The sequence below is a fragment of the Streptosporangium sandarakinum genome, assembly GCF_050942225.1.
GTDB classification, from domain to species: Bacteria; Actinomycetota; Actinomycetes; order Streptosporangiales; family Streptosporangiaceae; genus Streptosporangium; species Streptosporangium nondiastaticum.
Map to the genome: position 1 here is coordinate 1 of NZ_CP192034.1, position 57671 is coordinate 57671.

The 57671-nt window shown below is 72.6% G+C and carries 48 protein-coding genes, 1 tRNA gene and 1 riboswitch (1 of these 50 running past the window's edge); of the genes, 31 read left to right on the plus strand and 18 right to left on the minus strand.

Going from position 1 to position 57671, the window contains the following annotated elements:
- From dnaA to ACQP10_RS00050, 10 genes are all read left to right on the plus strand, one after another.
- Complete coding sequence (gene dnaA, locus ACQP10_RS00005; protein WP_433540620.1) at positions 1-1842, plus strand: chromosomal replication initiator protein DnaA; 1842 nt, start codon at positions 1-3, stop codon at positions 1840-1842.
- A 570-nt stretch (positions 1843-2412) separates the two neighbouring features.
- The gene (dnaN, locus tag ACQP10_RS00010) at positions 2413-3552 is read left to right on the plus strand and encodes a DNA polymerase III subunit beta (protein ID WP_179821621.1); all 1140 of its coding nucleotides are present in this window, start codon (positions 2413-2415) and stop codon (positions 3550-3552) included.
- A 167-nt stretch (positions 3553-3719) separates the two neighbouring features.
- On the plus strand, positions 3720-4457 hold the full coding sequence (locus tag ACQP10_RS00015) for a 3-keto-5-aminohexanoate cleavage protein (RefSeq protein WP_346018305.1): 738 nt from the start codon (positions 3720-3722) through the stop codon (positions 4455-4457).
- A 35-nt stretch (positions 4458-4492) separates the two neighbouring features.
- Positions 4493-5434, plus strand: a complete 942-nt coding sequence (gene gnd, locus ACQP10_RS00020) for a phosphogluconate dehydrogenase (NAD(+)-dependent, decarboxylating) (RefSeq protein WP_179821619.1) — start codon at positions 4493-4495, stop codon at positions 5432-5434.
- A 132-nt stretch (positions 5435-5566) separates the two neighbouring features.
- Positions 5567-6778, plus strand: a complete 1212-nt coding sequence (recF, locus tag ACQP10_RS00025; protein ID WP_399498635.1) for a DNA replication/repair protein RecF — start codon at positions 5567-5569, stop codon at positions 6776-6778.
- Positions 6768-7394, plus strand: a complete 627-nt coding sequence (locus ACQP10_RS00030; protein WP_433540621.1) for a DUF721 domain-containing protein — start codon at positions 6768-6770, stop codon at positions 7392-7394. Before recF ends, ACQP10_RS00030 begins: the two co-directional genes overlap by 11 nt.
- A 309-nt stretch (positions 7395-7703) precedes the next feature.
- Positions 7704-9662: a DNA topoisomerase (ATP-hydrolyzing) subunit B gene (gene gyrB / locus ACQP10_RS00035; RefSeq protein WP_179821615.1), complete on the plus strand. Its 1959-nt coding sequence runs from the start codon at positions 7704-7706 to the stop codon at positions 9660-9662.
- Between the two features lie 63 nt (positions 9663-9725).
- Positions 9726-12248 (plus strand): DNA gyrase subunit A, encoded by a 2523-nt coding sequence (gene gyrA / locus ACQP10_RS00040; protein ID WP_389992754.1) that lies wholly within the window; start codon positions 9726-9728, stop codon positions 12246-12248.
- A gap of 144 nt (positions 12249-12392) precedes the next feature.
- Positions 12393-12962 carry a DUF3566 domain-containing protein gene (locus ACQP10_RS00045; protein ID WP_312873306.1) on the plus strand — a complete coding sequence of 190 codons (570 nt, stop codon included), beginning with the start codon at positions 12393-12395 and terminating at the stop codon, positions 12960-12962.
- 164 nt (positions 12963-13126) lie between these two features.
- Positions 13127-13200, plus strand: a tRNA-Ile gene (locus ACQP10_RS00050).
- A gap of 230 nt (positions 13201-13430) precedes the next feature.
- Here ACQP10_RS00050 and ACQP10_RS00055 read toward each other — a convergent pair.
- Positions 13431-13805 (minus strand): VOC family protein, encoded by a 375-nt coding sequence (locus ACQP10_RS00055; protein ID WP_399498636.1) that lies wholly within the window; start codon positions 13803-13805, stop codon positions 13431-13433.
- On the opposite strand from ACQP10_RS00055, the gene ACQP10_RS00060 reads away from it, so the two are divergent.
- Together ACQP10_RS00060 and ACQP10_RS00065 are read left to right on the plus strand one after the other, a co-directional pair.
- Positions 13804-14031: a hypothetical protein gene (locus ACQP10_RS00060; protein WP_399498638.1), complete on the plus strand. Its 228-nt coding sequence runs from the start codon at positions 13804-13806 to the stop codon at positions 14029-14031. The genes ACQP10_RS00055 and ACQP10_RS00060 overlap by 2 nt on opposite strands.
- A 27-nt stretch (positions 14032-14058) precedes the next feature.
- Positions 14059-14331, plus strand: coding sequence for a GlsB/YeaQ/YmgE family stress response membrane protein (locus tag ACQP10_RS00065; protein WP_346018300.1), 273 nt, complete (start codon positions 14059-14061; stop codon positions 14329-14331).
- 97 nt (positions 14332-14428) lie between these two features.
- Here ACQP10_RS00065 and ACQP10_RS00070 read toward each other — a convergent pair whose 3' ends face one another.
- Positions 14429-15748 (minus strand): acyltransferase family protein, encoded by a 1320-nt coding sequence (locus ACQP10_RS00070; RefSeq protein ID WP_433540622.1) that lies wholly within the window; start codon positions 15746-15748, stop codon positions 14429-14431.
- Positions 15749-15957: 209 nt separating this feature from the next.
- On the opposite strand from ACQP10_RS00070, the gene ACQP10_RS00075 reads away from it, so the two are divergent.
- Together ACQP10_RS00075 and ACQP10_RS00080 are read left to right on the plus strand one after the other, a co-directional pair.
- Positions 15958-18306, plus strand: a complete 2349-nt coding sequence (locus ACQP10_RS00075; protein ID WP_433540623.1) for a glycoside hydrolase family 65 protein — start codon at positions 15958-15960, stop codon at positions 18304-18306.
- Positions 18307-18491: 185 nt separating this feature from the next.
- Positions 18492-18656: a hypothetical protein gene (locus ACQP10_RS00080; RefSeq protein WP_346018297.1), complete on the plus strand. Its 165-nt coding sequence runs from the start codon at positions 18492-18494 to the stop codon at positions 18654-18656.
- 203 nt (positions 18657-18859) lie between these two features.
- Here ACQP10_RS00080 and ACQP10_RS00085 read toward each other — a convergent pair whose 3' ends face one another.
- Positions 18860-20476 carry an ADP-ribosyltransferase domain-containing protein gene (locus ACQP10_RS00085; RefSeq protein ID WP_433540624.1) on the minus strand — a complete coding sequence of 539 codons (1617 nt, stop codon included), beginning with the start codon at positions 20474-20476 and terminating at the stop codon, positions 18860-18862.
- Between the two features lie 216 nt (positions 20477-20692).
- Here ACQP10_RS00085 and ACQP10_RS00090 point away from each other — a divergent pair, with 216 nt between their 5' ends.
- Complete coding sequence (locus tag ACQP10_RS00090; protein WP_189246871.1) at positions 20693-21367, plus strand: macro domain-containing protein; 675 nt, start codon at positions 20693-20695, stop codon at positions 21365-21367.
- A gap of 24 nt (positions 21368-21391) precedes the next feature.
- Here the strand turns inward: ACQP10_RS00090 and ACQP10_RS00095 are convergent, their stop codons facing one another.
- A complete protein-coding gene (locus ACQP10_RS00095) occupies positions 21392-21967 on the minus strand; it encodes a TetR/AcrR family transcriptional regulator (protein WP_433540625.1) in 576 nt (191 codons plus the stop codon).
- A 71-nt stretch (positions 21968-22038) separates the two neighbouring features.
- Between ACQP10_RS00095 and ACQP10_RS00100 the strand changes: the two genes are divergently transcribed.
- Positions 22039-25170, plus strand: a complete 3132-nt coding sequence (locus ACQP10_RS00100) for a bifunctional cytochrome P450/NADPH--P450 reductase (protein ID WP_433540626.1) — start codon at positions 22039-22041, stop codon at positions 25168-25170.
- Positions 25171-25279: 109 nt separating this feature from the next.
- On the opposite strand, the gene ACQP10_RS00105 is transcribed toward ACQP10_RS00100, so the two are convergent.
- Together ACQP10_RS00105 and ACQP10_RS00110 are read right to left on the minus strand one after the other, a co-directional pair.
- A complete protein-coding gene (locus ACQP10_RS00105; RefSeq protein ID WP_346018293.1) occupies positions 25280-25894 on the minus strand; it encodes a hypothetical protein in 615 nt (204 codons plus the stop codon).
- 161 nt (positions 25895-26055) lie between these two features.
- Complete coding sequence (locus ACQP10_RS00110) at positions 26056-26862, minus strand: (2Fe-2S)-binding protein (RefSeq protein ID WP_179821552.1); 807 nt, start codon at positions 26860-26862, stop codon at positions 26056-26058.
- Between the two features lie 366 nt (positions 26863-27228).
- On the opposite strand from ACQP10_RS00110, the gene ACQP10_RS00115 reads away from it, so the two are divergent.
- On the plus strand, positions 27229-28245 hold the full coding sequence (locus ACQP10_RS00115; RefSeq protein ID WP_346018291.1) for a transglycosylase SLT domain-containing protein: 1017 nt from the start codon (positions 27229-27231) through the stop codon (positions 28243-28245).
- 126 nt (positions 28246-28371) lie between these two features.
- Here ACQP10_RS00115 and ACQP10_RS00120 read toward each other — a convergent pair whose 3' ends face one another.
- Positions 28372-30006, minus strand: a complete 1635-nt coding sequence (locus ACQP10_RS00120) for an alpha-amylase family protein (RefSeq protein ID WP_346018290.1) — start codon at positions 30004-30006, stop codon at positions 28372-28374.
- A gap of 287 nt (positions 30007-30293) precedes the next feature.
- On the opposite strand from ACQP10_RS00120, the gene ACQP10_RS00125 reads away from it, so the two are divergent.
- The 8 genes from ACQP10_RS00125 to ACQP10_RS00160 all read left to right on the plus strand — a co-directional run bounded on the left by ACQP10_RS00125 (position 30294) and on the right by ACQP10_RS00160 (position 37838).
- Positions 30294-31238: a ribose-phosphate diphosphokinase gene (locus ACQP10_RS00125; RefSeq protein WP_179821545.1), complete on the plus strand. Its 945-nt coding sequence runs from the start codon at positions 30294-30296 to the stop codon at positions 31236-31238.
- Positions 31239-31339: 101 nt separating this feature from the next.
- Complete coding sequence (locus ACQP10_RS00130) at positions 31340-31921, plus strand: AAA family ATPase (RefSeq protein WP_346018289.1); 582 nt, start codon at positions 31340-31342, stop codon at positions 31919-31921.
- A gap of 241 nt (positions 31922-32162) precedes the next feature.
- Positions 32163-32354 (plus strand): CbtB domain-containing protein, encoded by a 192-nt coding sequence (locus ACQP10_RS00135; protein WP_346018288.1) that lies wholly within the window; start codon positions 32163-32165, stop codon positions 32352-32354.
- Positions 32355-32362: 8 nt separating this feature from the next.
- Entirely contained in the window at positions 32363-33145 is a 783-nt protein-coding gene (locus tag ACQP10_RS00140) for a CbtA family protein (RefSeq protein ID WP_433540627.1), read from the plus strand.
- A gap of 5 nt (positions 33146-33150) precedes the next feature.
- Positions 33151-33717 carry a histidine phosphatase family protein gene (locus ACQP10_RS00145; RefSeq protein ID WP_346018286.1) on the plus strand — a complete coding sequence of 189 codons (567 nt, stop codon included), beginning with the start codon at positions 33151-33153 and terminating at the stop codon, positions 33715-33717.
- A complete protein-coding gene (locus ACQP10_RS00150) occupies positions 33714-35816 on the plus strand; it encodes a magnesium chelatase subunit D family protein (protein ID WP_433540628.1) in 2103 nt (700 codons plus the stop codon). Before ACQP10_RS00145 ends, ACQP10_RS00150 begins: the two co-directional genes overlap by 4 nt.
- A gap of 1 nt (position 35817) precedes the next feature.
- Complete coding sequence (gene cobO / locus ACQP10_RS00155) at positions 35818-36414, plus strand: cob(I)yrinic acid a,c-diamide adenosyltransferase (protein ID WP_346018284.1); 597 nt, start codon at positions 35818-35820, stop codon at positions 36412-36414.
- Positions 36408-37838: a cobyrinate a,c-diamide synthase gene (locus ACQP10_RS00160; protein WP_433540629.1), complete on the plus strand. Its 1431-nt coding sequence runs from the start codon at positions 36408-36410 to the stop codon at positions 37836-37838. Before cobO ends, ACQP10_RS00160 begins: the two co-directional genes overlap by 7 nt.
- Here the strand turns inward: ACQP10_RS00160 and cobN are convergent.
- Positions 37793-41437, minus strand: a complete 3645-nt coding sequence (gene cobN, locus ACQP10_RS00165; protein WP_433540630.1) for a cobaltochelatase subunit CobN — start codon at positions 41435-41437, stop codon at positions 37793-37795. The genes ACQP10_RS00160 and cobN overlap by 46 nt on opposite strands.
- Positions 41438-41468: 31 nt before the next feature.
- Positions 41469-41668: riboswitch (cobalamin riboswitch) on the minus strand.
- Here cobN and ACQP10_RS00170 point away from each other — a divergent pair.
- From ACQP10_RS00170 to ACQP10_RS00185, 4 genes are all read left to right on the plus strand, one after another.
- Positions 41651-42532, plus strand: a complete 882-nt coding sequence (locus tag ACQP10_RS00170) for a hypothetical protein (protein WP_433540631.1) — start codon at positions 41651-41653, stop codon at positions 42530-42532. (Overlaps the previous riboswitch by 18 nt.)
- Positions 42529-42726 (plus strand): hypothetical protein, encoded by a 198-nt coding sequence (locus ACQP10_RS00175; RefSeq protein WP_433540632.1) that lies wholly within the window; start codon positions 42529-42531, stop codon positions 42724-42726. Before ACQP10_RS00170 ends, ACQP10_RS00175 begins: the two co-directional genes overlap by 4 nt.
- The gene (locus ACQP10_RS00180) at positions 42723-43343 is read left to right on the plus strand and encodes a precorrin-8X methylmutase (protein WP_346018281.1); all 621 of its coding nucleotides are present in this window, start codon (positions 42723-42725) and stop codon (positions 43341-43343) included. Before ACQP10_RS00175 ends, ACQP10_RS00180 begins: the two co-directional genes overlap by 4 nt.
- A 5-nt stretch (positions 43344-43348) precedes the next feature.
- Positions 43349-44851, plus strand: a complete 1503-nt coding sequence (locus ACQP10_RS00185) for a precorrin-2 C(20)-methyltransferase (protein ID WP_433540633.1) — start codon at positions 43349-43351, stop codon at positions 44849-44851.
- 55 nt (positions 44852-44906) lie between these two features.
- Here the strand turns inward: ACQP10_RS00185 and ACQP10_RS00190 are convergent, their stop codons facing one another.
- Genes ACQP10_RS00190 through cbiE form a run of 3 tightly spaced genes read right to left on the minus strand, consistent with a single transcriptional unit; the run spans position 44907 to position 47526 of the window.
- Positions 44907-45635, minus strand: a complete 729-nt coding sequence (locus ACQP10_RS00190) for a cobalt-precorrin-6A reductase (RefSeq protein WP_389992694.1) — start codon at positions 45633-45635, stop codon at positions 44907-44909.
- The gene (cobM, locus tag ACQP10_RS00195; RefSeq protein WP_346018278.1) at positions 45620-46363 is read right to left on the minus strand and encodes a precorrin-4 C(11)-methyltransferase; all 744 of its coding nucleotides are present in this window, start codon (positions 46361-46363) and stop codon (positions 45620-45622) included. Before cobM ends, ACQP10_RS00190 begins: the two co-directional genes overlap by 16 nt.
- Complete coding sequence (gene cbiE, locus ACQP10_RS00200) at positions 46360-47526, minus strand: precorrin-6y C5,15-methyltransferase (decarboxylating) subunit CbiE (RefSeq protein WP_433541862.1); 1167 nt, start codon at positions 47524-47526, stop codon at positions 46360-46362. Before cbiE ends, cobM begins: the two co-directional genes overlap by 4 nt.
- 129 nt (positions 47527-47655) lie before the next feature.
- Here cbiE and cobF point away from each other — a divergent pair, with 129 nt between their 5' ends.
- Entirely contained in the window at positions 47656-48384 is a 729-nt protein-coding gene (gene cobF, locus ACQP10_RS00205; protein ID WP_433540634.1) for a precorrin-6A synthase (deacetylating), read from the plus strand.
- Positions 48385-48451: 67 nt separating this feature from the next.
- On the opposite strand, the gene ACQP10_RS00210 is transcribed toward cobF, so the two are convergent.
- From ACQP10_RS00210 to ACQP10_RS00240, 7 genes are read right to left on the minus strand one after another with little or no spacing between them, the layout of a single operon-like run.
- Complete coding sequence (locus ACQP10_RS00210; protein ID WP_189250811.1) at positions 48452-49120, minus strand: response regulator; 669 nt, start codon at positions 49118-49120, stop codon at positions 48452-48454.
- Positions 49117-51675 carry a DUF4118 domain-containing protein gene (locus tag ACQP10_RS00215; RefSeq protein WP_433541863.1) on the minus strand — a complete coding sequence of 853 codons (2559 nt, stop codon included), beginning with the start codon at positions 51673-51675 and terminating at the stop codon, positions 49117-49119. Before ACQP10_RS00215 ends, ACQP10_RS00210 begins: the two co-directional genes overlap by 4 nt.
- 5 nt (positions 51676-51680) lie before the next feature.
- Complete coding sequence (locus ACQP10_RS00220) at positions 51681-52553, minus strand: potassium-transporting ATPase subunit C (RefSeq protein ID WP_433540635.1); 873 nt, start codon at positions 52551-52553, stop codon at positions 51681-51683.
- A complete protein-coding gene (kdpB, locus tag ACQP10_RS00225; protein ID WP_433540636.1) occupies positions 52554-54674 on the minus strand; it encodes a potassium-transporting ATPase subunit KdpB in 2121 nt (706 codons plus the stop codon).
- A complete protein-coding gene (kdpA, locus tag ACQP10_RS00230) occupies positions 54671-56320 on the minus strand; it encodes a potassium-transporting ATPase subunit KdpA (protein ID WP_433540637.1) in 1650 nt (549 codons plus the stop codon). Before kdpA ends, kdpB begins: the two co-directional genes overlap by 4 nt.
- A gap of 1 nt (position 56321) precedes the next feature.
- Positions 56322-56411: a potassium-transporting ATPase subunit F gene (locus ACQP10_RS00235; protein WP_346018272.1), complete on the minus strand. Its 90-nt coding sequence runs from the start codon at positions 56409-56411 to the stop codon at positions 56322-56324.
- A complete protein-coding gene (locus tag ACQP10_RS00240) occupies positions 56408-56545 on the minus strand; it encodes a hypothetical protein (RefSeq protein WP_346018271.1) in 138 nt (45 codons plus the stop codon). The genes ACQP10_RS00235 and ACQP10_RS00240 overlap by 4 nt, the downstream gene beginning before the upstream one ends.
- A 204-nt stretch (positions 56546-56749) precedes the next feature.
- Here ACQP10_RS00240 and ACQP10_RS00245 point away from each other — a divergent pair, with 204 nt between their 5' ends.
- A protein-coding gene (locus ACQP10_RS00245; protein WP_433540638.1) for a histidine kinase crosses the window boundary here: on the plus strand, positions 56750-57671 show its beginning. It continues 1262 nt past the right edge of the window; the window shows 922 of its 2184 coding nt (coding positions 1-922); its start codon is at positions 56750-56752; its stop codon lies off the right edge, out of view.

A 57671-nucleotide genomic window follows, 5' to 3' on the forward strand; every position in this document is an offset into this window, starting at 1 on the left:
GTGGATGACGTGGATCTCGGCGCGATGTGGGCACGCGCGCTGGAGAACTCCCTCAACGAGAGCGTCCCATCCCAGCAGCGTGTCTGGCTCAGCATGACCCGGCCGTTCGGCCTGATGAACGACACCGTGGTGCTCGCCGCCCCCACCGATTTCGCCCGTGACGTCCTGGAGAACAAGCTCCGTCCCCTGATCAGCCACGCGCTGTCGGCGGAGTTCGGCCGTCCGATGAAGGTCGCGGTCATGGTCGATCCCGGGGCGGCCGGCCCCGAGACCGCGGTCTCGCCCCGGCACGACACTTATCCACAGGCTCCGGCGCCGGGTTACGCACAGGGCCCCGGGCAGCCACAGGGTTATGCACAGCCCATGTCTTCGCAGATCGGAGACGGTATATCCGCTCAGGACGGCTACCGTGATCCGGGCTCCGGAGGGATGTCGTCCACCGGTTATCCACAGCGTCAACCACAGGGTGGACGGTTCCCCTATCCGTACGGGCGGATGGACGAGCCGGCGCAGCCGTACCTCCCCGCGGACAACGCGGAGGCGGAGCGCCCGGGTGAGCGCGGCCCCGGTGGTCACGGCGGTCACGGTGGTCCCGCGGGCTCCGGCGGGTACAGCCAGGGGAGCCCCGACGGCTACCGCCCGGCGGGCGCCGGAGGTCCGGCGGGCCCCGGCGGGTACGACCCGCGGCCGGCGCCGCCCCGCCCGGAGGGCGACGCCTTCGACCGGCCGTCGCCCGTGCCCGGCCCGCCGCCGGCCCAGACGCAGAACAGGTGGGACGGCCGCGGCGGCCGTCCACAGGGCGAGCCGGCCCGGCTGAACCCGAAGTACACCTTCGAGACGTTCGTCATCGGCTCCAGCAACCGGTTCGCCCACGCCGCCGCGGTCGCGGTGGCCGAGGCGCCGGCCAAGGCGTACAACCCGCTGTTCATCTACGGTGACTCCGGCCTGGGCAAGACCCACCTGCTGCACGCGATCGGCCACTACGCCCAGAGCCTCTACGACGGCGCGCGGGTGAGGTACGTGAGCTCCGAGGAGTTCACCAACGACTTCATCAACTCCATCCGCGACCACAAGGCCGACGGCTTCCGCGCCCGCTACCGGGCGGTGGACATCCTGCTCGTGGACGACATCCAGTTCCTGGAGGGCAAGGAGCAGACGCAGGAGGAGTTCTTCCACACGTTCAACACCCTCCACAACGCCAACAAGCAGATCGTCATCTCCAGCGACCGGGCGCCCAAGCAGCTCGTCACGCTGGAGGACCGGCTGCGCAACCGGTTCGAATGGGGTCTGATCACCGACGTCCAGCCGCCGGAGCTGGAGACCCGCATCGCGATCCTTCGCAAGAAGGCGATCCAGGAGGGGCTGGCCGCGCCGCCGGAGGTGCTGGAGTACATCGCCAGCCGGATCTCCACCAACATCCGCGAGCTGGAGGGGGCGCTGATCCGGGTGACGGCGTTCGCCAGCCTCAACCGGCAGTCGGTCGACCTTCAGCTCACCGAGGTCGTGCTCAAGGACCTGATCACCGAGGACGCCGGCTCGGAGATAACGGTCGCCACGATCATGGCGTCCACCGCCGCCTACTTCGGCCTGTCGGTCGACGACCTGTGCGGCGGCTCGCGCTCGCGGGTCCTGGTCACCGCCCGGCAGATCGCCATGTATCTGTGCCGGGAGCTCACCGACATGTCGCTGCCGAAGATCGGGCAGCAGTTCGGCGGCCGGGACCACACCACGGTCATGCACGCCGACCGGAAGATCCGTTCCCTCATGGCGGAGCGTCGTTCGATCTACAACCAGGTCAACGAGCTGACCACGAGGATCAAGCAGCAGTCGCGCGGCGGATGAGACGCGCCACCGCGTGATGCACAGGCTGTGGAAAACCTTGTGGACTGAAGGTATGAGTCGCCCGAACGTGAATTATCGGGGCATTCAGTCATGATCATCACCTGCGGTCGAACTCGAATCGGTTTCGGCGCCTGGGGACGAACCTGGGGAGAACCTGGGGAAAAGCTGGGGAGAACTCGTGGACAACCTGTGGACGCCCTGTGGGGAGAGTTTTCCCCAAGGACAAAACGGTCTCTTACCCAGTGGATAACCTGGGGAAACCTCGTGGATAACCGGTGGATGAACACCCCTTGATCTGGGGACGGCCTGTGGGTACAGCTCGGTTGTCCCCAGGCCGCCGGGTTCTCCACACCCTTCACCCACACCCCCGGTGGATGAAAAAACTATAGTTGACCTGCGGAAACGATGGTCTTCCACAGTTTCCACCGCCCCTACTGTGATGACTCCATGTATCTCTCTAAGAACTTCAAGACCCATAGAGGGGTCCCGGAGCTCACAGGTGCGGGACAGTGAACACCCGAACCCAAGGCGGCGAGCGAAGGGCGCTCGCCACACAGGAGGCAGATCCCCGTGATGTTCCGGATCGAGCGAGACGTCCTCGCTGAGGCGGTCGCATGGACGGCGCGCAGCCTTCCGGCGCGTCCCTCCGTGCCGGTGCTGGCCGGCATGCGCCTCGAGGTCACCGAGGGCGGCCAGCTCAAGCTCTCCGGCTTCGACTACGAGGTCTCCGCGGAGGTGACCCTCGAACCCCAGAGCGGCGAGGCGGGCGTGGTGCTGGTCTCGGGCCGGCTCCTCGCCGAGATCACCCGGGCGCTGCCCGCACAGCCTGTGGACTTCGTGGTGGACGGCGCCAAGGCGGTCGTCACCTGTGGAAGCGCCCGGTTCACACTCCTCACCATGCCTGTGGAGGACTACCCCTCCCTGCCGGTCATGCCGCCGGCCGCCGGCCGGGTGGGCAGCGACGTGTTCGCCTCGGCCGTGGGCCAGGTCGCCGTGGCCGCGGGCAAGGACGACACCCTGCCGATGCTGACCGGCGTGCGCGTGGAGATCGAGGGCGACACAGTGACCCTCGCCGCCACCGACCGCTACCGGCTGGCCGTGCGCGAGCTGAAGTGGCAGCCCGGGCAGCCCGACTTCTCGGCGATCGCCATGATCCCCGGCCGCACCCTCGCCGACGCCGCCAAGGCCCTGGGCAGCACCGGCGCCGAGGTCGAGATCGCGCTGAGCTCGGCGGGCGGCACCGGCGAGGGCATGATCGGCTTCTCCAGCGCCGGCCGCCGCTCCACCACCCGGCTGCTCGACCCGGAGTTCCCCAAGTACCGCTCGCTGCTGCCCACGGAGTTCTCCGCCCGCGCCGACCTGTCCACCAGCGCCTTCGTCGAGGCCGTCAAGCGCGTGGCCCTGGTCGCCGAGCGCAACACCCCGGTCCGGCTGGCCTTCCGCGGCGGCGAGGTCGTCCTGGAGGCGGGCACCGGCGACGAGGCCCAGGCGGTCGAGGTGCTGCCCGTCGACTTCGACGGCGACGACATCAACATCGCCTTCAACCACCAGTTCCTGCTGGAGGGGCTCGGCGCGATCGACTCCGACGTCGCCCGCCTGCAGATGACCACCTCCACCAAGCCGGCGATCCTCACCGGCGGCAAGCCCGTGGACGACGGCGGGACCCCCGACTACCGCTACCTGATCATGCCGATCCGCCTGTCGAGCTGACGCGGCCCGGCTCCGGTGGCCCGGTCCCGGCGGGGCGCGCCGTGCCGTACCGCGGCGGGCGCCCGGGTGTGGCGAGGGCGGCGCCGGCGGGCGGGGCGCGCCGCCCGCCGAGCAGGCTCGGGCCGCCCGCCGGGTGAGCGCGCGGCGTGCCCGGGTACGGTTCACCGGTGACCGAGATCATGCTGAAGGCGTGCCTCAATGGTTCGAGGGATCCCGGCGAGCACCCCGCTCTGCCCCTGACCCCCCTGCAGCTCGCTCAGGAGGCCCGTGAGGCCCGTGAGGCGGGTGCGTCGGCGGTCCACATGCATCCGCGCGACGAGACCGGCAGAGAGTCTCTCAGCGCCGCGCACATCGGCGCGGCCGTCCGCGAGGTACGGCGGGCGTGCCCCGGCATGCCCGTCGGCGTCAGCACGGGCCTGTGGATATCCGGTGGGGACGCCGGGGAGCGGCGGCGGGCCGTACGGGGCTGGGCGGAGCTGGCGCCGGAGGACCGGCCCGACTTCGCCTCGGTCAACCTCTCGGAGCCCGGCTTCGCCGAGCTCTGGCACGACCTGCGCGAGCTCGGCGTCGGCGTCGAGGCGGGGGTCTGGTCCACCGCGGACGCCGAGGCGCTCGCCGCCGGCGGCCTGGAGTGCATGCGGGTGCTGGTGGAGATCATCGGCGGCCCGGCCGCCACCGCCGTGTCCCGCGCGCACGCCGTCCTCGCCCGCCTGGACGAGCTGGGCGTCCCCGGGCGGCGTCTCCTTCACGGTGAGGGGGAGCCGACCTGGATACTTGTGGATGAAGCGGGGCAGATGGGTCTGGCTACGCGCGTCGGCCTGGAGGACGTCCTCCACAGCCCTGTGGGCGACCCCGTTGCTGGAAACGCCGATCTGGTACGGCTTGCGATGGCGCGTCTGACGTAGATGGATGAAGAAACCCGAATAGAGGGGGTGCTCGTATGCAAATCGGCATGATCGGGCTGGGCAAGATGGGCGGCAACATGGCCGAGCGCCTGCGCCGCGGCGGCCACGACGTGGTCGGCTACGACCGCGACCCGTCGATCAGCGACGTCGCGAACCTGAAGGAGCTGGTGGACCGGCTCCAGGCGCCGCGCGCGGTGTGGGTCATGGTGCCGGCCGGCGCGCCGACCCAGGCGACGGTCGAGCAGCTCGGCGAGCTGCTGTCGCCCGGTGACATCGTCATCGACGGCGGCAACTCGCACTACCTCGACGACCGCAAGCACGGCGAGGAGCTAGGCGCCCGGGGCGTCGGCTTCGTCGACTGCGGCGTGAGCGGCGGCGTCTGGGGCCTGCAGAACGGCTATGCGCTGATGACCGGCGGCTCCGACGAGGACGTCCGGAGGCTCATGCCGATCTTCGAGACCCTCAAGCCCGAGGAGGGCGGCTTCGTCCACGCGGGCGGCATCGGCGCCGGTCACTTCGCGAAGATGGTCCACAACGGCATCGAGTACGGCATGATGCAGGCCTTCGCCGAAGGCTGGGAGCTGCTGGAGGCCTCCGACGTCGTGACCGACGTGGCCGGTTCCTTCAAGAGCTGGCGCAACGGCACGGTCATCCGCTCCTGGCTGCTCGACCTGCTGGTCCGCGCCCTCGACGAGGACCCCGGGCTGGCGGAGCTGAAGGGCTACGCCCAGGACTCCGGCGAGGGCCGGTGGACCGTCCAGGCCGCCGTGGACCACGCGGTGCCGCTGCCGGTCATCACCGCCGCCCTGTACGCCAGGTTCGCCTCCCGCCAGGACGACTCCCCGGCCATGAAGGTCGTCGCGGCCCTGCGCAACCAGTTCGGCGGCCACGCGGTCACCGCCAAGGAGGGCCAGGTCGCCAAGGGCGCCGACGCCCCGGGCGCCGACGTCGTCCCGCCGGCGGAGGCCGACAGGTGACGCGGCGCCCGTACGGCCGCGCACCCCGCCGCGGGAGGCGCGGGACGCGCGGCCGTACGGGCACCCTCGCGACGGTCGCCCGTGACGGACGGGGCCGACCGCGACTCCCGGGGTGCGGCTAGTCTTCGAGGGGTGTACGTCGCCCATCTCTCGCTGACCGACTTCCGGTCCTACGACACCGCAGACCTCGGCCTGGAGCCGGGCGTCACGGCCTTCGTCGGGCCCAACGGGCAGGGGAAGACCAACCTGGTCGAGGCGCTGGGCTACGTCGCGACGCAGTCGAGCCACCGGGTGGCCACCGACGCGCCGCTGGTGCGGCACGGGGCGGCCCGGGCGGTCGTCCGCTGCGTCGTCGTACGGGACGACCGCCGCGCCCTGATCGAGCTGGAGATCAACCCGGGGAAGGCCAACCGCGCCCGGCTGAACCGCTCGCCGATCTCCCGCGCCCGCGACGCCGTCGGGCTGCTGCGCACGGTCCTGTTCGCGCCGGAGGACCTCGCGATGGTCAAGGGCGACCCGTCGGAGCGGCGCCGCTACCTCGACGACCTGCTGGTGGCCAGGACGCCCCGCTTCGCCGGGGTCCGCGCCGACTACGACCGGGTGCTCAAGCAGCGCGGGGCGCTGCTGCGCACGGCGGCGCAGGCGCGGCGCGGCGGCCGGAGCGGACGCCGGGCCGAGAACGACGCGGGCTTCGCCGCCGCCGGGGCGGGCGACCCGCTGAGCACGCTGGAGGTGTGGGACGCCCACCTCGCCAGATACGGCGCCGAGCTGCTCGCGGCCCGCCTGGAGCTGGTCGAGGCGCTGCGGCCGCTGGTCGCCGCCTCCTACGCCGCCCTGGCCCCCGACTCCGCCCCCGCCGGCCTGGTCTACCGCGGCACGCTGCCCGGGGACACGTCGGACGCCGGGGACGGCGAGGGCGGCGCGGACACCGGCCCGGCCGACCGCTCGGTCCTGGAGAAGCGGCTGCGCGAGGCGCTGGCCGAGGTCAGGAGCGCCGAGCTGGAGCGCGGCGTCACCCTGGTCGGCCCGCACCGCGACGACCTGTTCCTGGGCCTGGGAGACCTTCCCGCGCGCGGCTACGCCAGCCACGGGGAGTCGTGGTCGTTCGCGCTGGCCCTCCGGCTGGCCGCCTACGACCTGCTGCGGGCCGACGGCGGCGACCCGGTCCTCATCCTCGACGACGTCTTCGCCGAGCTGGACAGCCGCCGGCGCCGCCGCCTGGCGGAGATCGTCGCCCCCGCCGAGCAGGTGCTCATCACCGCCGCCGTGCCCGCCGACGTGCCGCCGGAGCTGGCCGGGGCCCGGTTCGACGTGGCCGAGGGGAGTGTCGGGCGTGTCCGCTGACGACGCCGCGCGGGACCGGCCCGCGCGTGGCTCCGGGGATTCCGGGGATTCCGGGGCGGGCAGCGGGGGCGCCGTACCCGGGGCGGGTTCCGGTACGGGGACCGGCGCCGCGGCGGCGGCCGAGGCGGCCGCGGGCACCGCGGCCCGGGGCGCCGCGCTGGCCAGGGAGAAGCTGGCCCAGGCCAAGGCCGACGCGGCCCGCCGCGGCAGGCTGCCGCGGCGCGAGCCCAGACGCGCGGCGTCCGGCGCCCGCAGGGAGGGCGGCGACCCCCAGCTCCTCGGCCGGGCCATCGCCGACCTGCTGGCCGACCGGGGCTGGGAGCGGCCCGCCGCGGTGGGCGGGGTGTTCGGCCGCTGGCCCGAGATCGTGGGCCCGGAGCTGGCCTCCCACACCCGGCCGGAGACCTTCGCCGACGGGGAGGTCGTGGTGTCCGCCGACTCCACGGCCTGGGCCACCCAGGTGCGCCTGCTGGCGAGAACCCTGGTCAGGCGGCTGAACGAGGAGCTCGGGGACGGCACGGTGCAGCGGGTGCGGGTGCGCGGGCCGCAGCACGGGCCGCGCCCCGGCGGCCTCCGGGTGACCGGCAGCCGAGGCCCAGGTGACACGTACGGTTGATCACGCTGGTCCGCCTGACGCCGAAAACGGATCAGCGGCCCCTCTCGCGCGATGACCCCCCACCCCCGAGGGGGGATGCCCAAATGGAGGGTGGACGCGCTAGAGAGGCTTCTGGAGCCCGTCAATGCCGCATCACGCGTCCCGAGCCGCTAGAATGGAACCGAATTCCGGACACGTCCGTTTGCGTGACACCCCGGCCTGCGAGGCCGACTCCCCCGGGTGGGCGCATCGGGGCATTCACGACGGTGACGGGCAGGGCGGGGCTTAATCGGGTCCCCGCTGCGTGTCCGCGGCAGGAGGATTCCGCACTTGTCCTACGACGCTAGCTCAATCACCGTTCTCGAAGGGCTTGAGGCGGTCCGTAAGCGCCCAGGCATGTACATCGGCTCGACCGGGGAACGCGGTCTGCACCACCTCGTCTACGAGGTCGTGGACAACTCCGTGGACGAGGCCCTGGCCGGGCACGCCGACAGGATCGAGGTCACCCTGCTCGCCGACAACGGCGTGCGGGTCGTGGACAACGGCCGAGGCATCCCCGTCGGCATGCACCCCGTCGAGAAGCGCCCCGCGGTCGAGGTCGTCCTGACCGTGCTGCACGCGGGAGGCAAGTTCGACGGCAAGTCCTACGCGGTCTCCGGCGGTCTGCACGGCGTCGGCGTCTCCGTGGTGAACGCGCTGTCCACCAGGCTCGAGGTGGAGATCCTCACCGACGGCCACTACTGGCGGCAGTCCTACGCGGACTCCCGGCCGACGGCGCCCCTGGAGAAGGGCGAGCCGACCAGCGAGACCGGCACCTCGATCACGTTCTGGGCCGACCCGACCATCTTCGAGACCACGACGTGGAACTTCGAGACGCTCTCGCGCCGCTTCCAGGAGATGGCCTTCCTCAACAAGGGCCTGACGATCTCCCTGCGCGACGAGCGCCCCGGCCACTCCGCCGGTGAGGACGGCGAGGGCGGGCCGGTGGAGGTGGTCTACCACTACGAGGGCGGCCTGTCCGACTTCGTCAAGCACCTCAACTCGAAGAAGGAGGCGGCGCACGTCTCGGTGATCGACTTCGAGGAGAACGGCGACGGGATCTCGGTCGAGATCGCGATGCAGTGGAACAACTCCTACACCGAGTCGGTCTACACCTTCGCCAACACCATCAACACGGCCGAGGGCGGCACCCACGAGGAGGGCTTCCGCGCGGCGCTGACGTCGATCGTCAACCGCTACGCGCGCGAGCAGAAGTTCCTCAAGGAGGGCAAGGACGACAACCTCACCGGTGAGGACATCCGCGAGGGCCTCACCGCGATCATCTCGGTGAAGCTGGCCGACCCGCAGTTCGAGGGCCAGACCAAGACCAAGCTGGGCAACACCGAGGCCAAGTCGTTCGTCCAGAAGGCCTGCAACGACCACCTGCGTGACTGGTTCGAGCGCAACCCCGGCGAGGCCAAGGACATCATCAGCAAGTCCCTGCAGGCCTCCCGCGCCCGTCTCGCGGCCCGCCAGGCCCGCGACCTGACCCGGCGCAAGTCGCTGCTGGAGGCCGGTTCCGGGCTGCCCGGCAAGCTGGCCGACTGCCAGTGGAGCGACCCGGAGAAGTGCGAGCTGTTCATCGTCGAGGGCGACTCGGCCGGCGGCTCGGCCAAGGGCGGCCGCGACTCCCGCTTCCAGGCGATCCTGCCCATCCGAGGCAAGATCCTGAACGTGGAGAAGGCGCGGATCGACAAGGTCCTGAAGAACACCGAGGTCCAGGCGCTGATCACCGCCATGGGCACCGGCGTCCACGACGAGTTCGACATCTCCAAGCTGCGCTACCACAAGCTGATCCTGATGGCCGACGCCGACGTCGACGGCCAGCACATCAACACTCTGCTGCTGACGCTGCTGTTCCGCTTCATGCGGCCGCTGATCGAGGCCGGGCACGTCTACCTGTCCCAGCCGCCGCTCTACAAGATCAAGTGGGACCGCCGGGGCGAGGACGCCTCCTACGCCTACTCCGACCCCGAGCGCGACGCGATCATCGAGGAGGGCATCGGCCGGGGCAGGCGCGACCCGCGCCTGCACGACGGCATCCAGCGGTTCAAGGGTCTGGGCGAGATGAACGCCGGCCAGCTGTGGGACACCACGATGAACCCCGAGAGCCGCGTCCTGCGCCTGGTCACCCTCGACGACGCCGCACAGGCCGACGAACTGTTCAGCGTCCTGATGGGCGAGGACGTCGAGGCACGCCGCTCCTTCATCATCCGGAACGCACGGGACGTCCGCTTCCTCGACGTGTAGCGGCGGTCCCCCGACGCGTAGCGGCAGCCGTACAGACCTCTCTTCGAAAAGGACCCATCACCCGTGACGGACGTGAACACTCCGCCCGCAGAGCCAGCAGAGCGCATCGAGCCGGTCGACATCCAGTCGGAGATGCAGCGCAGCTACATGGACTACGCGATGTCGGTCATCGTGTCCCGTGCGCTGCCCGACGTCCGTGACGGGCTCAAGCCGGTGCACCGCCGCGTGCTGTACGCCATGTACGACGGCGGCTACCGCCCCGACCGGGGCTACTTCAAGTGCTCCCGCGTCGTCGGCGACGTCATGGGCTCCTACCACCCGCACGGCGACTCGTCGATCTACGGCACCGTCGTACGGCTGGCACAGCCCTGGGCACTGCGCTACACCCTGGTCGACGGCCAGGGCAACTTCGGATCGCCCGGCAACGACATGCCGGCCGCCATGCGGTACACCGAGTGCAAGCTCGCGCCGATCGCCATGGAGATGATCCGTGACATCGACAAGGAGACCGTCGACTTCCAGCCCAACTACGACGGGCGTTCGCAGGAGCCGCTGGTCCTCCCGTCGCGGTTCCCGAACCTCCTGGTCAACGGTTCGGCCGGCATCGCGGTCGGCATGGCCACGAACATCCCGCCGCACAACCTGCGCGAGGTCGTCGACGGCATCAGGTGGTGCCTGGAGAACCCCGAGGCGGGCGACGAGGAGCTGCTCGAGGCGCTGATCGGCCGGATCAAGGGCCCCGACTTCCCCACCGGCGCGCTCATCGTGGGCCGCCGCGGCATCGACGACGCCTACCGCACCGGCCGCGGGTCGATCACCATGCGGGCGATCGTGGAGGTCGAGGAGGACGCCAAGGGCCGCCAGTGCCTGGTCGTCACCGAGCTGCCCTACATGGTCAACCCGGACAACCTGGCGCTGTCCATCGCCGAGCTGGTGAAGGACGGCCGGATCAACGGCATCGCCGACGTCCGCGACGAGAGCTCCTCCCGGGTCGGCCAGCGCCTGGTGATCGTGCTCAAGCGCGACGCGGTCGCCAAGGTCGTGCTGAACAACCTCTACAAGCACACCCAGCTGCAGACCACCTTCGGCGCCAACATGCTGGCCCTGGTCGACGGGGTGCCGCGCACCCTGCGGCTGGACCAGTTCGTGCGCCACTACGTGACGCACCAGATCGAGGTCGTGGTCCGCCGTACCCGCTACCTCCTGCGCAAGGCCGAGGAGCGCGCCCACATCCTGCGTGCGCTGCTCAAGGCGCTGGAGCGGCTGGACGAGGTCATCGCGCTGATCCGGCGCTCGCCGTCGGCGTCGGCCGCCCAGGGCGGCCTGATGACGCTGCTGGAGATCGACGAGGTCCAGGCGCAGGCCATCCTCGACATGCAGCTGCGCAAGCTCGCCGCCCTGGAGCGGCAGCAGATCACCGACGAGCACGACGCGCTGATGGCGCAGATCACCGACTACCAGGACATTCTGGCCTCGCCGCAGCGGCAGCGGACGATCGTCCTCGACGAGCTCACCGAGATCGTGAACAGGTACGGCGACGACCGCAAGTCGGAGATCATCGCCTACGAGGGCGACATGTCGATCGAGGACCTCCTCGCCGAGGAGGACATGGTCGTCACGATCACCCGCGGCGGCTACGCCAAGCGCACCAACATCGACCTGTACCGGGCGCAGCGGCGCGGCGGCAAGGGGGTGCGCGGCGCCCAGCTGCGCCAGGACGACATCGTCGACCACTTCTTCGTCACCACGACGCACCACTGGCTGCTGTTCTTCACCAACAGGGGCCGCGTCTACCGGATCAAGGCGTACGAGCTGCCGGACGCCGCCCGCGACGCGCGCGGCCAGCACCTGGCGAACCTCCTGGCCATGCAGCCCGACGAGGTCATCATGGAGGTCCTGGACCTGCGTGACTACGACGTCGCTCCGTACCTCGTGCTGGCCACCCGGCACGGCCTGGTGAAGAAGACGCGCCTGGCGGAGTACGACTCGCCGCGCTCGGGCGGTCTCATCGCCATCAACCTCCGGGAGGACGACGAGGTGATCGCCGCCCGGCTGGTGTCCGAGGACGACGACCTCCTGCTCATCTCCCGCGGCGCCCAGTCGGTCCGCTTCACCGCCACCGACGATGCGCTGCGCCCGATGGGCCGGGCGACCAGCGGCGTGATCGGCATGCGGTTCCTGGAGGGCGACGAGCTGCTGGCGATGAACCGCATCGCCGACGGCGACGACGTGCTGGTCGCCACCGAGGGCGGTTACGCCAAGCGCACCCCGGCCGACCAGTACCCGGTCCAGGGAAGGGGCGGCAAGGGTGTCCTGACGGCTAAGATCGTCAGCTCCCGTGGCAAGCTTGTGGGTGCTGCCATGGTCAGGCCGGAGGACGAGGTATTCGCGATCACGTCCAACGGTGGGGTTATCCGGACCAGCGCAGGGGAGATCAAGCAGTCCGGTCGCCAGACCATGGGGGTACGTCTGATGAATCTCGCGGAAGGTGACAGCGTCGTGGCGCTCGCGCGCAACGCCGAGGCCGCCGGGGCCCGTGACAACGCCGAGGCCCTCGCGGTCCCGGAGAACGGCGAAGGGGAGTAACACGTGGGTGCCCAGGGCAAAAAGGGTCCACGTTCGGCTTCCTCGTCGACACGCGATCAGGTAACGGAGAAGATAGACGAGACCGCCGGAGCGGTCGAGTCGCCGGCCGACGGTAAAGCGCCCACGCCGGGGACCGGTGAATCGGTGACCGACGATCTCAAGGGCAGGCAGAACGTGACGGCGATCGAGGACGGCAAGCAAAGCGAGTCCACGGTGCGTATCCGCCCGGCGTCCCCGGACGCCGGCAACTCCTCCTGGACTCCCGGGAACCTGTCGCCCTCCGGGGCGCCGGGGACCCCGGCGACCGACAAGAAGGTGGCCGAGGCCCCGGCGAAGGCGCCGCGCAAGGCCCACCTGGTGCTGCGCCGGATCGAGCCGTGGTCGGCGATGAAGTTCAGCTTCGTGGTGTCGCTGGTCTGCTTCGTGGTGCTGTTCGTCGCGGTCGCGGTGCTCTACATGGCGCTGTCCAGCCTGGGGGTGTTCGACAACATCATCCAGATGGTGAACCAGGTGACCACGGCCGACGGCAAGTCCACCGGCGGCATCGACGCGGCCTCCTGGTTCGAGCCGGTCCGGATCCTGGGTTACACCGCCCTGATCGGCGCGGTGAACGTCGTGCTGATCACCGCCCTGGCCACCCTCGGCTCCGTGATCTACAACATCGCCTCCGACCTGGTCGGCGGCGTCGAGGTCACCTTCAGCGAGGCCGAGTAACCGTTCCGCGCCGTGTCCCCGGCGTCCCCGGCGTCCTGGCCCTCTCCGGGCCGGCGGGCCGGGGGCATGGCGCGAACAGGTGCCGGGAGAGGGTAAGCTTTTCCCTGTTCGAGCGAACGGATTCGCCTCCGCAGAGCGGATGCGATACCGTTTCTTCGCAACAAGGGGCTATAGCTCAGTCGGTTAGAGCGCTTCCCTGATAAGGAAGAGGTCCCAGGTTCAAGTCCTGGTAGCCCCACTTTCACAAACGCCTCGTACGGACGCCCGTGCGGGGCGTTCTGCCGTATCCACTGCCCAACGGGTTCCCGGACGGGTGGTCGGCCTCCCGGATCGCGGTTTCCCGGCTCGCCCCGGCACCCGGCGGATCGGGCCTCGTGCGGCCGCCCGAATCCGGGGTACGGCCGGGCCGGAGGGCTCACCCCGAAGCGCGGACGCCTTCGGGGTGAGTGGAGCCCGGGGTGAGTGGACCTACGCCTCGGCCCAGACGCCCAGTTCGTTTCCGCTCGGATCGGTGAAGTGGAAGCGGCGGCCACCGGGGAACCCGTACGGCCCGCTCACCACCCGGCCACCCGCGTTGGTCACCGCCTCCACGGACCGGTCCAGGTCGGTGGAGTAGAGCAGCACGAACGGACCGCCCGGCCGCACCTCCTCGTCCACGCGAAGACCGCCCACTTCGGACGCGGTCTCGTCCTGCGCGCTCCGGATGCCGGCGTAACCCGGCCCGTAGTCGTTGAACCGCCAGCCGAACGCCTCGGTGTAGAAGCGCTTGGCCTGCTCAAGGTCGGTGACCGTGAGCTCCACGTAGTCGATGGCGTGGTGTCGATGCGGGGAAGACTGAGTCATGGCTCACATCATGTACTTCCGGTACGACATGTGGACCGTCAACGGTCAGGTGCGTGTCGCCGCCGGTGGCCATGTGGAACCCCCACCTCCTCGGGGCCGGCCACTTCTTGATCAGATGCGCGGCCCGATGACGGGTCCCGGCCGGCGGGGGAGCCTGACCGGGCGTCCCGGTGGCGTGCTGTCGATTCGTTATGTGTCCGAACAGCTGCGCAAGGGCACAAAATGAGAAAGTCAACCACAGGAGCGTGAAGTAATGGCCGTGACAGGCATCATTTCCGCCGTAATCATCGGACTCATCATCGGCGCGCTCGGTCGGCTCGTTGTACCGGGACGTCAGAGCATCCCGATCTGGCTGACCATGGTGATCGGTATCATCGCCGCTCTCATCGGCACGGCGATCGCCGGAGCCCTGGGAGTCGCCGACACCCGCGGCATCGACTGGATCGAACTGATCATCCAGGTGGTCCTCGCCGCGGTCGGAGTCATCCTGGCCGTCAGCCTGTACGGCAGGCGCCGCATCGACTAGCCGGCCGGTCCTTCCGCTCCGGCGCCCCCGGTCCGAGTCATCCGGACCGGGGGCGCCCGCGTGTGACCGGGACGCGGATCCCTCCCGGGCGGCGGTCTCAGGCCGCCCTCCGGGGGACGGCCTCCGGAACGGGCATGGCCCGCGACCTCCGGGACAGGCGACGGCCCATGGCCTGGGCCGGGCGCTCGACGGCCCGGTAGGTCAGTTCCGCACAGCCGAGCACCGCCGCCAGCAGCAGGACGGCCATGATGAGCCGTTCGGCCAGGGGGAAGCGGCCGGGATCCATCGTCAGCCGCCGGAGGACCTGCACCGCGAGGGGGTGCAGCAGGTAGACGGAGTAGCTGATCAGGCCGAGCCGGACGAGGAGGCGGGGCATCGTCCGGTGCCGCAGCAGACGGGCGATCAGGAAGGTCGCCCAGGCGGCGGCGACGGCCGTGGTCCAGCCCCAGGTGAAGGCCCGCGCCTGGTCGTCGGGCATGCCCCAGCCGGGGCCGAACGCCCACGCGGCTCCGATGGACGCGACCGGCACGAAGCCGAGCAGCCATCCGGTCCTCCTCCACCGGACCTGCCCCTGGTCGAGCCGGTAGAAGACGGTGCCGGCGAACATCGTCGCGAGGATGGCGAGACTCTGCCACGCCCCGATCCGGCTGTTGACGCCGAGCAGCACCAGAGCGAGCACGGCCGCCGCCGCGGGGCCGTACAGGCGGAGGCGTCCGCCGCAGGCCAGCGACGCGGCCGCCGCGAGCAGCACGGCCGCGGTCAGCACCACGACCGGCGTGGTGCCCAGGCCGCGCGACAGCGCGCCCGCCGGGAGCAGCCCTCCCACGGTGAGGGCCGCCACGGCGAAGGCGAGCATGCCGGTGGCGCTGAACCGGTGCACACCGGCGGTGAACATGGCGGTCACGAGGAGGTAGAAGACCATTTCATAGGAAAGGGTCCAGAACACGTTGAGGACGCCGGTCACCTGAAGCAGGTCCTGAAGCATCGTCAGGTGCGCCAGGGCCGCGGTGCCCGGGTCGTCCGCCAGCTGTTCCGGCAGCGGGGTGTACACGCCCTCGACGCCGAACACCGTCCCGGCCGCCGCCGCGACGAGCCACAGGGGGTACAGGCGGAAGACCCGGTTGATCCAGAACCCGCCGACGCTGCCGCGCCGTTCGAGCGAGACCGGCACCACGTAGCCGCTGACGAGGAAGAACACGAGCACGCCGTACTGGCCGAAGTCGAACCACGGGCCGGCGCTCGCGCGCACCTCCGGGAAGAGCGCGTCCAGGGAGTGCTCGAACACCACGACCAGCGCGGCCATGCCGCGCAACGCGTCCAGCCATCCCTGCCGCCCCGCGGACGACGACCGCGTCCTCGCGGACGGAACCTCCTTCCCGGTATCGCTCCGACTCGTCTCCACAACTCCGACGAACATCCGGTCAGGCTAGGCGGTCATCCTGGGAGATTCATGAGTGCGACCTGAAGGCGGGCCCAACGGACCGACGCGGGCGCTCGCCGCGGATCGCGTGCCCGCGCGGAAGGAGCACGAGGGTTCGCGTGAGAGGACTTTCGGCCCTGCCACCGTGCCGGGTGGGTACGTAACGTCCGGAAGGGAGTGCCGAGCGAAGCGGGGGCGGAGGCGCGATGGACCCGTGGACCCTGGCGTACACGGGATTCGACCCCCGGTCCGAAGGGGTGCGCGAGACCCTCTGCACCCTGGGCAACGGGTATTTCGCCACCCGCGGGGCGACGCCGGACGGCCTGGTCATGCGCACCCCCGGAACGTACGCCGCGGGCTGCTACGACCGGCTGACCTCCCGGGTCGCCGGGCGGGAGGTCGTCAACGAGGACCTGGTGAACCTGCCCGACTGGCTCCCGCTCACCTTCGCCGCCCCCGGCGCTCCGTGGTTCCACCCCGAGACGGCAGACCTGCTCGGATATGAGCAGGAACTCGACATGCGCCACGGTGTGCTCCACCGCCGCCTGCGCTTCCGGGACGACAGGGGGCGTGTGACCTCCGTACGCCAGCGCCGCCTGGTGTCCATGGCCGCGCCGCACCTCGCGGCCCTGGAGTGCGCGTTCACCGCCGAGAACTGGTCCGGACCGCTCCGCGTGCGCGCCACGCTGGAGGGGCGGGTCACCAACCGCGGCGTACGGCGCTACCGCGACCTGCGCGGCGACCACCTCGTCGGGCACGCCACCGGCACGCGGGACGGCTGCGCCTGGCTGCGCGCCCGGACCCGCGCCTCGGGCACGCCGATCTCGCTGGCCATGCGCGTCACCGCCGATCACGAGACCGCGCGCGAGGGGGAGCGCGAGGACGCCCGGATCACCGGGGGCTTTCAGACCGCCGAGGACGCCTGGATCGCCGAGGAGCCGACGCTGATCCTGCGCCGCGGGCGGACCGCGGTCCTGACCAAGACGATCGCCCTGACCACGTCACCCGCGCTCGACGCGGTCGATCTGGTACGGCGGGCACCCGGCTTCGAGGAACTGCTGCGCGAGCACCGGGACGCCTGGGACCGGCTGTGGGAACGCGCGCTCATGGACGTCGGCGAGTCCCAGGTCGGCCAGATCGTCCACCTTCACGTCTTCCACCTGCTGCAGACGCTCTCCCCGCACACCGCCGGCCTCGACGTCGGGGTGCCCGCCCGCGGCCTGCACGGGGAGGCGTACCGGGGCCACGTGTTCTGGGACGAGCTGTTCGTGCTGCCCTGGCTCGACCTGCGCCTACCGGAGGTCTCCCGGGGGCTGCTGCTCTACCGCTGGAGGCGGCTGCCGGCCGCGAGGCGGGCGGCGCGCCGGGCCGGGCACGCCGGCGCGATGTTCCCCTGGCAGAGCGGCAGCGACGGACGGGAGGAGACCCCGACCATGCACCTCAACCCGGACTCCGGGCGCTGGCTGCCCGACCACTCCCACCTGCAGCGCCACATCGGGCTGGCCATCGCCCACAACGTCTGGCACCACCACCGGGCCACCGGCGACGCCGCCTTCCTGAGCGGGTTCGGCGCGGAGCTGCTGGTGGAGATCGCCCGGTTCTTCGCCTCGCTCGCCGTCCTCGACCCCCGTTCGGGACGCTACGAGATCCGCGGCGTCATGGGGCCGGACGAGTATCACGACGCCTACCCCGGCGCGTCCGCCCCCGGCCTGGACAACAACGCCTACACCAACGTCATGACCGTGTGGCTGCTGCTCCGGACCCCCGAGATCCTGGACCTGGTCCACGGGCACGAGAGGTTCGCCGTCACCGAGGGGGAGCTCGACCGATGGCGGGACATCACCCGCCGCATGCGCGTCGACTTCCACGACGGGGTGATCAGCCAGTTCACCGGCTACGACCGCCTGGCCGAGCTGGACTGGAAACGTTACGAGGGCGTGCGCAGGCTGGACCGCGCCCTGGAGGCGGAGGGGGACGACCCCGACCGCTACCGCGCGTCCAAGCAGGCCGACGTCCTCATGCTGTTCTACCTCCTCGGCTCCGCCCAGGTACGGATGATCCTCGACCGTCTCGGCTACCCCGCCTCCCGTGAGCTGACCGACCGCACCGTCGGGTACTACCTGCGGCGCACCTGCCACGGTTCCACGCTCAGCGCGGTGGTGCACGCCTGGGTGCTGGCCGGGTCCCAGCCCGCCGGCGCCTGGCACCTCTTCACCGAGGCCCTGCTCGCCGACGTCGGGGACGTGCAGGGCGGCACCACCGCCGAGGGCATCCACCTGGGCGCCATGGCCGGCACGCTCGACCTGCTCCAGCGCCGCTACCTCGGCCTGGAGGTCCACGAGCAGGGCATCGGCCTCGACCCGCTGCCCCTCGACCTGCTGGGGAGCATCGCGATGCCGACCCTGGTCCGTGGGACGTCCCTGTTCGTCGAGGCGGACCACCACAGGCTCACGGTCACCCGCGACGGCGGCGGCCATCGCCTCTTCCGGGTGACGGTCCGCGGCCGGGAGACGTGCCTCGGCCCGGACGAGCGCCGCTCCTTCCCGCTGGACTGAGCGCTCCGCGCGTCGCGGGTGAGGGCTCGTCGGATGAGCACGGCCGTCGGCGGGCTGTGCGCTGAGCGTCGGCCTGGAGGAGTCCCGTGATTATTTCTGTTACCTGCATGGTCGTATGGGTATGCGGGCCGATGACCGGTACGCCCTCAGGCGACTGTGACCCATAGACGGAAGAGGAAGGCCCCATGCGCGCGTTGCTGATCGCCGTAGGAGTCGTCGCGGTGGTGTTCATCCTGCTCGGCCTGCTGCTCAAGGCCCTGAAGTGGCTGCTCATCCTCGGCCTGATCGCCCTGGTCGCCGCGGTCGTGATGGGTGTCGTCGAAGCCCGCCGGGTCACCCGCGAACCGTAGACGGCCCGAGGCGGTCGCCCGGCCGGTCACCTCCCCGGGGTCCTCATCCCAGGAACGCCGCGACCGTGTCCACGAACCGGCCGGCGTCGTCGAACCACGGGAAGTGGCCCGCCGCCGGCTGGACGACCGGGGTTCGTCGCTCCGATGGGTGACCTCGGGGCGCGGCCCGGGGGGACGGAAGGCCCCGGTCGTGCCCCGGGTGCTCACGCCACCAGGCGTTGCCCGTCCACTTCGGTGAGCCGTACGGTGCACAGGCCGCCGCGCTCGGCCCGCACGTCGGTCACCGTGAGCTGTGTGCCGGGAGCGAGGATGACCTCCTCCTCACCGGTGAACGCGGAGAAGCCGCTGATGCCCACGGCCCGCGCGGGAAGCACTTCGAAGAGCGTCCGCTTGCCGCGGCGGCCGAGGAACGCCTGGGCCACGCCGAGCCTGGGCGTACACGAGGACACGCCCCACCACGTCACGGTCCGGCCCAGCGGGTACTGCGCCCGCAGGTCCAGCGAGACCCCGCGCCATAGCGGCTCCCGGCGGGCCGGCAGCCGCGACACGGCCGAGGACAGAAGCCGGAGATACGGGAGGTACGGAACGATCCGGGTGCGGTCCGGGTCGCGCAGGGTGGCGTTGATCCGCCGGTAGAACGCCGACTCGCAGGTGTAGAGGTAGAGGGCCGCGACCTCGTCGGCGGACAGGACGCCGGCCGCGTCGCCCGTCTGCTTCTCCCCGAACCGGTACGACTGCTCCACATGCGGGTCGAGACCCGGCAGCAGCGCGGCCACCGGGGCGACGGCCTCGCGGAAGTCCATGAGCGGGGTGTCGGACACGCCGGTGATCGCGGGAAGGACCAGCCCCTCGTCCTTGACGCTCGCGAGCCGTTCGAGGTAGAGCTTGTGCAGCTCCATCGTGGAGGCGATGAACGCCCCCATGCGGTCGGCCGTGTCCGCGTCCGCCCCACCGGTCAGCGCCGCGCCCTCGTTCCAGCCCCTGCTGGGCAGCCAGTCGATCTCGTCGGTCCCGAGCGCCCTGAGCGCCGTGTTCACCGCGGCGAAGTGGTCCCCGTCGCAGAAGATGTCGCCCTGGGCCGCGGGGTTGGGGTGGTCGATGTGCCAGACCTCCACCTCGGGATACTTCTTCTGGAGCCGGAGCACGACCTCCTTCAGGCTGCGGGCGTGGGCTCCCCACCAGGCGAACACCACACCCCGGTCCGGCTCGTCGGCGTTCTGCTTGGCCTTCAGGATCTCTTCGACGAGCGCCTCGACGACCGGCCGCCAGAACGCGGTGTGCCGGCCGGTGGCCATCGCCCCGTCGGCGCTGGCGGTGAGCGCCGCGTTCAGCAGCAGCACGCCCTGCGTGAGCATCGCCTGGAACCATTCCGGCGGCTGCACGGTGTCGTGCTCCTTCAGGAGCGCGCGGATGTCGGCGATCGGCGTCTTCTTGGGGATGCCGTGCTTCCACATCGCCGCCGCCTTGATGATGCAGCGGATGGAGACGACCTTGCCGAACTGGCTGTCGTTCCAGTCGTGGAAGGTGTTGTCGAACATGGCGATGCCGGTGGCGCTCTCGGCCCGAGGGTACGGGTTCTGGCCGAAGACGACGACCTTCCACCTGTGCGGCGGGTTGGGCTTGAGCGCCTGGAAGGTCAGCTCCCGTACCGGCACGACCTGCGGGCCGCGGCCCGGGCCGATGAACGTGGCCGCGTCCGGCTGCGCCTCGACGACGGGCTTCAGCAGCGGCAGCCACGGTTCACCGCCGCCCTTGAAGAGCTCGGCGAGGGCCAGCGGGTCGTTCGGGTCCGGCGGGGTGGGGGCGGTGGTGTCACTCATCGTGGGCTCCCGGATCGGCGCGCCGCACCGGTGACGGTGCGGTTGATCAAAGTGGGGGGAATTGTGCCGTGTGAGGGGCATGGGCGCGATATCGGGAAAGCCGCTCCACGGGGGTGGACCTGTTCTCCGGGACCGTCGAGCAGGTTCTGGATTGTCGGTCCGGCTCGGTACTTTGCCGGGTGTCGGAAACACCCCCTCTCGCGACTGGAGTGAGTCATGACCGTCGAGCGTGTGCAGCCGCTCAGGGTAGTGCTGGCGGACATCAGCGCGAAGGTGGTGGAGTCATGGCGGGCGGCGTTCGCCGACGAGCCCGAGGTCGAGATCCACAAGGGGTCGATCCTCAGCCGGAAGGTCGATGCCTGGGTCAGTCCGACCAACTCCCGCGGGCGGATGGACGGCGGGGTCGACGCGGCCATCAAGCGGCATCTCGGTGCGGGGATCCAGCTGCGCGTCCAGCGGGCCATCCGTGACGGGTTCGGGGGGTCGCTGCCGGTGGGAAGCGCGGTGTGCGTGCCGTCCGGGGCGGTCGAGCCGAGGTTCCTGATCTCGACGCCGACGATGGAGGAGTCGGTGCAGGACGTGAGCGAGACGCTGAACGTGGCGTTGGCGTGCGCCGCCGCGTTCCAGGCCGTCCACATGCAGAACGACCGGGAGCCGGGCAGCATCGGGTCGGTGGCGCTGGTCGGCATGGGCGCGGCGACGGGCCGGGTGCCGGCGCGGGTCTGCGCCAACCTCATGTGGGCGGGTTACACCCTGTTCAAGGAGTACCGCTTCCAGGACTACGACGACCTGCGGAAGACGATCGTCGAGCAGCTCGACGACCTCGACAGCCGTCCGGAGGAGGAGCGGGTGCGGATCACGCCGCCCGAGCCGCGGGGCTTCCGCGGCTGACGGGCTCCGCTCCGGGGCCGCGGGTCAGCGCTCCCGGGATCCGCCGCTCTCCAGTCCGGCGATGATGAGGTCCACGGCCACTGTGAACGTCGCGTCGGCGTCGTCCACGCCGTCGAGCTTCGAGAGGATGCCGCCGCTCTCGGCGGTGAGGAGGCCGGAGACGAACACGAAGAGCGCCTTGCGGGTGTGGGCGAGCCGGTCCGCGGGCACCCCGGCGGCGGCCAGGATGCGGTTGTAGACCACCCACAGCGCGCCCGACTGGTCCACGACGTCGGGGTGCGTGGTCAGGTGGAACCACAGCGAGGGGTGGGAGCGCGCGATCGAGCGGTAGGCGTGCGCCAGGGCGCGGAGCTGGTCCTGCCAGGGGGCGCCGTCGTCGGGGGGCAGCCGGACCTCGGCGGCGGCGAGGGCGCATACGCCGTGCAGCAGGTCGGTCTTGTCCTGAACGTGGTGGTAGAGGGACATCGGGTTGACGTCGAGCTCGGCCGCCAGCTTGCGCATGGACAGCTTCTCCACGCCCGTCGCGTCGATCAGCCGCAGGGCCGTCGTGTGGATCTCCCCCGGGGTCAGGGGTCGTCCCCTGCGCGCACTTACTGCCATACACCGTATGATAGCTTCCATACGGTGTATGGCTGGCGGTGCCGGGAGCCGCCGCCGAAGGAGGAATTCTCATGGCCGTCATCCGGTCGATTCCCACCCCCCGGGGGCTGCCCGTGTTCGGGAACACCCTGCAGATCCCCGCGCACTCACCCGCCGCGTTCTTCGACGAGGTCGCCGCGGAGCACGAGGAGGGGATCTTCCAGCTCGATCTGCTGGGCCGCCAGGTCCTGTTCGTCTACGACCCCGACCTGGTCGCCGAGGTCTGCGACGAGACGCGCTTCTACAAGGGCATCGACCCGCCGCTGTCGATCGTGCGCGACTTCAGCGGCGACGGGCTGTTCACCGCCCGCCACGACGAGCCCGTCTGGGGGCAGGCGCACCGCATCCTGATGCCGGCGTTCAGCCAGCGGTCGATGAAGGTCTACTTCCCGCAGATGCTGGAGGTCGCCGAGGCGCTGGTGGACAAGTGGGCGCGGTCCGACCGGGTCAACGTGCCCGAGGACATGACCCGGCTCACCCTCGACACGATCTCGCTGACCGGGTTCGGCTACCGGTTCGACTCCTTCTCCTCCGACGAGCTGCACCCCTTCCTGCGGTCCATGGGCAACGCGCTGACCGAGGCGATGCTCCGCAACCGGCAGCTGCCTGTCGTCACCAGGCTGAAGAAGAAGCGCGAGGAGGACTACCGGGCCGACATCCGCGTGATGCAGGACCTGGTGGACGACGTGATCAAGCGGCGCCGAGAAGGGGACGGCGGGGGCACGGGCGACCTGCTCGGCCTGATGCTGGAGGCCGCCGACCCGCGCACCGGCGAGCGGCTGTCGGACGAGAACATCCGCAACCAGGTCCTCACCTTCCTGATCGCCGGGCACGAGACCACGAGCGGCCTGCTGTCGTTCGCGCTGTACAACCTGCTGCGCAACCCGCACGTGCTCGCCCTCGCCTACGCCGAGGTGGACCGGCTGCTGCCCGGCGACACGACGCCGACGTACGAGACGATCATGAAGCTGGACGTGATCCCGCGGATCCTGGAGGAGACGCTGCGGATCTGGTCCCCGATTCCGGCGTTCGCCGTCAAGGCGTTCGACGACACCGCGATCGGCGGCTACCCGGTGCGCGAGGGCCAGACCTGCGTCGTCCTGCTGCCGTCGCTGCACCGGCACCCCAAGGCGTGGGACCGGCCGGAGGAGTTCGACATCGACCGCTGGTTGCCGGAGAACAGGTCCGCCCACCACCCGGCCGCCTACAAGCCGTTCGGCAACGGCGAGAGGGCCTGCATCGGGCGCCAGTTCGCGCTGACCGAGGCCCGGCTCGCCCTGGCGATGGTGCTGCAGAGGCTCGCGGTCTCCGACCCCGACGTCTATCGGATGCACATCAAGCAGACGCTCACCCTCAAGCCCGACGACTTCACGATCGGCGTGCGGGAGCGCAGGCCGTATGAGAGGGGGACGGCGGGGGCCGCGGCGGAGGCCGGGCACGACGCCGCCGAGGTCGCCGAGACGGCGCTCGCCGTCGGCTCCGGCACCGCCCTCACCGTCGCCTACGGTTCCAACCTCGGCAGCTCGGCCGACATCGCCGAGCGGCTGGCCGACCGGGCCGCGCGGTCCGGGTTCGCGACCACGCTGACCACGCTCGACGGTCTCGTCCCGCCGGCCGAGGGCGTGCTCGTCGTCGTCACCTCCACCTACAACGGCAAGGCGCCCGACAACGCCCAGCGCTTCGACGCGCTCGACGACCTGCCGCGCATGGACGGCGTACGGCTCGCGCTGCTCGGCTGCGGCAACACCCAGTGGCCGACCTATCAGGGCTTCCCGCGCCGCGCCTTCGACAAGCTCGTCGGGGCCGGGGCCGTACCCCTGGTCGAGCGGGGCGAGGCCGACGCCGACGGCGACTTCGACGGCGATGTTTCGGCGTGGACCGCCGGGCTGTGGGCGGCGCTGGCGGCCGAGTACGGCGCCGCCGCCGCGGAGAACGCGCCCCGCTACGGGATGGAGGTCCTCACCGAGGCCGACGTGCGGCCCGCCGTCGTGTCCCCGGACGCGGTTCCGCTGACCGTGCTGTCCAACGAGGAGCTGACCGGCGACCCGGCCGGTCTGTGGGACTTCTCGCGGGAGGCGCCGCGGCCCGGGGTGCGCTCCATCGTGGCCGAGCTGCCCGAGGGCGTGACCTACACCGCGGGCGACCACCTGGCCGTCTTCGGCAAGAACGCCCCTGAACTGGTCGAGTGGGCGCTGCGCTGCCTGCGCGTCCCGCGCGACCAGGTGGTACGGCTCAGCTCGCGCGGCACGACCCACCTGCCGGTGGACACCCCGGTGACGGCCGGGCTGCTGCTGTCGGAGTTCGCCGAACTGCAGGAGGTCGCCACCCGCTCGGACCTTTCGGCGCTGGCCGCGCACACCGACTGCCCCTGGACCCGGGAGCGGCTCGCCGCCCTCGCGGACGGCTACGCCGACGAGGTCCTGGCCAAGCGGGTCTCGGTGCTCACGCTGCTGGAGCGCTTCCCGGCGATCACGCTGCCCCTGCCGGTGTTCCTGGAGCTGGCCGGCCCGATCCGGCCGCGCTACTACTCGATCTCGTCCTCACCGCTGGCCGACCCGCGCCGGGTGCGGATCACCGTCGGACTGGTCGAGGGCCCGTCCTGGTCGGGCGGCGGCTCCTACCGGGGGATGTGCTCGGCCTACCTGGCGGGGCTGGAACCCGGAGAGGTGTTCTACGGCTACGTGCGGGTCCCCGCCCCGCCGTTCCGGCTGCCCGAGGACCCGGCCACGCCGGTGATCCTGGTGGGACCGGGCACCGGGTTCGCGCCGCTGCGGGGGTTCCTGGAGGAGCGGGCGCTGACCGGCGCGACCGGCCCGGCCGAGGTGTTCTACGGCTGCCGTCACCCCGAGCACGACTGGCTGTACCGCTCCGACCTGCGGGCGTGGGAGGAGGCCGGAACCGCCGAGCTGCACCTGGCGTTCTCCGCCGTGCCCGGCCACCCCTTCCGGTTCGTCCAGGACGCGATCGCGGCCCGCGCCGACCGGGTGTGGGAGCTGCTGGAGCGGGGCGCGCACGTCTACGTCTGCGGCGACGGCCTGCGGATGGCGCCCGCCGTACGGCGGGTCCTGGCGGAGATACACCAGGAGCGGACCGGCGGCGACGGCGAGGAGTGGCTGCGCGAACTGGAGGCCGAGGGCCGCTACCAGCAGGACGTCTTCGCCTGACCCGCCCGGCCGGACCTGGCTGCCGGACGCGGCGGGCGCCAGGTCCGGCCGGCGTGCCGGGATGGCACGCAGCCGATCAAAAGAGACACGACCCGGCTTTCTCCACTCATCACACAGAAACCGGCACGGCGGGCTCGACCACGCGGTGCCGGCCGTCAGCCAGGCGCGACGCGCGGGACACACGGGCCAGTGCCAGGAAGGAGATCAGCAGGAAAGCGGCGCCCAGCGGCATGAGGTCCTTCTCCACGAACGGCACCAGGACGTCGGCGACCACCAGGACGGGCGTCCACGCCTTGACGCGGCGCTGGATCGCAAGCTGTAGGACCAGGCCGATCTGGGCGACGAAGAACAGCAGCGGCCCGAAGTCGTAGATCACCTGCTGCACCCCGGGAACCGCCTGGACCTGATCGAACAGTAGGCCCATCGCGGCGTGGTCGGCTGACCGGAATCCCAGGACGATGTCGATGGCGAACTGAGCGATCAGCGTGGCGATGCCGACATATCCGGCGGAGGCCAGCCCGGTGGCCGATCGTCCGCGACCGGCCAGTCTCCGCATCTCATGAAAGGCCACGGCGAAGAACACCAGGGCGCCGATGAAGGCCAGATGCCCGGTCGTCCAGGCGAGCCCGGGGCCGCGGCTGCCGTCCAGGCCGTCCAGGATGCGGATCACGCCGTAGGTGAAGGTGAGCACGGGGGCGGCGACGAAGGCGATGCGGGGGTTCATCTCGTTGACTCCTTGGCTGCGATGACCTCCCCAATCCTGGTTTCCCGCGGCCGTACGGACATCGCCGGGACGAGTGAACCCCCACCTCCCTCTTGAGAGGGATCCGTCGGGCCGGACGGGCTCCCGAGAGCCGGGCCGCGTGTTCCGCATGTGCCCGTGGGCTACCGGACGCAGCAGGTGGAGCAGGGGTCGGCGTCCGGGAGGGTGACCCACAGGCAGCAGGTGCGGCGGCGGTAGCCGTCGCCGTCCGGGACCAGCAGGCCGTTCACGGGCGGGCCTATCTCGGTGAGCAGCCGGGTCACGTCGTCCCGGGGGACGAGGGACAGCAGCGGGTGGGCGACGGCCTCGGCCGTCGAGCCCCACAGGGTGCGCTCGCCGAGCCTGGTCTGCGCGCAGAGCGCGCGGATCAGGGGGTGCTGGCCGTCGAGGAGCGCGTCCCGGATGGCAGAGGCCAGGTCGGGGACGACGGTCGTCCCGGGGGCGCCGGCCAGTGGGTCGCCGGGGAGCACCGCGACGGTCACCGCGGTCGCCGCGATCGTCACCCCGGCATCCGACGGCCTGACCAGCGTGTCGGCGAGGCGCATCAGCGGCACCCGCCGTTCCAGCGCCCAGCCCAGCACCATCGGCAGCGTGTTCCAGTAGGTGTACGTCTTCCACAGCAGGGCCGCGGCCACATGCCGCGGCGCGCTCCACCGCTCCGCCGTCTCGTCCACCAGGGCGAGCAGCGGCCCGTACGGCTCCCGTGCCAGCTCGGAGACGGGGATCCACCCCGGCGAGTCGTCGGCCATCAGACCGGGCGGCACCCCCAGGACGCCTCCCTGCCCATCGGCCAGGCCGCGGAGGTGCTCCGACAGGACGGGCAGCGGGACCGTGCCTCCCTCGACCGGCGTCCGGGGCTCCGGCAGCGTGGCCGGCATCGCCCCTTCCTCGTGCGACGTCCGGGGCTCCGGCGGAGCGGTCAGCGGCATCGTTCCTCCCCCGTGGGATATCCGAAATTCATGCTGAAGAGCTGAAAAATGGTCATATCCGGCCCGGCCGGCGGGACCTCGGCGGATTCGGCGACAGGCAGGGCGGGCTCCGTTGTGACGAGGGCGGATGCGATGTTCCCTCTGGGTGGGTTAGGCTAACCTAACCAAAATCTCCTTTAGGTTAGCCTAACCGTACTCAGGAGAGAAGGCCGGATCACGCCCAATCCCGGGGTCGTCTCCCGGATGTCCCGCCGCGGGCTCCTCACCGGGGACGGTGCCGCCGCCCTCGGCGTCCCGTGATCCGCGCGGGGACCGGTCCGACGGGTTTCCGTGATCCACCGGCCCGGTGGCGGTAGTTTGTCCGTCATGGACAGCGGTACGGAGATCAGCCGGCGCCGGGGGCGCCTCGCGTCCTGGGCCGCGCTGCTCGCCGTCGCCGCGCTCGCCGCCTGCGGCACGGACCCCGCGGGCACGGCCGCGGCGGCCCCGTCCGCCCCGGCGTCCGCCGCGGAGCGGACCCCGCCGCCCTCGCCGTCCACCGGGAGAGCCGGGAAAACCGGAGAGAGCGGGGAAGCCGGAGGACGGGCGGCGGCGCCGTCCGCGTCACCGGACGAGGCGGCCCCGCCCGCTCCCGACGAGCGGATCCCCCGGGACCCGGCAAAGCTCGCCAAGGCGCTGGAGACCACCACGCGGCGGCTCCACGACGCCATCGACGACTGGACCGGCGACGGCGGGACCGCGAAGGGCGGCCCGCCGCGGACGGTCGTGCTGCAGGCGCTGTACCAGCAGCGGATCTACCGCTTCACCGCCCGCAACCCCGGCGTGGCCTCCCGCGCCTTCGCCCGGCTGCCGGCCCGCCTCGCCGCCGAGGCCCGCGACAACACGACCGCCATCCGCGGGCTGCTGGAGCTGGCCCACCCGGTCAAGGACGCCTCGAAGTTCCGCATCGAGGAGCCGCCGGCCGCGTCCGCCCTCCTCCGCCACTTCAAGAAGGCCGAGCGCCGGTTCGGAGTCGAGTGGGAGGTCCTGGCGTCGGTGATGTTCGCCGAGACGAAGTTCGGCCGGGTGCGGTCGCCGAGCTACGTGGGGGCGCAGGGCCCGATGCAGTTCATGCCGGGAACGTGGAAGGCGTACGGCATGGGCGGCGACGTCCACGACCCCGGGGACGCCGTCATGGCCGCCGCCAACTACCTGCACGCCTCGGGCGCGCCCCGCGACTACCGGCGGGCGCTGTACGCCTACAACCACTCCCGGGCGTACGTCGACGCCATCCTGCTGCACGCCCGCCAGATCAAGCGGGACCCGCGCAACTACTACGCGTACTACAACTGGCAGGTGTTCGTCATCACCACGAAGGGCGAGCGCCGCATCAGCGGCCCCTGACCCGGCGCACCCGCCCGCCGTACGGCAGGCTCGCCGTACGGCTCGTGCCTCCCGGCCGGTCGGCGCCCCCTGGGGCCGGCCCGCGCGGCCGGGACGGTCCGGGGACGGCGGCCGGTCCCGAGGGCCTCACGGGTCGCGGCGCAGCCGGATCCAGCGGAAGCCGTAGCCGTTCAGGTCGAGCGCGCCGAGATCGACCTCGGAACCGTAGTCGGCGTCGGCGGTGATGTTCAGCGGCGGGTCGTCCTGCTCCGGCTGCGGGTCCACCGCGACGCGGCAGGGTTCGGAGCCCAGGTTGTGCAGGAACAGCATGGCCCCGGAGGGGGAGGTCGCGCGGTGCACCAGCACGTGCGGCGGTCCCGCGTCGAGGACCTCGTGATGGCCGGTCCCGATCTCCTTGCACTCGCGCAGCGTGTGCAGGATGCGTTCGAACCACATGAGCAGGCTGTCGGGGTCCCGCCGCTGGTCGGTGACGTTGACCCTGTCCACCGCGTAGGGGCCCTCGGTGATCAGCGGCGTGTCGGTCGCATCGCCGGAGGTGAAGCCCGCGCCGGGCGTGCCGGACCACTGCATCGGGGTGCGGATGGCGGTGCGCTCGGGCAGGGACAGGTCCTCGCCCATGCCGATCTCGTCGCCGTAGCGGACCACCGGTGTGCCCGGCATGGTGAACTGCAGACTGTAGGCCATCCGCAGCCGGCGCTGGTCGCCATCGAGCATGGGAGCCAGCCGCCGCCGGATGCCGCGCTCGTAGAGCTGCATGCCGGGGTCGGGGCCGAACGCGGCGAAGACGTCCTGCCGTTCCTCCTCGGTCAGCCGGCCCAGGTCCACCTCGTCGTGGTTGCGCAGAAAGGTGGCCCACTGGGCGTGCTGCGGCAGCTCCGGCAGCTCCCGCAGGACGTCGCGGATCGGCTGCGCGTCCCGGCGGGCCAGGGCCAGCATGACGGCCTGGTTGAGGCGGAAGGCGAAGAGCATGAGGATACGGCTGGCGCTGCCGTCGGCCTCCCCGAAGTACTCCAGCAGCTCGTCGTCGGCCACGTTGGCCTCGGCCAGCATGACCGCGTCGCCCTTCTGCCACGACAGGGTGTCGCGCAGGTCACGCAGGAACTCGTAGTCGCGGCGGTAGTGGCGGCCGGGCGTCTTGTCCTCGATGAGGAACGGCGCGGCGTCGACCCGGAACCCGGACACCCCCAGCCGCAGCCAGAACGCCGCGATCTTGCGGATCTCCGCCCGCACCTGGGGGTTGCTGGTGTTGAGGTCGGGCTCGAAGCGGTAGAAGCGGTGCCGGAACCAGGCGCCGGCCTTCTCGTCGTAGGACCACGACTCGGGCTCCACGTCGGGGAAGACGGCGCCGCGCCACCGGTCGGCGGGCTCCTCCTCGGACCAGACGTACCAGTCGCGGAACGGGGAGTCGGGGCTGGACCGGGCGGCCTGGAACCAGGGGTGCTCGTCGCTGGTGTGGTTGACGACGAGGTCGATCATGATCCGCAGCCCTCGTTCGTCGGCCTGGTTGAGCAGTTCGGCGAAGTCCCCCATGCTGCCGAAGCGCGGGTCGACGCCGTAGTGGTCCACCACGTCGTAGCCGCCGTCGCGGCGGGGGGAGGGATGGATGGGGCTGAGCCACAGGGCGGTGACGCCGAGCCGGGACAGGTAGTCCAGGCGGCTGATGAGCCCGGGGAGGTCGCCGAACCCGTCGTCGTTGGAATCCTGGAACGTGCAGACGTCCAGTGAGTAGATGGCTGCGTTGCGATACCAGCGTTCCTGCATCAAGAACTGTTTTCCGCACACGATGAATTAAACGTTGAGCAAAGTTTCTTTTCTGGTCGCGCGGGATATCACCTGGTCAGCGGGCCGTCCGATCCGGTGCGGTCCGGGCGGGTCCCACCGGCCCGGTGCGGCCCGTTCCTGCCGCGCCGCCCGCCGCGTCGCTCCCGGCGACGGCTTCGGTACCGGCCGCGACGGTCGGGGCGCGGGCTCCCCGGCCGAGGGCGGCGCCCTCTCGGGATGGGGCGCCCTCACCGGCGCGGCACCACCTTCACGACGAGGAGCGGCCCGTGCGAGACATCACCGTGTTCAGCGGCGGCGCCCACCCCCGGCTGGCCGCCGACATCTGCTCGCACCTCGGGACGCGGCCGCACCCGGCCCGGGTCACCCGCTTCGCCAACGACTGCCTGGAGGTGCAGCTGCCGGCCAACTGCCGGGAGCGGGACGTCTTCATCATCCAGCCCCTCGTCCCGCCGGTCCAGGAGAACCTCGTCGAGCTGCTCCTCATGCTGGACGCCGCCAGGGGCGCCTCGGCGGCCCGGACGACCGTGGTGATGCCGCACTACGCCTACGCCCGGTCGGACAAGAAGGACGCCCCACGCATCTCCATCGGGGGACGCCTGGTCGCCGACCTCCTGGTGACCGCGGGGGCGGACCGGGTGCTCACGATGGCGCTGCACTCGCCCCAGGTGCACGGCTTCTTCAGCGTCCCGGTGGACCACCTGCACGCTCTGCGCGAGCTGGCGGCGTACTTCCGCCGCTACGACCTGTCCGGCACGGTCGTCGTCTCCCCCGACCTCGGCTACGCCAAGCAGGCCGCGGCCTTCGCCCGCCTCCTGGGCGTCGGCGTCGCGATGGGCGCCAAGCAGCGGCTCAGCGACGACCGCGTCGTCATCGGCTCGGTGATCGGCGACGTCGCGGGCCGGGACGTCATCGTCGTGGACGACGAGATCGCCCGGGGGACGACCGTGCTGGAACTGCTCGACCGGCTCCGCGAGCTCGGGGCCGGCTCGGTCCGCGTGGCCTGCACGCACGGCCTCTTCGCCGCCGGGGCCGTCGAGCGCATCGGCGGCCGGCCCGAGGTCGAGGAGATCGTCTGCACCGACACCGTGCCGCTCCCCGAGGCCGGGCCCGGGTCCGGGCTCCACGTCCTTTCGGTCGCCCCCGCGTTCGCCGAGGCCATGCGCCGCATCCACGACGGCGAGTCGGTCAGCGCCCTGTTCGACGCGCCCTGACCGGCGCCGTCCGGCTCGGCCTCCCGTACGGCGGAGCGGCGCGGAGCCGGCCATCCGGCCGGGTGCGGAACTTCTCTCCCGCGGATTCGTTGGAACAGATCGTGTCGGTTCCCCTGAAAAACCAGACGTTGCGTTATCCCGCCCGCTCCCTGGTGATCCTGACGGGGCTGCCGGGCGCGGGGAAGACCACCCTGCTGTCGCGGTTGTACGGCCTCGACGCGGCGGCGAGCGATCCCGTCGTCGTCGGGGGCACGGTGGTGATCGACTCCCACCAGTCGCGCAACCGGTGGGCGGGGCGGCTGCCGTCGGCCCCCGCACGGGTGCGTCGCGCCGTCGTGTTCGCCACCCACGTCTGGCGGATCGGTCGCTCGGTCGCCCGCGGATACCCGGTGATCGCCCACAACCGGGGATGCAGTCCGCTCGTGCTGTACGGCTTCGCCCTGCTGGCACGCCGAGCCGGGGCACGGCTGCACCTGCTGATGCTCGACGTGGCACCGGAGACGGCGCTGGCCGGTCAGCACGCCCGCGGCCGGGTGGTGGACGAGGTCACGTTCGACCGGCACCGCCGCCGCTGGGAGGCGCTGCTCGGCCGGGTGCGGGCCGGGAGGCCGGTTCCGGCCTCGGGGGCGACGGTGATCGACCGGAGCGTCGCGAGCCGGCTCCGGTCGATCGACTTCGGCTGACCGTCGAGCTCCGGGGCGATCTCCACGGCGATCTGCGAAGCGAGCTCCGGGGCGGCCTCTGATGTTGACGCGACCGGGGGAAAGATATACGTTCCGGTAGATTTCACGGTTGTCCGAGGGAAATCCGGTGAGATGCCGGTGCGGACGCGCCACTGTATCCGGGACCAAGATCCCGGGAGCCAGGTCGCTCGGGCGATCGTGACCTCACTGATCGGGACGCGTCATCCCTGAGGAGGCACTGATGAGCGACATCTCCGCTCCTTCCGCTGTACCCCTGCCGCACCTGCGCCCCTGGCTGCTGCTGGCCGTACCGGTGCTGCTGCTGGTCGCCTACCTGGTTCTGATGGACAACGGCGCGGTCTCGCAGACCGGCACGTTCCTCCACGAACTCATGCACGACGGGCGGCACCTGCTCGGCGTGCCCTGTCACTAGGGGCGGAAATGATTCGCACCCTGGTGGTCAGGGGCCTGCTCATAGGGCTCCTGGCCGGATTCGTCGCGGGCACGTTCGCCTTCGTCTTCGGAGAGCCGCGCGTGGACGCCGCCATCGCCCTGGAGGAGGCCGCGGCGGCGGCCGAACCCGCGCCCGCGTCCGCCGGGGCGGCGGGCCACGACCATGCCGGGACGGCGGGCCACGACCACGGCGAGGAGGCCGTCGTCGGCCGGCCCGTGCAGAAGGCCGGACTCTTCCTCGCGACCGGGCTGTACGGCCTGGCCGTGGGCGGGGTGTTCGCCCTCGTGTTCGCCGGTCTCCGCGGCCGGTTCGGGCCCCGCGGTGACGGCGCGCTGGCGCTCGCCTCGGCGGCGACGGCGTTCGTCGCGGTCATCCTTGTCCCCTTCCTGAAATATCCGGCCAACCCGCCTGCGGTGGGCGATCCCGAGACGATCAACAGCCGGACGGCCCTGTACGTGGTGATGGTCATCGTCGGGCTGGCGGCCGTCGCAGTGGCGGTGGCCACCGCCAGAAGGGTCACCGCCGGACCGTGGCAGCGCCGGGTGGCGGCCGGCGTCGCGTTCCTGGTGCCCGTCGTCGCGGCGTGGCTGCTGCTGCCGACGGTCGACGAGGTTCCCGAGGGGTTCCCCGCCTCGCTGCTGTGGAACTTCCGGCTGGCCTCGCTGGGCACGCAGCTCGTCTTCTGGACGGCCTTCGGCGTGCTGTTCGGCTGGGTCGGCGACCGGGTGGCGGGGCGGTCCGCGCTCCCGCCGGCCCCGTCGAGCGGCTGAACGGGATGCTGTTCGTCCGGCAGGCCGGCACGCCCGGCACGCGTTCGGCGTGCTTTCCGACGGACGAGCCCGCCGACGCGGCGAGCCTGCGGAAGGCGGAGCGGCTGCGGAAGGCGGAGAGACTGGGCCCCGCCCTGGCGGCGGCCGTGACCTGGGTCGCGCCGGTCACGGCCGCACGGCAGACCGCCGCCGCCCTCGGGAGCGAGGCGGCCGACGCGCCGGAGCTCGCCGAGGCGGACGCCGGCCGCTGGCGCGGCCTGCCGTACGCGAAGGTCGCCGAGACGGAGCCGGACAACCTCGCCGCATGGCTCGGCGACCCGAGGGCGGCTCCGCACGGCGGGGAGAGCCTGGCCCGCCTCGCCGCCCGGGTGTCCGGGTGGCTCGACGCCGCCGCGGCCGAGGCCGTCGTCATCTGCGACGTCGGGGTCATCAGGGCGGCGCTGGGCCACGCGCTCGGCCTCGGCCCGCTGGAGACCGCGCGGTTCGACGTGGCGCCGCTCTCGACCACCGAACTCGTCCCCGTACGCGGCGGCTGGCGCGTCGCCCACGTCAACCGGAAGGTCATCACTTGATCGCCACCTATCCCTTCAGCGCGGTGGTCGGCCTCGACGATCTCAAGCTGGCGCTGATCCTCAACGCCGTCTCCCCGCGGGTGGGCGGGGTGCTGGTGCGCGGCGAGAAGGGCACCGCCAAGTCGACGATCGTGCGGGCGCTGGCGGCCCAGCTGCCGGTCGTCGACGTCGTCCGCGGCTGCCGCTTCGCCTGTGACCCGGCCGCCCCCGACCCCGGCTGCCCCGACGGCCCGCACGCTCCGGACGCTCCGGACACGGAGCGGGTACGGCGGGCGGCGTCGCTCGTGGAGCTGCCGGTCGGCGCCTCGGAGGACCGGCTGGTCGGCTCCCTGGACGTCGAGCGGGCGCTCACCGAAGGGGTGAAGGCGTTCGAGCCCGGCCTGCTGGCGGCCGCGCACCGCGGGGTGCTCTACGTCGACGAGGTCAACCTGCTGCACGACCACCTGGTCGACCTGCTGCTCGACGCGGCGGCCCTGGGTACCTGCTACGTCGAGCGCGAGTCGGTGTCGGTACGGCACGCGGCCCGTTTCCTGCTGGTCGGCACGATGAACCCGGAGGAGGGCGAGCTGCGCCCGCAGCTGCTCGACCGGTTCGGGCTGACCGTCGAGGTGAAGGCGTCGCGTGACCCGGACGAGCGGGCCGAGGTGGTCCGCCGGAGGCTGGCCTTCGAGTCCTCGCCCGCCGGATTCGCCGAGCGGTGGGCCGGGCGGGAGGCGGAGCTGGCGGGACGCATCGCCGCGGCCCGGGAGCTGCTCGCCTCGGTCCGCCTGCCCGACGCCCGGCTGCGGCAGATCGCGGCCGTCTGCGCGGAGTTCGAGGTGGACGGCCTGCGCGCCGATCTCGTCACCGCCCACGCCGCGATGGCGCACGCGGCCTGGCACGGCCGGGCGAACGTGGAGGTGGAGGACGTCCGGGCCGCGGCACGGCTGGCCCTGCCGCACCGGCGGCGGCGTGACCCGTTCGACGCGCCGGGACTGGACGAGAACACGCTGGAGGACGTGCTGGAACGGACCTCCGGGGACGGCGGCGACGAGCCGCCCCCGGAACCGCCGGGGGGAACGCCTCCGGAGCCGGGTCCGCGCGGCGGCCCGGAGGGGCCGGGGGGAAGGCTTCCCGAAACCGGTCCGGGCGGCTCGGAAGGTCCGGGGGAGCCCGCCGGCCGGGGACCGGAACCGGCTGACCGAGGTCCGGAACCGGTCGCACCGGGTCCGGAGTCGGCCGCGCCGGGCCGGGGACGGGCCGCTCAGGGCTCAGGACAGGCCGCGTCGGGTTCGGAACCGGCCGCCCCGGGCCCCGGACACCCCTCCCAGGAGACGGCGGGCGCCGCCGCGCCCTACCGGGTGCGCCTGCTGGCCGTCCCCGGCGTGGGCGAAGGAGCCGCCGGACGCCGCTCGCGGGCACGCACCGGACGCGGCCGGAGCACCGGCTCCCGCCTGCCGGAGGGCAGGGCCCGCGACCTGCACGTGCCCGCGACCCTGCTGGCCGCGGCCCCGCACCAGGCGCGGCGGGGACGGCGGTCGGCCGGGCTGCTGCTGCGGGCGGGCGACCTGCGGGAGAAGGTCCGCGAGGGCAAGGAGGGCAACCTCGTCCTGTTCGTGGTCGACGCCAGCGGCTCGATGGCCGCCAGGAAACGCATGACCGCGGTGAAGACCGCCGTGCTGAGCCTGCTGCTGGACGCCTACCAGCGCCGGGACAAGGTCGGCCTGGTCACCTTCCGGGGCGACTCGGCCCGGCTCGACCTGCCGCCGACGTCGTCCGTGGAGGCGGGCGCGGCCCGGCTGCGGACGCTTCCGACCGGGGGCCGCACCCCGCTGGCCGCGGGGCTGGCGAAGGCCGCGGAGGTGCTGCGCCTGGAGGGCATGCGCGATCCCGCGCGGCGCCCGCTGCTGGTCCTGGTCACCGACGGGCGGGCGACGGCGGGAGGGGACGTGGAGCGCGCCGCCGGGTCGCTGCGGGGCGTGGCGAGCGTCGTCGTCGACTGCGAGAGCGGCCCCGTCAGGCTCGGCATGGCGCGGCGGCTGGCGACCCTGCTGGGCGCGCCCGCCGTACCGCTGGACGATCTCGGATCGGTGGTCCGCGACCACCGGAAGGCGGTGTGAGATGCCCCAGGGCAAGCCGGACATCGTGCCGGACGACGGCATGACCACGAGGCAGCGGCGCAACCGGCCGCTGCTGATGGTCCACACCGGGCCGGGCAAGGGAAAGTCCACCGCGGCCTTCGGAATGGCGCTGCGCGCCTGGAACCAGGGCTGGCCGGTCGGGGTGTTCCAGTTCGTGAAGTCCGCCAAATGGCGGGTGGGCGAGGAACGCGCGCTGCGGGTCCTGGGCGACAGCGGCGAGGGCGGCACGGTGGCCTGGCACAAGATGGGCGAGGGCTGGTCGTGGATCCGGCGGCCGGGCGCCGACCATTCCGACGACGCCCGCGAGGGCTGGGCGCAGATCAAGCGCGACCTGGCGGCCGAGACCTACCGCTTCTACGTGCTGGACGAGTTCACCTACCCGCTCAGGTGGGGCTGGCTGGACCTCGACGACGTGGTGGAGACGCTCACCGGCAGGCCGGGCGCGCAACACGTCGTGATCACCGGTAGGGACGCCCCGGAACGGCTGGTCGAGGCCGCCGACCTGGTGACCGAGATGGGCAAGGTCCGCCATCCCATGGACGCCGGGCAGAAGGGGCAGAAGGGCATCGAGTGGTAGTGCCCCGGCTGGTCGTCGCCGCGCCCGCCTCGGGCAGCGGCAAGACGACCGTGGCCACCGGACTGATGGCCGCCCTGCGGAGCCGGGGCCTGCGGATCTCGCCCCACAAGGTGGGGCCCGACTACATCGATCCCGGCTATCACACCCTGGCCAGCGGGCGTCCGGGACGCAACCTCGACCCGTGGCTGGTGGGCGAGGAGCGGATCGCGCCGTTGTTCCTGCACGGTTCCCGCGGCGCCGACCTGGCCGTCGTCGAAGGGGTCATGGGGCTGTTCGACGGCCGGGGCGGCACGGACTTCGCCTCGACGGCGCACGTCGCCCGGCTCCTGGACGCGCCGGTGGTGCTGGTCGTGGACGCGGCGGGGCAGAGCCGGTCCGTCGCGGCGCTCGTGCACGGCTTCACCACCTTCGACCCGCGGGTGCGTGTGGGCGGTGTGATCCTCAACCGGGTCGGCTCCGACCGGCACGAGGAGATGTGCCGGGCGGCGCTGGCCGGCGTGGCGCCCGTGCTGGGCGCGCTCCGGCGCGACGACGCCGTCGAGACGCCGTCCCGCCACCTCGGGCTCGTTCCCGCGGCCGAGCGGGCCGCGGAGGCGGCCTCCGCGGTCGCCCGGCTGGGCGGGCTCGTCGCCGGTTCCTGCGACCTCGACGCGCTGGTACGGCTGGCCGCGACCGCGCCCCCGCTGCCCGGTCCCGCCTGGACGCCGCCGGAACCGGCCGGCGCCCCGGAGACCGCGGGCTCAGGGACCATGGGCTCCGGGACCGCGGGCTCAGGGACCACGGGCCCGGTGGCCGGGCGGGCTGCGGGATCGGATGCCGGGCGGGCCCCGCGATCCCGGCCGATCGTCGCCGTCGCCGGGGGAGCCGCCTTCACCTTCGGCTACGCCGAGCACGTGGAGCTGCTGCGCGCCGCCGGGGCGGAGGTGGCCGTGTTCGACCCGCTGCGCGACGAGCGCCTGCCCGAGGGCACCGGAGCCCTCGTCATCGGCGGCGGCTTCCCCGAGGTCCACGCGGCCGGGCTCGCGGCCAACGAGGCACTGCGCCGTGAGGTCGCGGCCTTCGGCGGGCCGATCGCCGCCGAATGCGCCGGGCTGCTCTACCTGTGCGAGGAGCTCGACGGCCGGCGCATGTGCGGGCGCATCCGGGCCAGGGCGCGGATGACGCCCAGGCTGACCCTCGGTTACCGGGAGGCCGTCGCCGGACCGTCCCTGCTGACCCGTCCGGGTGAGCGCTACCGCGGTCACGAGTTCCACCGGACCGCCGTGGACCCGCCCGGCGAGCCGCTGTTCCGCTGGGAGGGCGGCGCCGGCGGCTACGGCGACGCCCTCCTGACCGCCTCCTACCTGCACCTGCACTGGGCGGGTGTGCCGGAGGCGGCTCAGCGGCTGGTGTCGTCCTCCAGGTCGCCCTCGGTCCTGAGGTAGACCTCTTGGAGACCACGCATGACGTCCGGGTCCGGGTGCTCCCACATGCCGCGTTCGGCGGCCTCCAGCAGGCGCTCGGCGATGCCGTGCAGCGCCCAGGGGTTGGACCGCGCCATGAACGCCTGGTTCTCCGGGTCGAGCACGTAGGTCTCGGCGAGCCTGTCGTACATCCAGTCGGCCATGACCCCGGTGGTGGCGTCGTAGCCGAACAGGTAGTCCACGGTCGCGGCCAGCTCGAAGGCGCCCTTGTAGCCGTGGCGCCGCATCGCGGCCAGCCACCGGGGGTTGACCACGCGGGCGCGGAAGATCCGCGACGTCTCCTCCGAGAGGGTCCGGGTGCGGACGGCGTCGGGCCTCGTGCTGTCGCCCACGTAGGCGGCGGGAGACCTGCCGGTCAGCGCCCGAACGGTGGCGATCATGCCGCCGTGGTACTGGAAGTAGTCGTCGGAGTCGGCGATGTCGTGCTCGCGGGTGTCGACGTTCTTGGCGGCGACCGCGATGCGGCGGTAGGCGCTCTCCATATCGGGGCGCGCGGGCACGCCGTCCAGGTCGCGGCCGTAGGCGTAACCGCCCCACACGGCGTAGACCTCGGCCAGGTCGGCGTCGTCGCGCCAGTTGCGGCTGTCGATCAGCGGCAGCAGCCCGGCGCCGTAGGCGCCGGGCGCCGAGCCGAAGATGCGCAGCGTGGCCCGGCGCTCGTCACCGTGGCTCTCGGCGCGCACGTGGGCGCGCACGTAGTTGTCCTCGTCGGCCTCCTCCAGCCCCGCAACGAGCCGCACGGCGTCGTCGAGCAGGGCGACCACGTGCGGGAAGGCGTCGCGGAAGAAGCCGCTGATGCGCACCGTCACGTCGATCCTGGGACGGCCGAGCTCCTCCGGCGGAACCGGCTCCAGGCCGGTGACACGCCTGGACGCCTCATCCCACCGGGGCCGTACGCCGAGCAGGGCCAGGACCTCGGCCACGTCGTCGCCCGCCGTGCGCATGGCGCTGGTGCCCCACACCGAGAGGCCCACCGAGCGCGGCCACTCGCCGTGGTCGGCGCGGTAGCGCTCCAGCAGCGAGTCGGCCATGGCCTGCCCGGTCTCCCAGGCGAGCCTGCTGGGCACCGCGCGCGGGTCGACGGAGTAGAAGTTGCGCCCGGTCGGCAGCACGTTGACCAGGCCGCGAAGCGGCGAGCCGCTGGGCCCGGCGGGCACGTAACCGCCGTCGAGGGCGTGCAGCACATGGTCGATCTCGTCGGTCGTACGGCTCAGCCGGGGCACGACCTCGGTGGCCGCGAAGTCCAGGACGCGGGTGACGAGCGGGACGCGGTCCCCGAACCCGACGCCGGCGGACGCGACGCCCACGGTCCCGACCTCTGGGGACCCGGCGCCTGCGGACGCGAGTACGGCGCCCGTCACCTCGGCGGTGACGGCCGGGTCCCAGCCGCGCTCCTCCATCGTCTCGACGAGCGTCCTGGCCACCGCCTCGACGCGGTCCACCTCGCCCAGCGCGGCGCCGCCGTCCTCGGCGAGCCCGAGCGCCTCACGCAGGCCGGGCAGCGTCCGAGCGCCCGCCCACATCTGCCTGGCGCGCAGCATCGCCAGCACCAGGTCCACCCGCGCCCGGCCCTCCGGGGCCTGGCCGAGCACGTGGAGGCCGTCGCGGATCTGCGCGTCCTTGACCTCGCAGAGCCATCCGTCGACGTGCAGCAGGAAGTCGTCGAACTCGGCGTCGTGCGGCCGGTCGGTCAGGCCCAGGTCGTGGTCGAGCCTGGCCGCCTGGATCAGCGTCCAGATCTGCGCGCGGACGGCGGGGAGCTTGGCCGGGTCCATCGCGGCGATGGAGGCGTGCTCGTCGAGGAGCTGCTCCAGCCGGGCGATGTCGCCGTAGGTCTCGGCCCTGGCCATGGGCGGCACCAGGTGGTCGACCAGGACGGCGTGCGCCCGCCGCTTGGCCTGGGTGCCCTCGCCCGGGTCGTTGACCAGGAACGGGTAGATGAGGGGCAGGTCGCCGATCGCGGCGTCGGTGCCGCAGGAGGCGGACATGCCCGCGGACTTGCCCGGCAGCCATTCCAGGTTGCCGTGCTTGCCCACGTGCACCATGGCGTGCGCGCCGAAGGACGACGACAGCCAGCGGTAGGCGGCCAGGTAGTGGTGGCTCGGCGGCAGGTCGGGGTCGTGGTAGATCGCGATCGGGTTCTCGCCGAAGCCGCGGGGCGGCTGCACCATCACGACCACGTTCCCGGAGCGCAGCGCGGCCAGCACGATGTCGCCCTCGTGCACGAACAGCTCGCCGGGGGGCGGCCCCCAGTGGCGCTCCATCTCCTCGCGCAGATCCCCGGGAAGGGTGGCGTACCACTCCGCGTAGTCGGCGGCGGCGATGCGGATCGGGTTGCCCGCGAGCTGCTCCTCGCTCAGCCAGTCGGGGTCCTGGCCCCCGGCGGCGATCAGGGCGTGGATCAGCGCGTCGCCGTCCTGCTCGGCCACCCCCGGGAATCCCTCGCCCAGGTCGTAGCCCGCCTCGGAGAGCCGGGCGAGCAGGCGCACGGTGCTGGCGGGGGTGTCGAGGCCGACGGCGTTGCCGACGCGCGAGTGCTTGGTCGGGTAGGCCGACAGCATCACCACCAGGCGGCGTTCGGCGGGCGGGGTGCGGCGCAGCAGGCCGTGCCGTACGGCGATGCCGGCCACCCGGGCGGCCCGCTCGGGGTCGGCGACGTAGACGGTCAGCCCGTCGGGGTCGATCTCCTTGAAGGAGAACGGCACGGTGATGACGCGTCCGTCGAACTCCGGGATCGCCACCTGCGAGGCCGCGTCCAGCGGGGAGAGGCCGTCGTCGTTCTCCTCCCACGCCTTCCTGCTGCTCGTCAGGCAGAGACCCTGCAGGATCGGGACGTCGAGCCGGGCGAGCGCGCCGACGTCCCAGGCCCCGTCGTCGCCGCCCGCGCCGGCCGCCGCCGGGTTGGAGCCGCCCGCCGCCAGCACGGTGACGACCAGCGCGTCGGCCTGGCGCAGCGTTTCGAGCAGGTCCGGCTCCGCCGTACGGAGGGAGGAGCAGAAGACCGGGAGCGCCCGGCCGCCCGCGGCCTCGACGGCCCGGCACAGGGATTCGACGAAGGCGGTGTTGCCCGCCATGTGGTGGGCCCGGTAGTAGAGCACCCCGATCACCGGGCCGGTCGTGCCCGCCGCCTCGCGTTCCAGCAGGCCCCAGGCCGGGGTCGGCAGGGGCGGTTCGAAGCCGCGGCCGGTCAGCAGCACGGTGTCGGTCAGGAAGGCGTGGAGTTCCGCCAGGTTGGCGGGGCCTCCGTGGGCCAGGTAGGAATGCGCCTGCGCGCAGACGCCGCCGCTGACGGTGGACAGCTCCATCAGTTCGGCGTCGGGGGCCTGCTCGCCGCCCAGGACGACGACCGGCCGGGGTCCGGCCAGCAGCGCGTCGAGGCCCTCCTCCCAGGCGCGGCGCCCGCCCAGCAGGCGCACGACGACCAGGTCGGCGCCCTCCACGAGGCCGGGGATGTCGTCGGCCAGGAGCCTGGCCGGGTTGCCGAGCCGGTAGCCGGCGCCGCTGGCTCTCGCGCTCAGCAGGTCGGTGTCGGACGTCGACAGCAAAAGGACTGTGGGCACGCGGGTGTCCTCCCTCGGGGTCCTCGCCCCGGTCGCGGGTGTCGCGACGGCCGGAGTCTCCTGGCTCCCGGATCGACGCTCACCCCGGCCTTCCCTGTGACAGTGGCCTGCGGTGGGGTTCGCTCCCCGGTGACAGTGGCGGGACCGCGCCGGACTCACACCGGCTTCCTCCTGACCTTCGCCTCCGGCAAGCCTATGACAGGGAGATCAACCATGACCATCCGTGAATTTCCCCCGGACGGCCGCACCGCGCGGACGCGCCCGGACGCGTGTCCGGGGACGATCCAGGTGCACCAGGCCGCCGACGGCCCGCTGGCCCGGGTGCGCACGCCGGGCGGCATCCTCACCGCGCCGCAGCTGCGGGAGCTGGCCGGCTGCGCCCGCGACCTCGGTTCCGGGGTGATCGAGCTGACCTCGCGCGCCAACGTGCAGGTCCGCGGCCTGCGGGACCCCGCCGCCTTCGCCGCGCGGATCTCGGAGGCCGGGCTGCGGCCGTCGGTCACGCACGAGCGGGTGCGCAACATCGTCGCCGCGCCGTCGGTGGACGGGGCGCTCGTGGCCGAGCTGGACCGGTCGCTGTGCGCCCGGCCCGAACTGGCCGGGCTGCCCGGCCGGTTCCTGTTCGCGCTGGGCGACACCGGGCTGGCCGCCGACGTGGCCTCCGTCGGCGGCCGGCTGCTCCTGGCCGGGCACGAGGTGGACGGTGTGCCGGGCACGGTCGACGGCCTGCTGGCGGCGGCGGTCGCCTTCCTGCGGCTGCGGACCGACGAGTGGCGCGTCTCCGAGCTGGCGGACGGCCCGGCGAGGATCGCCGCCGAGCTGGGCGGGACACCGGGCGCGTACCGGCCGCCCCGTCCTCCGGAACGGCCCGCCGGGCTGGTGGAGGCGCTGGTGCCGCTGGGCCGCCTCACCCCCGGCCAGGCCCTGGCGCTCGCCGGCCTCGCCGGGCGGGCCCCCGGCTCCCACGGCTCTCCCGGCTCCGAGGTACGGCTGTCGCCGCGCCGTACCGTCCTCGTGGCGGACCGCCCCGGTGCCGGAGACGCGCTGGAGGCGGCCGGGCTCGTCACCGACCCGGACTCCCCTGGGCGGGCGTGACCGCCTGCGCGGGGCGGCCCGGATGCGCCAGGGCCCTGGCCGACGTGCGGGCCGATGCCGCGCGCTGGGTGCCCCGGCGCCACACCGGACTGCCCGTGCACTGGGCGGGCTGCGAGCGGCAGTGCGGACTGCCGGCCGGCCGGGTCGTGCGGATGGTGGCCACCGCGGACGGATACGAGGAAAGGCATCAGTGACCGATTACATACGCGACGGCGCCGAGATCTACCGGCTGTCGTTCGCCACGATCCGCGCGGAGAGCGACCTGGGCGGCCTGCCGCCCGAGGTAGCCCGGGTGGCGGTACGGATGATCCACGCCTGCGGCATGACCGACCTGGTGCGGGACCTGGCCTGGTCGCCCGGGGCGGTCGTCCGGGCCGAGCGGGCGCTGCGCGCGGGCGCGCCCGTGCTCTGCGACGCCATGATGGTCGCCTCCGGCGTGACGCGCCGCCGTCTCCCGGCGGACAACGAGGTCCTCTGCACGCTCGGCGACCCGCGTGTGCCGGAGCTGGCCGAACGCCTGGGCACCACGCGCAGCGCCGCCGCCCTGGAGCTGTGGCGGGACCGGCTGGAGGGCTCGGTGGTCGCGATCGGCAACGCGCCCACGGCGCTGTTCCGCCTGCTGGAGCTGGTCGCCGAAGGCGCCGGGCGTCCGGCGGCGGTCCTGGGGATCCCGGTCGGTTTCGTCGGCGCGGCCGAGTCCAAGCAGGCCCTGGCGGACAGCGATCTCGAATACCTGGTGGTGCACGGCCGCCGCGGCGGCAGTGCGATGACGGCGGCGGCGATCAACGCCATCGCGAGCGAAGTGGAGTGAGACACATGTCGGGACGCCTGTACGGCGTCGGCCTCGGGCCCGGCGACCCCGAACTGGTCACCGTCAAGACCGCCCGGCTGATCGGCGAGGCGGACGTGGTCGCCTACCACGCCGCGCGGCACGGGCGCAGCATCGCCCGGTCCATCGCCCTGCCGTACATGAGGGAGGGGCAGGTCGAGGAGCTGTTGCAGTACCCGGTGACCACGGAGACCACCGACCACCCGGGTGGCTACCAGGGGGCGCTCGACGACTTCTACGCCGGGTGCGCGGCCCGGCTCGCCGCGCACCTCGACGCGGGACGGACCGTGGTGGTGCTGAGCGAGGGCGACCCGCTCTTCTACGGCTCCTACATGCACATGCACAAGCGGCTGGCGCACCGCTACCCGACCGAGGTGGTGCCGGGCGTCACCTCGGTCAGCGCCGCGTCGGCGGTGCTCGGCCGCCCGCTCGTGGAACGCGACGAGGTGCTGACCGTGCTGCCCGGCACGCTGCCTGGCGAGGCGCTGGCCGAACGGCTGCGCGGCACGGACTCGGCGGCCGTCATGAAGCTGGGACGCTCCTTCGCCAAGGTTCGCGACGCCTTCGCCGAGGCCGGACGGCTCGACGACGCCTGGTACGTCGAGCGGGCCACGATGGGCGGCGAGCGGGTCGCGCCGTTGAAGGACGTGGACCCCGAGGGCGTGCCGTACTTCTCCCTGGCGCTGCTGAGCAGCCCGGCGGAGCGCGCCTTCGTGCCGGAATCCGTGTCGGAACCCGTGCCGGAACCGGCCCCCGCCGCCGCGGCCGGGGAGGTCGTCGTGGTCGGGCTCGGCCCGGCCGGGCGGCCCTGGCTCACGCCGGAGGCCCAGGACGCCCTGGCGACCGCCACCGACCTGGTCGGGTACGGGCCCTACGTGGACCGGGTCGAGCCGAACCCGCGCCAGCGGCGACACCGCACCGACAACCGGGTGGAGGCGGAGCGGGCCAGGCACGCCCTGGAGCTGGCCGGTGAGGGGCGGCGCGTCGCGGTGGTCTCCTCGGGTGACCCGGGGGTGTTCGCCATGGCCAGCGCGGTCCTGGAAGCCGCGGCCGACTTCCCGGACGTGCCGGTGCGGGTGGTGCCGGGACTGACGGCCGCCCAGGTGGTCGCGGCCAGGGCGGGCGCGCCGCTCGGGCACGACCACTGCGTGATCTCGCTGTCCGACATCCTCAAGCCGTGGGAGGTGGTCGCCGAGCGCCTGTCCGCCGCCGCGCGGGCCGACCTGGTGCTGGCGATCTACAACCCGGCCTCGCGCAGCCGTACGTGGCAGCTTCCCGCCGCCCGCGACCTGCTGCTGGAGCACCGTGGCCCGGACACCCCGGTGGTGATCGGCCGCGCCGTCGGCGGTCCCGACGAGAGCGTCACCGTCACCTCGCTCGGCGAGCTGGATCCGGCCGCGGTGGACATGCGCTGCCTGCTCATCGTCGGCTCCTCCACCACCCGGGTCACCGGCGCGGGCGTGGTCTACACGCCGCGCCGCTACCCCTGAGCCCGGCCCGCGGCCACACGCCGCGCCGCCGCCCGCTGGCCCGGCCCGCGCCCCGCTACCCCTGGGCCCAGTCCGCGGCCTCGGCCACGGTGCCGACGCAGAGCCGGCCCGGCGGTGGCGGCGGCCGGTCCACCATGATCACCCGGAGTCCGGCCCGCCGCGCGGCGACGAGCTTCGCGGTGGTCATGGAGCCGCCGCTGTCCTTGGTGACGAGGACGCCGAGCCGGTGGTCGCGGATGAGGGCCAGCTCGCCCTCCACCGTGTACGGTCCGCGGCTGAGGATCACGTGGACGTTGGCCGGGACCGGCGGCTCCGGCGGGTCCACGGATCTGGCCAGGAACCAGGCGTCGGATGAATGAGCGAAAACCGGCAGGCTGCGGCGGCCGGTGGTGAGGAACACCCGGTCGCCCGCGCCGATCGACTCTGCGGCCTCCCGCAGCGTGGGCACCCGCCGCCAGGCGTCCCCCGGCTCCTCGCGCCAGCCGGGCCGCCGCAGGATCAGCAGGGGAACACCCGTGCGGGCGGCGGCCTCCACCGCCGACGCGGTCATCCTGGCCGCGAAGGGGTGGGTGGCGTCCACCACCGCGTCGATCCGCTCGGCGCGCAGCCAGGCCGCCAGCCCGTCGGGGCCGCCGAAGCCGCCCTCGCGGACCTCCCCGACGGGCAGGCGCGGGTCGGTGACCCGGCCGGCCAGCGACGAGACGACGCGCACGCCGCGCTCCGTCAGCTCGCCGGCCAGGGCACGGGCCTCCGCGGTGCCGCCGAGGATCAGGACGCGCCGCACGCGCGGTCCCGCTCGGCGCTGTAGAGGTGGCTGCCCGGGAACTGGCTCGCCGTGAGCGCCCGGCCCACGACGATCACCGCGGTGCGCCTGATCCCCGCCTCCCTCACCTGCTCCGCGATGCCGGACAGCGTGCCGCGCAGGATGACCTCGTCCTCGCGGCCGGCGTAGGCGACCACGGCGACCGGACAGTCCCCGCCGTAGTTCGGCAGCAGTTCCGCCACGACGGCTTCGACGCGCTGGACGGCCAGGTGCAGCACCATCGTGGCGCGGCTGGCGCCCAGCGTCGCCAGGTCCTCGCCCGGCGGCATCGGGGTGGCCCTGGCCGAGGTCCTGGTGAGGATGACCGTCTGGGCGACCCCCGGCACGGTCAGCTCCCGCCTCAGGGAGGCGGCCGCCGCGGCGAAGGCGGGCACGCCGGGCACCACCTCGTACGGCACGCCGAGCTCGTCGAGCCTGCGCATCTGCTCGGCCATCGCGCTGAAGATCGACGTGTCGCCCGAGTGCAGCCGGGCCACGTCCCGGCCGCAGGCGAGCTCCTCGACGATCTGGTCGAGGGTGAGGTCGGCGCTGTCGACGAGCCGGGCTCCGGGCGGGCAGGCGTCGAGCAGCTCGCGCGGCACCAGGGAGCCCGCGTACACGCAGACCGGGGCCTTCTGGAGGATGCGCAGCCCCCGTACGGTGATCAGGTCGGCCGCGCCGGGGCCGGCGCCGATGAAGTACACGGTCATGGGGTGTCCTTCCTGACGGACCAGACGGTGACGGGCATCGCCGCGCGCCAGCCGGTGAAGCCCCCGACGGGCGAGGCGCGCTGTACGGCCAGGCGCACGAGGTCACCGCCGAGCCTGCCGTACCAGCCCGCCACGACCGCCTCGGACTCCAGCGTGACGGCGTTGGCCACCAGCCGGCCGCCCGGCGCGAGTGCCGTCCAGCACGCCTCGACGAGACCGGGCACGGTGACGCCGCCGCCGACGAAGACCGCGTCGGGACGGGGCAGCCCGTCCAGCGCGGCGGGCGCCCCGCCCTCGACCACCCGCAGGGCGGGCACACCGAGGGCGTCGGCGTTGCGCCGGACGCGGGCGGCCCGCTCGGGACGGCTCTCCACGGCGACCGCCCGGCAGGACGGGTGCGCGCGCATCCACTCGATCGCGATGCTGCCCGCGCCGGCGCCCACGTCCCACAGCAGCTCGCCGGGGAAGGGCGCGAGCCGCGACAGGCTCACCGCGCGGACCTCGCGCTTGGTCAGCTGGCCGTCGTGTTCGAAGGCGTCGTCCGGCAGGCCCGGCACCCGGGCGAACGGCCGCGAGCCGGGCGCGGCCACGCAGTCGACCGCGATCACCTGCAGGCCGCTCTCGACGCCCACCGCCTCCGTCGGCGCGCCCAGGTCGGACAGGACGACGACCCGGCTCGGGCCGTACCCGGCCTCGTCCAGCGTGTCGCCGACGACGCCGGCGGTGCCGCCCAGCACCAGGACGCGGCGGCCGGGCTGCAGGGCGGCGCGGAGGGCGGCGGACGGGCGGCCGACGAGGCTGACGACCTCGACGCTCTCCACCGGCCAGCCCAGCCGGGCGCAGGCCAGCGACACCGACGACACGTGCGGGAGCACCCGGACCCGCTCGGCCCCGACCAGCCGGACCAGCGTGGAGCCGATCCCGTGGAACATCGGGTCGCCGCTGGCCAGCACGCACACCGCCCGGTCCGGCAGCGAGTCCAGCAGGCCGGGGAGGTTCGGCAGCAGCGGCGACGGCAGCGGGACGCGCTCCGCGCCCGTCTCGGGCACCAGGGCCAGCTGGCGGGCGCTGCCGACCACGACATCGGCCGCCTCCACGGCGCGGCGCGAGGCGGGGACCAGCCCGTCCCAGCCGTCGGCGCCGATGCCCACGACGGTGATCACACGTCGCCCGGTGCGCGCGTGGTCCGGGTCCCCGGTGCCGTCCGGGCCGCGGCCGACCAGGTTCACATGTCTCCTTGAGGCTGATAGCAGGAAATATCGTACAAGTCGCCGCGTGGCAGACTGTGGGCCGTGAAGCGGCTACTGATCATCGGCATCGGCGCGGGCGACCCCGACCATCTCACCATCCAGGCCGCCAAGGCCATCGCCGCCACCGACGTGTTCTTCGTCATCGGCAAGGGCGAGGAGAAGGACGACCTGGTACGGCTGCGCAGGGACCTCATCGAGGAGCACGGCCGCCCGCCGTACCGGATCGTCGAGGGCCGCGACCCCGAGAGGGACCGGACCGCGGACGCCTACGCCGAGGCCGTCGAGGACTGGCGCGCCCGGCGGGCCGCGCTGTACGAGCGGATGATCGACGACTCCCTGGCCGACGGCGAGACCGGCGCCTTCCTCGTCTGGGGCGACCCCGGCGTCTACGACAGCACCCTGGCCATCCTGGAGCGGCTGCCCTTCCCCTTCGAGGTCGTCCCCGGCATCAGCGCCGTCTCCGCCCTGACCGCCCGCCACCGCACCACCCTCACCAGCGTCGCCAGGCCCGTGCACATCACCACCGGCCGCCGCCTCGCCGAGGAGGGGCCGACCGCGGACGACATGGTCGTCATGCTCGACGCCCGCTGCGCCTTCTCGGGCCTGGACGACTTCCACATCTACTGGGGCGCCTACCTCGGAACCGACGACGAGATCCTGGTGGAGGGACCGGTGGGAGAGGTCGGCGACCAGATCCGCGAGCTGCGGGCCGAGGCGCGGGCCCGGAAGGGCTGGATCATGGACACGTACCTGCTGCGCCGCCGCGTCTGACAGACGCGGCCCGGACCCCCACGCCGCCGCCCCCCGCCCGGTGTCCCGGGCGCGGCGCGGGCGGCGGTCAGGGGTGGAAGCGGTAGCCCATGCCCGGTTCGGTGATCAGGTGGACGGGACGCGCCGGGTCCCTCTCCAGCTTGCGGCGGAGCTGGGCCAGGTACTGGCGCAGGTAGTTCGTCTCCCTGACGTAGTTCTCGCCCCAGACCTCGGCCAGCAACTGCCGCTGGCTGACCAGCTTGCCGGGGTTGCGCACCAGGATCTCCAGCAGGTGCCACTCGGTGGGCGTCAGCCGCGTCCCGCCGGAGACGGTCTTGCCGCTCAGGTCGACCACGTGGTCGCCGATCCGGACGCTGGCCGGCTCGGCCTCCCGTACGGCGGAGCGGCGCGAGACCGCCCGGACGCGGGCGAGGAGCTCGTCGATGCCGAAGGGCTTGGTGACGTAGTCGTCGGCCCCGGCGTCCAGCGCGTCGATCTTGTCCTGGCTGCCGGCGCGGCCGGACAGCACGATGATCGGGATGCTGGTCCAGCCGCGCAGGCCGCAGATGACGTCCACGCCGTCGATGTCGGGCAGGCCGAGATCGAGGATGACCAGGTCGGGGTGCCAGTCGGCGGCCTGCCGCAGCGCCGAGCCGCCGTCGGCGGCGACCGCGACCTCGTAGTGACGGGCGACGAGGTTGATCCGCAGGGCCCGCAGGAGCTGGGGCTCGTCGTCGACGACGAGGATCCGGGTCATGACGGCGCCCGCACGGCCTGCGCCCGCGAGGAGACGGGCATTCTCAGGATCATGGTCAGGCCTCCCCCCGGTGTCTCCTCAGGCGTGAGGGTACCTCCCATGGCCTCGGTCAGGCCGCGGGACAGCGCGAGCCCCAGCCCGACGCCGGTGTGGTTGTCGCGGTCGCCGAGACGCTGGAACGGCATGAAGACCCGCTCGTACGCCTCCGGCGGGATGCCGGGGCCGCGGTCGACGACGCGGATCTCGACGTGGTCGTCGTGCAGGCCGGCGGTGATCAGCGTCTTCTCGCCGGGCGGGTTGTAGCGGACGGCGTTGGCCATCAGGTTGACCAGCACCCGTTCCAGCAGGGCCGGGTCGGCGACGATCTCGGGGAGCTCCACCGGGATGTCGCCCTCGACGCCGTCGCGGAGCGGGCCGAGGTCGTCGACCGCCCGGGGCACGATCTCCTCCAGTCCGACGGGCCGCAGCGTCAGGCCGAGGACCCCGGCCTGCAGACGGCTCATGTCGAGGAGGTTCGCGACGAGCCGGTCCAGCCTGATCAGGGACTCGTCGGCGGTGGCCAGCAGTTCCTCCCGGTCCTCGGGCGACCAGTCGATCTCGGTGTTGCGCAGGCTCTCGACCGCGGCCCTGGCAGAGGCGAGGGGGCTGCGCAGGTCGTGGCTGACCGCGGCGAGCAGCGCGGTGCGCATCCGGTCGGCCTCGGCCAGCGGCCTGGCCCGCTCGGCCTCCTCGCGGAGCCGTTCCTGGCGCAGCGCCACGGCCGTCTCGGCGGCGAACGCCTCCAGCACGCGGCGGTCGGCCGCCTGGAGCAGCCTGCCGGAGGCGACGAGGGAGAGGTCGTCGTCGATGACCACGTCGGTGTCGGCGACGGCCGGGCACGTGCAGGGCGGGCCGCCCGTGGTGGCGACGATCCGCCACGCCTCCGGGTCACCCTGGTCGTCGGGCACCTGCCGCGCCTCGGGCCGCCGTTCGAGCAGCGTCACCGACTCCAGGCCGAAGGTCTCCCGGATGCGCGCCAGCAGCGACGGCACGGCGGCCTCGCCGCGCAGGACGTGCCCGGCCATCGTCGCCAGGATCTCGGCCTCCGCCCCGGCCCGCGCGGCCTCCCTGGTACGGCGGGCCGCGAGGTCGACGATGGCGCTCACCGCCGCCGCGACCAGGACGAAGACGATCAGGGCGAAGAGGTTCTCCAGGGCGTGGATCGTCAGGGTGTGGACCGGCGGGGTGAAGAAGTAGTTCAGCAGCAGCGAGCCCAGCACCGCCGCCGTGATGGCCGGCCACATGCCGCCGACGAGCGCGACACCGACGACCGCCGTCAGGAACAGCAGGATCTCGCTGGGCAGCGCCAGCCGGTCCCGGAACGGGACGAGCACCGCGGTGAGCGCCGGCATGCCGGCGATCGTGATCGCCCAGCCGATCAGCCGGCGCGTCCGGGTCAGCGCGCCGTCCGACCGCGCCCTGCCGCGACGGCCCTTCTTCACCTCGGCGTGGGGGATCATGTGGACGTCGATGGAGCCGGACCGCGCGGTGGTCTCCACGCCCACCCCGCGGGAGAGGATCTGCGCGAACCGGCCGCGGCGGGAGGCGCCGAGCACCAGCTGGGTGGCGTTGACGCCGCGGGCGAAGTCGAGCAGCGCCCGGGGCACGTCGTCGCCGACGACCTGGTGGTAGGTGCCGCCGAGGTCCTCCACCAGCGTGCGCTGGCGGGCCAGGCCGGCCGGGTCCGCGCCGGTCAGGCCGTCGCCGCGGACCACGTGGAGGGCCAGCAGGTCGGCGCCCTTGGTGCGCGCGGCGACCCGGGCGGCCCGCCGGATGAGGGTCTCGCCCTCCGGGCCGCCGGTCAGCGCGACGACGACCCGCTCGCGCGCCTCCCAGGTGCCCTCGATGCCGTGCTCGGCGCGGTAGCGGTCGAGCTGCTCGTCCACCTTCCCCGCCACCCACAGCAGCGCCAGCTCGCGCAGCGCGGTGAGGTTGCCGACCCGGAAGTAGTTCGCCAGGGCGGCGTCCACCTTCTCCGGGGCGTAGACGTTGCCGTGCGCCATCCGGCGGCGCAGCGCCTCGGGCGCCATGTCGACCAGCTCCACCTGGTCGGCCCGCCGTACCACCTCGTCCGGGACGGTCTCGCGCTGCGGGACGCCGGTGATCGCCTGGACGACGTCGTTGACCGACTCCAGGTGCTGGACGTTCACGGTGGAGACCACGTCGATGCCGGCGTCGAGGATCTCCTCGATGTCCTGCCAGCGCTTGGCGTTCCGCGATCCCGGCACGTTGGCGTGGGCCAGCTCGTCGACCAGCGCGATCCTCGGACGACGGGCGATGACCGCGTCGGTGTCGAGTTCGGTGAAGCGGGTCCCCCGGTGGAACAGGACTTTGCGGGGGACCACCTCCAGGTCGTCGAGCAGCTCGGCGGTGCGGGGACGGTCGTGGGTCTCCACCAGGCCCACGACCACGTCCTGCCCGCGTTCCCGCCTGCGCCGGCCCTCGGCGAGCATCGCGTACGTCTTCCCGACGCCGGGAGCGGCGCCCAGGTAGATCCGCAACCGCCCGCGTGGCACGTCGATCACCGCTCCTCGTCGAGGGCCAGGTTGAGCCGGAGCACGTTCACCGCCGGTTCGCCCATGAAGCCCAGCGCGCGTCCCGTGGTGTACTCGTCGATGAGTGTCTTCACCCTATCCACGGGGATGCCGCGCTCCCTGGCGACCCGGGGCGCCTGCAGCTCGGCGTAGGCCACCGAGATGTGCGGGTCGAGGCCCGAGCCGCTCGCGGTGACCGCGTCCGCGGGTACGGCGGGCGCCCCGGCCCCGCCCCGCACCGGGACGGTCCGGCCGGCCGAGTAGTCCTCGCCGGGCCTGCCGCACTCCACCCTGACACCACGGTAGACGGCGGCGAACGGCGTGGCGGGGCAGGCCTGGTTGACGCTGACCGCCCGGGTGGGCGTGCCGACGGCCGGGAAGACCTTGAGCACCGCGCCGACGCCGTCGGCCGTGCAGTACGGCCGGGCGCCGCTGACGCCCTCCAGCTCGCCGACCGCCTTCGACCGGACGCAGACCTGGGTGAGCAGCGACCGCCGCCCCTCGTCGGGATGACCTTCGGCGTCCTTGGCGCCGGGCACCGGCAGGGTGTCCACGACGTCCTCGGGCCCGAGGTTGCTCGCCCCGGAGGCCAGCGGGTCGTAGCCGCCGGCCGACGGGCGGCTCTGGAAGTACTTCCTGACCGGGACGCCCTCGGCGTCGGTGAAGCTCTGACCGATGGCGGCGCTGCCGACGGCCCGGCCGTTCCGTTCGACCAGTGACCCGTTGGCCCTGTCGTTGAACAGGACCTGGGCGACGCCGGTCACCGCGAGCGGGTAGGCGAGGCCCAGAAGGACGGTCAGGACGGCGACCGCCCGGACGGCGGCGAGGTGCTGGCGGATCCAGCCTGGCATGCGTTCCATTTAAGACATCCCCGGAAGGAACTGGATGAGGAGATCAATGATCTTGATTCCGATGAACGGGGCGACGATGCCGCCCAGGCCGTAGACGTAGAGGTTGCGGGAGAGCAGCTTCGACGCGCTGGACGGCCGGTACCGCACGCCCCGCAGGGCCAGCGGGATCAGCGCCACGATCACGATCGCGTTGAAGACGACCGCGGACAGGATCGCCGACTGCGGACTCGCCAGACGCATGACGTTGAGCGCGTCCAGGCCCGGGTACACCGCGGCGAACATCGCGGGGATGATCGCGAAGTACTTGGCGATGTCGTTGGCGATCGAGAAGGTGGTCAGCGCGCCCCGGGTGATGAGGAGCTGCTTGCCGATCTCGACGATCTCGATGAGCTTGGTCGGGTTGGAGTCGAGGTCGACCATGTTGCCGGCCTCCTTGGCGGCCGACGTGCCGGTGTTCATGGCCACGCCGACGTCCGCCTGGGCGAGCGCGGGGGCGTCGTTGGTGCCGTCACCGGTCATGGCGACCAGCCGGCCGCCCTCCTGCTCCTTCTTGATCAGGGCGAGCTTGTCCTCGGGGGTCGCCTCGGCCAGGAAGTCGTCGACCCCGGCCTCGTCGGCGATCGCCCTGGCGGTCAGCGGGTTGTCGCCGGTGATCATGACGGTGCGGATGCCCATCCGGCGCATCTCGTCGAACCGCTCCCGCATGCCCTGCTTGACGACGTCCTTGAGGTGGACGACGCCGAGCACGTGGTCCCTGTCGGCCACCACCAGCGGGGTGCCGCCCGAGCCGGAGATGCCGTCCACGATGTGGCCGACCTCGTCCGTCGGGTGGCCGCCGTTGTCGCGGACCCACTTCATCACGGCGGTCGCGGCGCCCTTGCGGATCTCCCGGCCGTCGAGGTCCACGCCCGACATGCGGGTCTGCGCGGTGAACGGCACCCACTTGGCGTTGACCAGCTCACCCGGCCCGCGCTCGCGCAGGCCGTACGCGTCCTTGGCGTAGACCACGATCGAACGGCCCTCGGGGGTCTCGTCGGCGAGGCTGGACAGCTGCGCCGCCTCGGCCAGCGCCTCCTCGGTCACGCCCGTCACCGGGACGAACTCCGCCGCCTGGCGGTTTCCCAGCGTGATCGTTCCGGTCTTGTCCAGCAGCAGCGTGCCGACGTCGCCCGCGGCCTCGACCGCGCGGCCCGACATGGCCAGCACGTTGCGCTGGACCAGCCGATCCATGCCGGCGATGCCGATGGCCGACAGCAGCGCGCCGATCGTCGTCGGGATGAGGCAGACCAGCAGTGAGACGAGTACGACGCCGGTGACGCCGTCACCGGTCAGCGCGAGAGAGTCGGGCACGCCCGGGTTGACGTTCTTGGAGTGGATCGCGAACGGCTGCATGGTGACGGTGGCGACCAGGAAGATGATCGTCAGCGCGGCCAGCAGGATGTTGAGCGCGATCTCGTTCGGCGTCTTCTGCCGGTCGGCGCCCTCGACCAGGGCGATCATCCGGTCGATGAAGCTCTCGCCGGGCTTCTGGGTGATCCGCACGATGATCTTGTCGGAGAGCACCTTGGTGCCGCCGGTCACCGCGGAGCGGTCGCCGCCGGACTCCCGGATGACGGGCGCGGACTCGCCGGTGATGGCCGACTCGTCCACCGAGGCGATGCCCTCGACGACGTCGCCGTCACCGGGGATGACCTCCCCGGCCTCGACGACGACGAAGTCGCCCTGCTTCAGCTCCGGGGCGCCGACGACGTCCCACTCGGCGGAGTCGCGGCTCCTGAGCCGGCGGGCGGTCGTGTCGCGCTTGGCCGCGCGCAGCGTCGCCGCCTGGGCCTTGCCCCGGCCCTCGGCGACCGCCTCGGCCAGGTTGGCGAAGATCACGGTCAGCCAGAGCCACACCGTGATGGCCCAGGCGAAGAACGACGGGTCCAGGATCGCCAGGACGGTGGTGAGCGCCGCGCCGATCTCCACGATCAGCATGACGGGGTTGCGCCAGAGGGTGGCGGGGTTCAGTTTGACCAGCGCGCCGGGCAGCGAGACGAGAAGCTGCCGGGGATCGAGCAGCCCGCCGCCGACCCTGCCGCTCCGTTCGGGGGCCGCACCGCGGCCCGGTGCGGGGACCTGGGTGGTCATGAGGAGAGTCCTTCTGCGATCGGCCCGAGCGCCAGGGCGGGGAGGAAGGTCAGGGCGACGAGGATGATCGTCACGCCGACGACCATGCCGACGAACTGCGGCCGGTGTGTGGGCAGGGTGCCCGCCGACTCGGGGACCGGGGTCTGCCGGGCCAGCGACCCGGCCAGTCCGAGCACGAAGATGATGGGCAGGAACCGGCCGAACAGCATGCACAGGCCGAGCGTCACGTCGTACCAGGGGGTGTTGACGGTGAGACCGGCGAAGGCCGAGCCGTTGTTGTTCGACGCGCTGGTGAAGGCGTAGAGGACCTCGGAGAGGCCGTGCGGGCCGCCGTTCAGCATGCCCGCCAGGCCCGCCTCGTTGCCCATGGCCAGCGCGGTGCCGACCAGGACGAGGATCGGCGTGACCAGGAAGTACATCGAGGCCAGCTTGATCTCGCGGGAGCCGATCTTCTTGCCGAGGTACTCGGGCGTGCGGCCCACCATCAGCCCGGCCACGAAGACCGTGATCACGGCCAGCACGAGCATGCCGTACAGGCCCGAGCCCACGCCGCCCGGCGCGACCTCGCCCAGCATCATGTTGAACATCGTCATCATGCCGCCGAACGGGGTGTAGGAGTCGTGGAAGGAGTCCACGGCGCCGGTGCTGGTCAGGGTGGTGGAGGCGGCGAAGGTGGCCGAGCCGGCGACGCCGAACCGGACCTCCTTGCCCTCCATCGCCGCGCCGACGGCCTGCGGGACGGTCGCGCCGCCGCCCAGCTCGAAGATGTTGGTCAGCGTGACGCTGACCAGGGCGATCGTCGCCATGACGGCGAGGATCGCGTAGCCCTGGCGGACCTGGCCGACCATCTTGCCGAAGGTGCGGGGGAGCGAGAACGGGATGACCAGGATCAGGAAGATCTCGAACCAGTTCGTCCAGCCCGTGCCGTTCTCGAAGGGGTGGGCGGAGTTGGCGTTGTAGAAGCCGCCGCCGTTGGTGCCCAGCTCCTTGATGACCTCCTGGCCGGCCACCGGGCCGCCGGTGACGCTCTGTGTGCCGCCGGTCAGGGTGGTCAGCTCGTGCGGGGCGGCGAGGTTCTGCACCAGGCCGCCGGCCACCAGGACCAGCGCGCCGACGAACGCGATCGGCAGCAGGACGCGGACGGTGCCGCGCACCAGGTCCACCCAGAAGTTGCCGATGGTGTCGCTGTTCCGGCGGGCGAACCCGCGGACCAGGGCGATCGCCACGGCCATGCCGACCGCGGCGGAGACGAAGTTCTGCACGGCCAGGCCCGCCATCTGGACCAGGTGGCCCATGGTGGACTCGCCTGAGTACGCCTGCCAGTTGGTGTTGGTGACGAAGCTGACCGCGGTGTTCCACGCGATGTGGTCGGTCACCGGGGGGAGGCCGAGGGAGAGCCAGAGCCTGTCCTGCAGGCGCTGCAGGCCGTACAGGACCAGGAGCGAGACGGCCGAGAAGGCCAGCAGGCTGCGCGCGTAGGCGCTCCAGCGCTGCTCGGTGCCGGGGCGGACGCCGAGCAGCCGGTAGACCAGGCGCTCGGGCGGGGTGTGCCGGTCGCCGGTGTACACCCGGTACATGTGGTCGCCGAAAGGCTTGTGCACCAGGGCCAGCGCCAGGACGAGGGACGCGATGAACAGGGCCGCCATGTCAGAAACGCTCCGGGAAGAGCAGGGCGGCGACCATGAGGATCACCAGCACGACGGCGACCGCCAGACCGGTGGCGTTGATCGCGCTCACAGGCGCTCCACCGCCCTGACGACGAGCCCGAGGATCACGAACAACGCGATCGTCAGGGCGACGAAGACGATGTCGGCCATCTTCACTCCCGAGGGATTCGTTCGGTTGCTTCCGGCCGCCTGGACGGCGGCCATAGAACAAGGAAATCGCGGCTTTTGTGGGTTTTTAGGGCTCTTGACGGGTTCCATACGTCGCCTGCCGCGATATTGACGCGATCCGTACATTCGCCCCGGCACGGGCGGTGGGGGTGGCGCGGGCGGTGGAGGCGACGGGGGATGGTGGCCGGGTGGCGGCCTCGCCGTAGGCTTGCTCCGGTTCCAAGGATCGGGGGGTTCGGGATGTCGCGGGTTCCGGTGCCCCGCCTGGCGCGGGTGATCGCCGGCGTGGTGTTCGCCGGCTTCGCGGCCGTCTACGTCCTCGCGGGGTCACCGCTCGCCGCCGTGGCCTTCGGGCTCCAGCTCGTCCACGTGTCGCCCGGCCTGCGGCGGTTCAGGCGGCCGTGGCTGCCGGCCGCACAGGCGCTGGTCTGCTACACGGCCGTGCTCGGCTTCGGCACCTCCGTCGGGATCCTGGGTTTCGTCGGCGGGTCCCTGCTGCTGACCCGCGCCTGGCCGCTGGCCGTGCCGGTGGCGGTCAGCGCCGCCGTCATCGGCCCGGCGGACTCGGTGATCAGCATGGTGCTCGTCTCGCTGGTGATCTACGGCCTCACCCGGCTCGCCGAGCGGGTGGAGGAGGTGCACGCCGCCCGTCTGGCCCTGACGATGGCGGCGGCGGCCGAGGAGCGGCTGCGCATCGCCGCCGAACTGAACGACGGCATCGGCCGGGGGCTCGCCGGGATCGCCGGGGGCGTCCGGCTCGCCCTCGACCGGCCGGAGAACGCCGGCGAGGTGCTCGGCGAGGTCGTCGGCGCCGCCCGCCGCTCGCTGGCCGACGCCAGGGCCGCCGCCGCCGGCTACCGCGCCACGTCCCTGACGCCCGAGGTGACGACGGCCCGGGCGATGCTGGCGGCGGCGGGCGCCGAGGTGGAGGTGCGCGCCGGACACACCGAGCCGCTCGGCCCGGCCGGCGCGCTGCTCGCGACCGTGCTGCGCGAGGTCGTGGTCGGGGCGGTACGGCAGAACACGGTCAGGAAGTGCCTGATCGAGACCGTCGCGGCACACGGGACGATACGGCTGCGCGTCGTCCACGACGGCGCCCGCACGGCCGACGACGAGGGCCTCGCCGAGTCGGCCCGGCAGGCCGCGCTGGCGGGTGGCGGCC

Excerpts from the sequence above, each read along its gene's own strand:
- gnd (WP_179821619.1), top strand. The coding sequence starts at position 4,493 with ATGCAAATCGGCATGATCGGGCTGGGCAAGATGGGCGGCAACATGGCC.
- ACQP10_RS00060 (WP_399498638.1), top strand. The coding sequence starts at position 13,804 with ATGGCTCACATCATGTACTTCCGGTACGACATGTGGACCGTCAACGGT.
- ACQP10_RS00055 (WP_399498636.1), bottom strand. The coding sequence starts at position 13,805 with ATGACTCAGTCTTCCCCGCATCGACACCACGCCATCGACTACGTGGAG.
- ACQP10_RS00065 (WP_346018300.1), top strand. The coding sequence starts at position 14,059 with ATGGCCGTGACAGGCATCATTTCCGCCGTAATCATCGGACTCATCATC.
- ACQP10_RS00070 (WP_433540622.1), bottom strand. The coding sequence starts at position 15,748 with ATGTTCGTCGGAGTTGTGGAGACGAGTCGGAGCGATACCGGGAAGGAG.
- ACQP10_RS00075 (WP_433540623.1), top strand. The coding sequence starts at position 15,958 with ATGGACCCGTGGACCCTGGCGTACACGGGATTCGACCCCCGGTCCGAA.
- ACQP10_RS00080 (WP_346018297.1), top strand. The coding sequence starts at position 18,492 with ATGCGCGCGTTGCTGATCGCCGTAGGAGTCGTCGCGGTGGTGTTCATC.
- ACQP10_RS00085 (WP_433540624.1), bottom strand. The coding sequence starts at position 20,476 with ATGAGTGACACCACCGCCCCCACCCCGCCGGACCCGAACGACCCGCTG.
- ACQP10_RS00090 (WP_189246871.1), top strand. The coding sequence starts at position 20,693 with ATGACCGTCGAGCGTGTGCAGCCGCTCAGGGTAGTGCTGGCGGACATC.
- ACQP10_RS00095 (WP_433540625.1), bottom strand. The coding sequence starts at position 21,967 with ATGGCAGTAAGTGCGCGCAGGGGACGACCCCTGACCCCGGGGGAGATC.
- ACQP10_RS00100 (WP_433540626.1), top strand. The coding sequence starts at position 22,039 with ATGGCCGTCATCCGGTCGATTCCCACCCCCCGGGGGCTGCCCGTGTTC.
- ACQP10_RS00105 (WP_346018293.1), bottom strand. The coding sequence starts at position 25,894 with ATGAACCCCCGCATCGCCTTCGTCGCCGCCCCCGTGCTCACCTTCACC.
- ACQP10_RS00110 (WP_179821552.1), bottom strand. The coding sequence starts at position 26,862 with ATGCCGCTGACCGCTCCGCCGGAGCCCCGGACGTCGCACGAGGAAGGG.
- ACQP10_RS00115 (WP_346018291.1), top strand. The coding sequence starts at position 27,229 with ATGGACAGCGGTACGGAGATCAGCCGGCGCCGGGGGCGCCTCGCGTCC.
- ACQP10_RS00120 (WP_346018290.1), bottom strand. The coding sequence starts at position 30,006 with ATGCAGGAACGCTGGTATCGCAACGCAGCCATCTACTCACTGGACGTC.
- ACQP10_RS00135 (WP_346018288.1), top strand. The coding sequence starts at position 32,163 with ATGAGCGACATCTCCGCTCCTTCCGCTGTACCCCTGCCGCACCTGCGC.
- ACQP10_RS00140 (WP_433540627.1), top strand. The coding sequence starts at position 32,363 with ATGATTCGCACCCTGGTGGTCAGGGGCCTGCTCATAGGGCTCCTGGCC.
- ACQP10_RS00145 (WP_346018286.1), top strand. The coding sequence starts at position 33,151 with ATGCTGTTCGTCCGGCAGGCCGGCACGCCCGGCACGCGTTCGGCGTGC.
- cobO (WP_346018284.1), top strand. The coding sequence starts at position 35,818 with ATGCCCCAGGGCAAGCCGGACATCGTGCCGGACGACGGCATGACCACG.
- ACQP10_RS00170 (WP_433540631.1), top strand. The coding sequence starts at position 41,651 with ATGACCATCCGTGAATTTCCCCCGGACGGCCGCACCGCGCGGACGCGC.
- ACQP10_RS00185 (WP_433540633.1), top strand. The coding sequence starts at position 43,349 with ATGTCGGGACGCCTGTACGGCGTCGGCCTCGGGCCCGGCGACCCCGAA.
- cobM (WP_346018278.1), bottom strand. The coding sequence starts at position 46,363 with ATGACCGTGTACTTCATCGGCGCCGGCCCCGGCGCGGCCGACCTGATC.
- ACQP10_RS00210 (WP_189250811.1), bottom strand. The coding sequence starts at position 49,120 with ATGACCCGGATCCTCGTCGTCGACGACGAGCCCCAGCTCCTGCGGGCC.
- ACQP10_RS00220 (WP_433540635.1), bottom strand. The coding sequence starts at position 52,553 with ATGGAACGCATGCCAGGCTGGATCCGCCAGCACCTCGCCGCCGTCCGG.
- kdpB (WP_433540636.1), bottom strand. The coding sequence starts at position 54,674 with ATGACCACCCAGGTCCCCGCACCGGGCCGCGGTGCGGCCCCCGAACGG.
- kdpA (WP_433540637.1), bottom strand. The coding sequence starts at position 56,320 with ATGGCGGCCCTGTTCATCGCGTCCCTCGTCCTGGCGCTGGCCCTGGTG.
- ACQP10_RS00240 (WP_346018271.1), bottom strand. The coding sequence starts at position 56,545 with ATGGCCGCCGTCCAGGCGGCCGGAAGCAACCGAACGAATCCCTCGGGA.